Genomic DNA, 57,671 nt, shown 5'->3' on the forward strand with positions numbered 1-57,671 from the left:
GGGGTCAACATCCGCCGGAATGGCAGTTGTCTTTCATCGTAATTTAAGGTGAAATCTCTCCGGTTTTAGGGGGTCAGCTTGCTCCGGATTATCCATATTTGGACAGGTTCTCATGATGAATATGAAACCACCTTCAAAAACAACAAACAAACCATTGAGAAATGGTTAAGAAAACAACAATTGATTTAATAATGGACAAATTAGCCATAAATAACATCTTGAAAATCCAGTCTCTTTCGGGTGAGTTGGAATTTGAAAGAGCATCATCTTTGTATCTTAAAACAAGAAAACAATCCAAAGAAGATGCCTCCCTGAGTGAAGTACGAGACCATCTGAAAAAATTAATAAAGAAATACGAACAAGAGCACTGGAGTGATGAAGATCAAATAAGTGACGAACAAATAAAAGAAAGTGATTTTGCTGAAGCTTTTGTAAGGAACGAAAATGAGTTTCTTCAAAAAAGGAAGGAGTTAATCAGGAAAAAATTAAAAACCTATAATCTCAATCAAAATGACCTGGCCAGAATCCTTGGTCATCAGAAAGGTTATATGTCAGAGCTAATTAATGGTTTAAGACCCTTTTCAAAAGACGACATCATTGTTATACACCGTTTACTTAAAATAAATTTGGAAGATTTATTTCCACCATTTATACCGCAAGAACGGGCAATACATATAAAAAGCATTTTGGAAAAACTATCTGCCAGCGGGGTCAAGCTCAGGAAGCAGGACTTGAATCTTGAAACCACTTAATATCCTTAATTCATTTATCTGAACACTTATTCCCTTATTTGTAATCAGGAGTTCATTCCCCGTACTTCTTGGAATAACTAAAGATTCTTCTCAAGCTACAATTTGACACCTCTACTGCCTATTAACCTAATGATCTAAACCCCTAAACTCTACTAGCCTATTGACCTATTAACCTAATGATCTAAACCCCTAAACTCTACTAGCCTACTAGCCTACTAGCCTACTAGCCTACTAGCCTAATCCCCTAATCCCCTAATCCCCTAAATTCTATTCACTAATATCATGAACATCCTCTTTTTGTATACCGAACTCGCCTCCTACTTCCTTGCAGGCGTAAAAGAATTGACGAAAAATGGCCATTCAGTGCACATCGTGCGCTGGCCGGTAAATAAAGAAGCACCGTTTCAGTTTGATTTTCCGGAGGGGGCTACTGTTTATGAGCGGAATCATTACAATAAGGAGGAATTGGTAGAACTTGCCAAAAGCATTCAGCCCGATGTGATTATTTCCAGCGGATGGGTGGACAAAGGATATCTCTCGGTTTGCCGTTATTTCAAGGGACGCATCCCCACTGTGATGAGCATGGACAACCAATGGCACGGCACTTTAAGGCAGCAGCTAATGCGACTGGCTGCGCCATGGCTATTGCACCCCGCTTATTCTCATGCCTGGGTACCGGGAGCTCCTCAAAAGAAATATGCACGAAAACTTGGATTCAAAAAACAGCATATACATGAGGGTTTCTATAGTGCTGATGTAAAACTATTCTCCTCATCAGCAACCGACAGAACAGAGGCAACCTCCTATCCACGCAAGCTGGTTTATGTGGGCCGGTATGTGCGACAAAAAGGTTTAGACCTCCTCTTCCCTGCCTTTATGGAACTGCAGGCAGAATCACCCAACGAGTGGGAGCTTTGGTGTGCCGGAACAGGGGAGCTTTTTGAACAGCGACCGCAGCATCCCAAAATCAAACATCTCGGCTTTCTGCAACCCAATGAACTGAAACAAACCCTTAAAGAAACCGGAGTATTTGTCCTTCCCAGCCGCTTCGAGCCCTGGGGAGTGGTGGTTCATGAAATGGCAGCAGCCGGTTTCCCGATGATTTGTTCCACCGCCATTGGTGGGGCCACCCGCTTTCTGGAAGAAGGCAAAAATGGTTTTCTATTTGAAAATGAAGACAAAGAAAGCCTGAAAAATGCTTTGAGGCAAATTATGAGTCTCAGTGATAAAGAGCTGAGAGCTATGGCTGGTCACAGTCACCAACTGGGGATTAGTTATGATCCGGAAATGTGGGCGGGCAAAGTAATTAGGCGAGTAGGGGATTAGGCGAGTAGAGATTAGGCGAGTAGAGATTAGGGGTATAGGAGATTAGGGCAATAGAGATACGAGAAGATTCCTCATTCAATGAACTTGAATGAGGAAAATCTCTGTAAAATAAACTAAGATTACCTTATTTATTTTAGTTTATTGAACTAAGGAAAAAACGATACTAGTGTTTCTGCTATACAGGTATCACTGTCACAGCAACAAGATAATAACGGAGCAAGGAAAATATATGCTAGTAGGAGTTAGGCTAGTAGGCCAGTAGGACGATAGAGATTTAGTCCATTTCTACTTGCCTAATTTACTACTATCCTAATCCCCTGCTAGCCTTGACTACTTGCCTACTTGCCTAATTTTCTACTTGCCTAATCCCCTACTAGCCTACTAGCCTATAACCTCTCTACAGTTTTTTTCGCTTTTGAGTGATTAGAGCAGATATCATCTTTGTTATTTCCAAGGCAAGTCCTTCCAGTTCTTCAAGTTTATCCTTTGAAATAAGCTTCTTATAAAACAACAGATTCAGCAAGGTAATTGATTCATACAATGAGCCCCTGGAGAAATACAAATAGTTAATATTATCCTTAATACTAAAACGTCCTTCACCTTCAGAGATATTTTGCGGCACAGATGCAGCCGCAGCTTCCAGTTGTTCCATAAGTCGGTAATGTCCTTTAATGGACTCAGTAATATCAAGACACCTTTCAGCAAATGTCATCCCTTTTTGCCAAACCAATAATTTCTTAAAACTAAAATTCTCCATGGGTTAAAAGTTAAATTTATGCACGTATTGAAAATATTCTAAAATCCTAATCAACTTGCCTACTCTCTACTCGCCTACTCGCCTACTCGCCTACTCGCCTAATCCCCTAATCCCCTACTCGCCTACTCGCCTAACCCCCTAATCCACTCCTCCAACACCACCAACGGCCACACCCTCGAAAACGTCACAGACGCATCTCCCTTCAGGAACCGGCTCCAAATATCCAGCACACCCTTTTCATTAAACAGTTCACGTTGCGCAAGGGAGCAGATGCGGTCATCTGCATAGCTGTGCATCTCCCCTTTCAGCCAGTCGCGCCACGGAAAGACAAACCCCATTTTAGGACGGTTGACGATGTAATCGGGCAGCAGGTCAGGCATACTATCTACCAGCAATTTTTTAGGAGAAACGGGTCGTTTTATTTCATCCGGCAGCGATAATACATATTCCGCCAGTTCATGATCCAGAAAAGGGACTCTCACTTCCAAGGCGTGAGCCATACTCATCTGGTCGCTGTCACGAAGCAGCACATTCTGCATATAGGTAGTCATCTCGGCCACTGAAACCCTTGATAACACATTATCGGCCTCCACACTCATATTCTGTTGCTTCAGCCACTCCACAGGATTGTGCAATGGCAGTTTTTCAAGGTTCAGCATTCCCATTAACTGGGGATCCATCAGGGCTTGCCGCGATGTGGCAAAAGCCTCTTCAAAGCTGTAATTATTCATTTCAAGCAGCTGCTTCACTTTCAGGGAAGCAATCCCCGGTTTGAGGGCTGCAAAACTCTGTGCTGCCAGTCTTCGCAATGAATAAGGTAATTTCCACAACCATTTCTTTTTCTCCAGTGCCATCATACGGTTAAAGATGGCATATCCTCCAAATACCTCGTCTCCTCCAAGTCCCGACAACGCCATGGTGATACCCGCTTCCTTCGTCATCTTTGACACCACCCATGTATTGGGGCCGTCACCACTGGGATGATCCATTGCTGACAGGGCATCGGGAAGGAAATGCAGAAAATCGTCCGGCTTCAAATGAATCTCATGATGGTTGGTGTTATGCATCTTTGCAATATATCTTGCATAAGGTGCTTCAGAAAACTCATCCTCCCAAAAGGTGATATTAAAGGTATCAATCCTGTTATTGGACACCTTCGTCATGGCTCCCACTACTGCACTGGAATCAATTCCCCCTGAAAGAAACGCGCCGAAAGGCACATCGGCCACCAGGCGCCGCTCCACCGATTCCATAAATAACCGGCGAACCTGTTTTTTTACCTCCTCGTAACTGTCTGAACTTTTCTTTTGAGCCTTTTCAAACGGATTCCAATAAGTGTCTTCCGTAATTTGATTATCCCGTAAATGGTAGCATAATACAGTGCCGGGATTTAGCATTTTCACTTCATCCAGAATGGTATCGGGAGTCTGCACCGTCTGATACCGCAGGAAATCCACCACCGAATCACGTTTCAGCTTTTTGGAAACCAGCCCCGAGGCCAACAGAGCCCGTACCTCTGACGAAAAGCAGAAACCTCTTTCGTTATGGCTCCAGTAAACCGGTTTAATTCCCATCCGGTCACGCACCAACGAAAGCGTCTGCTCCTTCTTATCCCATACGGCAATGGCAAACATTCCGTTGAACAACTCCACACATTTCCGCCCCATTTTGCTCCAGGCAGCCAAAACCACCTCACTATCGGTATGCGATTGATATGGATAATCAAACCGACTTCTTAACTCCCGGAAATTATATACCTCCCCGTTAAAAACCATCACATACCTGCCACATGCCGACTCCATGGGCTGATGCCCGGCATCCGACAGGTCAATAATGGATAAACGCCGATGTCCCAAAGCAACCTCATCATCCTGCCAGACACCCTCATCATCAGGCCCCCGGTGCGACAGCCGTCTGTTCATGGCTTTTATCCCGGATTCTTTATCCTTTATTGTTTTTGAAACTATTCCGTTTATTCCACACATATTGTTATAGTATTGAACTGATGAGCTGATGAATTAGTGAGCTCCAAATCTAGATAAAGTTCCGTAGGAACGACAAATCTTGTTCACCCGGAATTCATTCCGGGGTTTGTTCAATTTCATGTTCCTTCATCTTGTTACAGATTCTTCGCAAGCTCAGAATGACAATTCTTTTCGCTAATTTTTCGACTCACCTAGTAACTATTCCAACGGCTAAGATAAAAAAGATTCTCCAAAGACATATTGATGCTCTATACACATCTGTCAATGCTCGAAATAGAAAGATAAATAAATTTGCACTTTCAAAATCAACCCCTTATCTTTGTATTTACAGTTAAGAGGTCTGACCTATTGGACCGTGAGCACATGGTTGCTCCTTAACTGCTTTTTTATTTATAACCCTCACCCCATGCATTTATTATATTGTGATGAATCCGGAACAACCGCTGACCCCAACCAAAAACATTTTGTATTAGCAGGTGTTAGCATGTTTGAAAGACAAAGTTACTGGCTTTCCTCCAGACTTGACACCATTGCAGAACGATTTAACCCCGGTGATCCAAACTCACTGGAACTTCATGGAAATGCTATGCTGGCAGGTCGCAACTTCTGGCGTAGGTTCCCTTTAAAACAAAGAAGTGAAGCAATCAAAGAAGCTTTATCCGCCTTCAACGAATCTCATATATCAAATAAATTATTTGCCTGTATTATCAGAAAAGAGGCGGTATCTCCCAATAATCCGGTTCAATTTGCATTTGAACAACTGTGCAGTAGATTTGATCATTATTTAATGCGCTTGCATAAAAATGGAGACACACAACGAGGCATTATTATTTTCGACAAATCCACTTATGAAAAAACCATTCAAAATCTAGCAACCGATTTCAGAACTATTGGGCACACGTGGGGAGTTGTAAGAAACCTTGCTGAAGTTCCTCTTTTCCTCGATTCAAAAGCATCAAGACTAATTCAACTTGCAGACTTGGTGGCTTATTCCATTTTTCGAAAATATGAAAAAAATGATGATCAATACTTTGACATTATTTCCAATAGGATTGATTCCGAAGGTGGTGTTATTCATGGACTTTTTGAATCCTTATGATACCAAATTCCACTTTTCCTTAGGCAAGCATCTCATTAAGCTCTTCAAACTCCCTGCAAGCCCACTGGCATCTTTTCTGGATGGAGACTCTTTGCAAGCTGCCATTGACAATTCTATTCCCTCACAGTTCCGTAGGAACGACAAATCTTGTTCCCCCTGAATTCATTCCGGGGTTTGTTCAATTTAATGTTTCTTCATCAAGTTACAGATTCTTCGCAAGCTCAGAATGACAATTCTACTCGCTTATTTTTCTACTCCCCCAACAACCTAACATACGACTCCAAATTCCCTCCATCACTACAAAACATTTCCGCCTTTTTCCCGGCAGCATCACACATCTTCCGCCATTTATCCTCGTCCAGTTCTACCATCTTCCCAATTTTATCTGCAAATAACGATTCTTCCAAGGGAAGATCGTAGCCACAATTTTCTTTCTCCAATTCCCTCCATGGTGTTTGATCACTAATCAGCACAGGTCTGCCGGCCGTAAAACTTTCCAGGATCACATGCCCAAAGTTCTCACCTCTCGAGGGAAGAAACAACAAATGATAATCTCCAATGACCTCAGCAACCTTATCGCTCTCCACCAAACCACGGTATTCAACATGAATATTGGCCGGAAGGGCATCAATAACCATTTTGCAATCGCGCCAGTAAGTTTCATTGTAAATCTGTCCGTAAAGGTCAAACACAATCTCACCGCCTCCGGTATATTTCTTTAATGCCTCCAGCGCAAACAAAGTATTCTTTTCCGGAGCAATGCGTGCCATGGATACCAGGCGCAATATTCCTTTCTCCTTGCTTATCTCCTTTGGTTCCGGTAATACCTTGCGGGGCAGATTAGGAGCCACAGCTACAGACACATCCCCAAAGACAGCTCGTGTATCCTTCTTTTCCTGCTCGTTGGTAGCATGAAAAACCACGCTTTTGTACAAACCCAATACCTTAGCCATTTTAAGAAAAACCCTCTTTTTGGTGCTTTTCACATTGATAGCGCTGCGGGCCAGCATACCTCTCACCCCCACAATTACTTTGTGTCGCTTAAGAAAAAACAACGGAAGAATAGAAAACCACCAGGAATAGATACCATTCACATAAGCCACATCGAAATTGGTCTCTGCAATCAGCCGCTTCATATTTTTGAAAGAAAGTCCCTCTTTCGAAAAGTAATATACTTCAGAATCAAAAGGCCCCTCCCCCCAACTGTCTGCCGGTAGTTCATAGGGTTTTGTCTCCATGTAATCCGTATTCCGGGTCACCACTAAAAAGCGATACTCCTCACTGAGCTGTTCCATCATATTAGCCATGGAACGCACGGGGCCTCCGGCCTTGTAACCCGGCAAGAACCAATCGATAAAAATCAGTATCCTTTTCTTTTCCTTACTCATAGCAGAGCAAAGGTAAGAAATTAGTGAATAGTTTGTAGGCAGTAGCCAGTAGTGGGAGCAAAACTAATAATTCAACCACTCCGTGATGCTCTGTTTAATCTCTCTGTAAAAAGGCAGAAGAGAGAAGGCAGAAGAAAAAAGAGTCAAGGCTAAGAGCGTGACTTGTCATTCTGAGTGCCTACCCAAAAAAAGTTTGGGGAATAATGTGTAAATGACAGAATTGGCTCGTCCCTGAAAGGGGCAAATTTGAGTAACCCCGGATGCAGTCCGGGGTAAAGCAACCCACCACACAAGCTCCCTGAAAGGGGCCAACAGAAACAAACAAATCCTCATCCGCAAACATACGACACCTTCAGCGTCGGTTTCTTTATTATCACATCTTCTATAAACATGCGAGCCCTTCAGGCTCCGGTTAATGGATCATCAAAAATGGGTCACATCGGAAAAAATTGAGGCTGAGATTAAGGTTGAGGTCAAGAGAGTGTAAATAAAAACACCTTCTAATTGATCATTGATAATTGATAATTAAAAATGTGTCACCCCTGCCGGGGCTTTTCTAAATATTGTAATACCCATTGTTACTGTCGCCCTGCCGGGGCTGGGCCATCATAAAAGCAGGATTCAAACAACAATTACCTACACCTATGAATTGAATAGCAAAAAAGGCTTGCAAATCCCAGGTGTTCAAAACGGTCGGATTGCAAATCCGTCCGGACGGGGAATACATAGCAAAACAAAAAGAACAAAGACTTTTATCTATAAGTAAAACTTCCCTATATTTGCGTAAACATTTTACCTATGCAACAAGAAATAGAAATAATAGACCGGGATCTTTATCTTGAAAAGATCACCCCGTACATCAATCAGAATCTGATAAAAATCTTTGTTGGCCAGCGAAGAGTTGGTAAGTCATATATTCTAAAGTCCACCATCAGAAAAATTACAAATCAATATGAAGATGCCAATATCATATACATTGACAAAGAACAGTACGATTTTGACAGGATTACCAATTATCATGAGCTCAACACCTATGTTGAAAATAAAATAGATTCGAACAAAAAGAACTTTCTATTTATAGATGAAATACAGGAGATAGAAGACTTCCAAAGATCCATCAGGCATTTTCACAATAAAAATACTGTCGATATTTACATTACCGGAAGCAATGCCCAAATGCTTTCGGGAGAACTGGCGACCTCCCTGAGCGGCAGATACATGAAAATAAAAGTAAACAACTTATCATACACCGAATTTCTTGAATTCCACCAGCTTGCAGACAATGACGAAAGCCTATATAATTATTTAAAATGGGGAGGATTGCCTTACTTAAAAAACCTGATTAAAAATGATTTGGTGATTTTTGAATATTTAAACAATATTGTATCAACGGTATTGTATAAGGATATCATCAGCAGATACAATATCAGGAATACAGATTTTTTTCATCAGCTCATTTTATATACAGCTGCCAATACCGGAAATTTAATAACCTCAAAAAAAATAAGTGATTACCTGAAATCTCAACGGGTTGATATTTCACCCAGGGTAATTCTCAATTATTTGCATTATCTGACCAATGCATTTATGCTTTACAAAATAAGCAGAGAAGATGTCCAATCGAAAAAGATCTTTGAAATAAATCATAAATATTATTTTGAAGATTGGGGAATGAGAAATGCACTCCTGGGACTAAACAACTATTCAGCACCCGATATACTTGAAAATGTAGTTTTCTCGCATCTGAAAAATAATGGATATACAGTTAGTGTCGGGGTATTGAAAAACCTTGAGATAGATTTTATTGCCCGAAGAAATAATGAAACCCTTTATATTCAGGTTGCTTACCTCATCATTGATGAAAAAACCAGAAACAGAGAATTTGGAAATTTATTGCAAATAAAGGATAATTACCCCAAATATGTAATATCACTTGACCCGGTTCAAATAGGACAATACGAGGGGGTCAAGCATCTGCATTTAAGAGAATTTTTAAAAAGAACCTTGTTTGAATAGTGCCAAAGAATTGGAGATTAAAAAACAATTAAACCTTTTTCTATTGTATCAAGAAGTTTCCCAGTCCCTGAAAGGGGCAAATTTGAGTAACCCCGGATGCAGTCCGGGGTAAGGCTGAACGATTGGAATCAGGTCCCCGAATGGGGGCCAACAAGAATAGACAAATTCTCATCCCAAACATACGACACCTTCAGCGTCGTTTTCTCTGGTGGCCAAACTTCTATAAACATGCGAGCCCTTCAGGCTCAGGTTTATTAATCATTTAAAAAGGGTCACATCGAAAAAAATTGAGGCAGAGATTAAGGTTGAGGTCAAGAGAGTGTAAATAAAAACACCTTCTAATTGATCATTGATAATTGGTAATTGATAATTAAAAAACTGTCGCCCCGCCGGGGCTGGTCCATTAAAAAAAACAGGATTCAAAAAACAATTGTCTCCACCTATGAATTGAACAGCAAAAAAGGATTGCAAATCCCAGGTGTTCAAAACGGTCGAGGTATTTACCTCCCCCTATAGATTGAAAAACACCCGCTAATATCCAAATTCAACTTTCCATAAGCCTCATGCGCTTTGATCCACGCTCTGTGCTCCACCCACTGTGCTCCATGCCCGTTTCTCATCTGCGTCCATCTGCGACATCTGCGGATACTGAAAAGTTGCGCAGCAAACTCCGTGATTCTTTATGTACTCTGTGGTTAAAATTCCCAACCCAATCTTCTTACTCACCTGCCTCATGATACTTTAAAGTCACCCTTGAGGGGATTTAAGGGGCCATACCATTTTTCTAAAATTTCCTATCTTCGCATTTAAAACCAACAAATGCGATGCAACAACTCACAAAAACCGCTATAGAAGCCGCCCTGGCAGGTGCTGCCGAAATTATGGACGTGTATGACAACCACGATTTCCAGGTGCAAACCAAAGAGGACAATTCCCCACTGACCATTGCCGATGTGCGGGCCCATAATATCATTAAAAGTCATCTGGAGAAGACCGGTATTCCTATTCTCAGTGAAGAAGGGGCCAAAATCCCTTATGATGAACGAAAAGGATGGTCCCGCTTCTGGCTGGTGGATCCGCTCGACGGCACCAAAGAGTTCATCAAACGCAACGGAGAATTTACCGTTAACGTTGCTCTGATTGAGAACGGAACCCCGGTTCTCGGAGTGGTTTACGCACCCGTATTGCAGCAAATCTATTTTGGTAATCTGGAAGATGGTGCTTTTCGGGCACAACACATCTCCCCGGCAGAGACACCTGACTCTATTCTTTCCCGGACTGAAAAGCTCCCCGTTACTCAGGAGCGGACAACATTGAATGTAGTAGCCAGCAAATCGCACCTCAATGAAGAAACAAAAAATCACATTGCTCAAATGGAACAATCATCCGATCGCCCAGTAAAAACAGTCAGCATAGGTAGTTCTCTTAAACTATGCCTGGTAGCCCTGGGCGAAGCCGATATTTATCCCCGCTTTGGTCCCACCATGGAATGGGATACCGGTGCCGGACATGCGGTAGTGAAAGCTGCCGGGAAAAAAGTGATGCAGGTGGATGCAGATGAAGAACTGGTTTACAACAAGGAGAACCTGCTCAATCCGTTTTTTGTGGTGAAATGAGGAGGGATTGGACCATATTAGGCATATAAGAAAATTTGGTCTGTTTCACATAAAAAAAAAGAAAACACGAAGGGTAGAGAGGTAAAACCATTAAAAGTCATAAAACGGGCTGAAAGCCCAACTGAATTTAGCCCGGGGCAACGTCCCGGGAATAAAAACCGGATGGTTTTTGACGCCCTGTAAGGGCAGCTGAGAATAAATGTCATTCTGAGTGCCTACCCAAAAAAAATTTTGGCCCATAATGCGAAAATGACAGATGTGGCTCGTCCCCAGAGGGGACCAACTATCAACTTGCTGATTTTTTTTGGTTTTTACAAAAATCTGTCATTGGTAGCTTGCGAAGAATCTCCGGCGACAGCAACAGATTCTTCGTCGTTCCTCCTCAAAATGACATTTAGCAAGATGTCATTCTGAGCCTGCGAATAATCTTTGTAAAATTTAAAACAACTAAGCACTAAAACCAATGACCACCAACATCCACACCACCTTCGACAAAATCTACGACCGCAGCAAGAAAGAAGAATTTCTCAATCAGCTATCCAAAGTCATATGGTTCACCGGCTTGTCAGGCTCGGGAAAGACCACCCTTTCCAGCGGACTGGAAAAGACACTTTTTGCCAGCGGATACTTCTGTCAGGTTTTGGATAGTGACAATATCCGTTCGGGCATCAACAACAATCTCTCCTTTACCGAAGCCGACCGCAAAGAGAATATCCGGCGAATAGCTGAAGTCTGCAAGCTGTACCTCAACAGCGGTGTCATCACCCTGTGCGCTTTCATCAGTCCCACCAACGACATCAGAGATATGGCACGCAGCATCATCGGCGAAGAGGATTTCATCGAAATCCATGTCAGCACCCCGCTGGATATTTGCGAGGAACGAGACGTAAAAGGCCTCTATGCCAAAGCCAGAAACGGAAAGATTCCCAATTTCACGGGTATCTCCTCCCCCTTCGAAGTCCCGGAAGATCCGTTTTCCCGGATCGATACCTCCAAACAACCGGCAGAAGAATCAGTAGAGCAGCTGTTTGAAAAAATTTTGCCGTTAGTTAAATTAAAGGCAGAAGAAACGAGAGGTTGAGACTGAGAGCATCTGTCATTCTGAGCCTGCGTAGAATCTGTTAGAGTATAGTCAGTAGTCTGTAGTGTCCATCTGCAAACCCTGTAACACTTCTGCCATTGAATTGCAAAAACACCACTTCACAATGGAATCCATGAGATTAGCACCTGTCTTCAGGCAGGTGTTACCTTATATCCCGAACATTCCATCCCAGCCGGCTTCAAGCCGGCTTCTGAACATCTGCCAACACCTTGAATATTTTTTGAAAAGCAGGCTGAAGCCGGCTCATTCTCCATGTATTGTACATCAATAATCCCCCGGCTAAACCCGGGGGCTAGGCTCACTATAAAAACCTACATACCAACCCTTCCCCTCGTTTTCCCACGAGAAAACAATGAAATCCATTTTATCAAGATGTCCCCCTGCCCCTGAAAGGGGCCAATTTGAGTAACCCCGGATGCAGTCCGGGGTTTAGGAACCCAAATCATAAGGTCCCTGAAAGGGGCCAACAAGAGTAAAACAAAAATAAACAAATTCTCATCCATTAACATACGACACCTTCAGCGTCGGTTTTTCTATTATCAAGGCTTCTATAAATATGCGAGCCCTGCAGGCTCCGGTCTTTCTTTGGACAGACTCCTATTAATCACCCAGGTGATTAAACGAATTTTCAAATCAACCCCTATGAGCGATGAGCTAACAGCGATGAGCTAACAGCTAACATCACCCCCTCAGTTGTCAAAATCATTCCGTTTTCGTATTTTTGAATAAACAAAGGAAAAAGAAATGAACACTATTGAATTAAAAAACAACTTTCATCATCTCATTGACAGCATTGACAATGAGCAAATGTTAGCAAACTTTTATCATATAATCAAAGCCAAAACCAATGCTAAAACCGGCCACTTATGGGCCAGTTTAAATCCGGATCAAAAGGAAGCATTATTGAAAGCATTCACTGAAAGCGATAATCCGGAAAATTTACTTGGTTACGATGCTATGAAAGAAAAGCATAAAAAATGGCTTTAGAAATTAAATGGTCAAAAAGAGCTGATCAGAAATTTGATAAAATAATCGACTATCTTTCCACTGAATGGGGCATCCATACAACCAAAACCTTCGTTCAAAAAGTGTATGATTTTTTAGACTTGTTATTATTCTATCCTGAAATTGGATCCATCGAAAACGAAGAAAGAGGCATCAGAGGATTTTCAGTGTCCAAACAAATTAATATATTTTATCGTCTCAAAAACAATACAATAATTATACTTGATTTATTTGACAATCGTCAGAGTCAAACAAGAAAAAAATTTTGAAAGAGTTCATCCCCTTCCCCTCGGCTCCGCATAAGAGGTTCACCACCCCTAGTCTCCCGACGAGGAAACATTTAAATCCAATATCCCTTTTTTAGCCGGGTGTCACCCCGGTCCCTGAAAGGGGCAAATTTGAGTAACCCCGGATACAGTCCGGGGTAAAAGCACCCATCACAGAAGGTCCCTGAAAGGGGCCAACACAAACAAATAGATTCTCATTCATGAATAAACATACGACACCTTCAGCGTCGGTTTCTCTGGTTACCAAACTTCTATAAATATGGGAGCCCTTCAGGCTCCGGTTAATTAGTCATTAAAAAAGGGTCACATCGAAAAAAATTGAGACTGATATTAAGGTTGAGGTTAAGAGAGTGTAAATAAAAACACCTTCTAATTGATAATTTAAAAAGTGTCACCCCTGCCGGGGCTTTTCCACATTGTAATACCCATTTCTACCATACTGTAGCCCCGCCGGGGCTGATCCATTCTAAAAGCAAGGTGCTAATTTCATGGCAACCCGCTGTTTGTTTGTCCTAAGAGCTACGAGCTATGAGCTAACAGCTTATATTTCAAAATCCTCTTACATTTGCCCAACCTCCATGCTCTGTGCTCTTGGCTCCATGCCCGTTTCTCATCTGCGCCCATCTGCGCCATCTGCGGATTTTCCTGACCCCATGGTATCTGAAGTCCCCCCTAGGGGGATTTAGGGGGCCTCCCGTAACCTTTTATCAATATTTTTCGTACATTCGTCAAAGTTTTTATTTGTTTCGTCACAGAATAACACCCAGGTAACCGGGCAACAACCATCGGCTCCCAACCGGGTTGTTCCACAAAGCAGTACAATATGAAGAAGTTTTACCCTTTACTCATCGGTTTATTGGTATTTGTTGCCAATTCTTTTCATGCGCAGGCACAAGAGCCTGTGATAAGTACTTACTCCCCAGACCTAGATGCACCGGGTGTGCCACTGGATGTGGTGCTGGAGTTGACGTTTGATGTTAATATTGCATATACTGCAGATTCAGAATACTACAAAGTTGAAATTTTTAAGGAAGGAGGAATTTTTGCGCTGGCCACATACCAAATTTCTCAAGGTCAAGCGCAACCAGGGTTAAACATTTCCTCAAAAACCCTAACCATAACTCCATCTGCCATTTTTGACCCTGAATCCAATTACTATATAAAAATCCAAGCTGGTGCCATAGTAAACGCATCAGATGCCACCCCTTTTTCCGGAATTGACAACAGCGAATCCAACAACTGGCGTTTCACCACCGTATCCCGCCCGGCAGTTTCAACGGTTTCGCCCGCCCACAATGCCACAGGCGTCACAGGACTTCAGCAATTGTCTGTTACTTTCAATGAGGAAATAACCTTAGGGGCTAATAAAAACCTCACCATAAAAAAGTCAGACGGCACTGATTTTCAGACCATCAATACCACCAACGATGCCGGATTAATATCTGTCAACACCACCGATAACAAAACCGTGGAAATTAACCACAATGCCTTTAACGGAGACCAGGGATTGTACATTGACGCAGAAGAAGGGCTTGTTGTTTCAAATGCATCAGGAGTAAGTTCTGCTGCCATAGACGGAACTTCTTCGTGGGCTTTTACCACCGCCACAGCACCTGGGGTCGCCGAATTTGGCCCTGCCAGTACTCCCGAAGCAATCGTCCATGCCGATGAGCCATTGACTCTCAGGTATGATAAGCCTGTTACTTTGGCTTCCGATAAAAATGTGACCATCTATTCTGATGGTCAACAGCATTTTCAGACCCTCAACACAACAGATAACCCTGCATTTTTTACGTACGATTTCAATACCTACACGCTAACCATCGATCACAATCTTTTTCCGGCATATTCATCCATTTATGTGGTAGTGGACGAAGGTCTCGTTACTGCAGACGACAACGATATCGCCTCCACCAGGGTTGACGGACTCAACCAGGAATGGGATTTCATGACTGTCGCTGCTCCGGTTCTGCAGGAAGTTGCCCCCAACGGCATTACAGATGTTCCGGGAAATCAGTCTTTGACACTCACGTATAACGAAAATATCACCGCAGGGGATAACAAAAACCTGTACATCTACGATTCAACCGACCAATTGATAGAGACCATCAATACCACTGATAACAGTGCTAACTTCTCCATCACAGATAATACTTTGACCGTAACGCATTCTCCTCTGTCCGGTAATACCTCTTACTACATTCTTACGGACAAAGGACTGGCAAAATCGACCAATACTGCCATGGAAGCAGATGCAATCTCAGGCACAACAGACTGGACCTTTACCACCACCGGGGGGCCCGTTGCGGAGATTTTCACACCTGCAGCTGCTGCAACCGGAGTATCTGTTACAGCCCCTTTCAGCATCGATTTCAACGAAAATATTGTCCGGGGAACATCAGGATCTCTTACCATTCGTGAAAGTAACGAAACAGTAGTGGAGACCATCGCTTTTGACAGTGAGCAACTCACTTTTGTCAATGATATTCTGACCATCAGTCACTCAATTCTATCGCCTGAAACCACCTACCACATTCAAATAGAAAACAGCATGGTGGTATCTGATGCCACCGGGACTCCCTGGGAAGGCATCAGTGACCAAAGCTGGAGTTTCACCACTGCCGGAGCACCAACCATATCAAGTTATGACCCATTAAACGGGGAGACTTCGGCTCCGGTAAACCAACCATTAACGCTCACATTCTCCGAGAACATTAAGCGCGGAAACACAGGTTATCTAAACATCCGCAGAGACGATGGCAGCCCAAACGGAGTTGCTTTTAAGGCTTTCTCCTTCGATGATCCCGATCTGGTTTTCTCTAACAACACGTTGAGCATAAACCATGACTTACTGATTTCAGAGACAACCTACTTTGTAAAAATCGATCCCGGAGTAATTGTATCCGAAGGTACTGATGTGGCTTTTGGTGGAATAGCGGACAACAACCAATGGCGCTTTACCACAGCAGCTCCCCCCACAGCCACCTCTTTTGACCCCGTCAGCGACAGTGAACTAACATCAGCCACCGGCAACCTGACCATTACCTTTTCTGAAAACATTGAATTGGGATCCTCAGGTGCAATACGCATTAAATATGGTGCCGACGCAACATTTCAAACCATCACTTTTGAAGATACTGAAAACATCAGCATCACAGACGATGTGCTTACCATCTCTCACCTGGAATTCCCTCCATCCGAAAGCTTTTACATCCTCATGGATGCCGGCTTCGTAAGGTCAACAGCCAGCGGTGTGGCTTTTCCCGGAATTCAGGAAACCACCACCTGGACTTTTACCTCACCTGCAGGGCCGGCCATATCCACCTATGATCCTGCCAACAACAGCCTCGACATACCGGTAGATGCACAGCTGGTATTAACTTTTGACCAACCCATTGCCAGAGGTACAGGAAATATGGTTCTTCATTATCAAAACGGAGGTGGTGATGCCGTAATTGTTAGCGCTGCATCAGAAAACAAACTTACCATCAATGCCAATACTTTGACTTTCTACAATTTGAATATGCCCCACGAAGAAACTCTGTATGTTACCATGGATGCAGGTTTTGTAAAATCGGCCGATACAGGTTTTGCTTTTGATGGCATCACTGACAACACCGAGTGGGTATTTACCACCCTTCCGGAACCGCCGTCATGGATTACCGGATATCCCGTATTCAGTTCCATCACTACCGACAACATCAACCTGGATCTGCAGACCAATATCGATTCACGTTACTATTTTGTGATTTCTGAAAGTGAGGCAGCGCCCACAGTGGAACAAATCGTTGCCGGCAAGTTATCAGAAACAGTTGATGCTGTGGTAGCCGGGGATGGCCCACTAACAGCCAATACCATTTTTACACATACCGGAATTGACATCTCGGAAACAAAATTACCCTCAGGCTCTTATTACTACATGCACCTGGTGGCCAAACACACCACCAAAGACCTCTATTCCAAACGAAACACCCTGCTGATCGACAAGGTGGCACCCGTCACGTCCGTTTTTCCGGCCGATGGAACAGATTATTTCCCACAAGATGGAAAAATCAAAATCAGGTTCGATGAGAAAATTTTTGACAACACAGGGACAGAATATGATAATACTAACCTGACAGGGCTGATTGGTTTAACCTTTACTGATGGAGGTACATCTGTTACCCATTCGGTCAGCATCGATACATCAGGGAAAGAAATAACGGTTACTCCTTCCGCTGATTTACAAGGACGAACCGGGTACACCATTACCGTCAATCAGGTATATGACCAGATTGGTAACGGACAGACAGTTTCTACAGTTACCACCTTTACCACCGACCAGCTTTACACCTGGACCGGAGCAGGAACAGATGCCACTGTTTGGACAGACCCGGATAACTGGGAAGGTCAGCCTCAGGGAGGCTACACCGATGGCAGTGTTTACATTCCGAATACAGTAACATCCTATCCGGAAATTTCAGGTGACCTTACCATCTACAACCTGAACATTGAACCGGGGGCATTTATCACTCACTCATCAGGCATTCTTTCGGTGAATGGCGAATTCAGACTGCAATCCTCCGATCAGGTTAACGCCTCCTATATTTATGCCGGAGGCAGTCTCACAGTGACACCTGACAGTGTAAAAATTGAACAAGCCATTTCGGCCAATAATAGAAACTATAATGTATCATCCCCTACCAATGGAGCAACAAAGGCTGATATGGGGGTTACCAATAAACTCTTTGAATGGAGCAATGGTGACGGAAGCTTTTTAGAACTGGGAGAGACAGAAACGCTTCAACCCGGTCATGGATACCTTACGAGAAGTGAAGTGGGAAAAATCATCTTCTCCGGTAACATCAACCTGGCCGATGTAAATATTCCTGTACAATGGTCCTCTGCAGGCAAAGGGTGGAACCTTGTTGGTAATCCATATCCCGCCTCTTTAGACTGGGCCAACATTACAAAAACAAATGTGGCTGACGGCTTCTGGCTTTGGGACAATATTCAGAACCTTTACGGCGTATATAACCAGGAACTGGAAACGGGAGTCAATCTGACCTCTTCGGTCATTCCGTCCAATCATGCGTTCTTCGTTAAAGTCCCTGCTGAAATGCGTCATCTGGAGTCGTCCATCACCTTTGAAGTGGCTGATGTGCAAAACAACGAGAACTCCTATCTCAAATCTGCCGGTTTTTCACCTGCTTCACTAAAACTTGCAGGAAGCAACGGCGAAGTCAGGGATGAAACAGCCATTGTGTTGCACCCCGATGCCAGTGATGGCCTGGATCATCTGGATTCGGAAAAATACTTATCCAGAGCCTCAGCTACCATCGAATTATTTGTCCCGGTTGATGGTGCCAACATTGCAATCAACGCCATTCCGGATAGCGACTGGAAAGAAAAGTCCATTCCGCTAGGATTTTATGCAAAAGAAACAGGGAGTTTCCAAATCGAAGTGTCCGAACAGTCCATTCAAGACCTCGACCAGTTAATCCTGACCGATCATGTGGAAAATAAAGACCGGGCACTGAGTGAAAACTCCTCCTACGCTTTCGATGTGAACACCTCAGGGACCAACACATCACGATTCACCCTGAAAATAGTCAGAAAGTCAGTAGCCACAGCCATACAAACTCCGGAGAAAAAACAAACCGACAATTGTATCGTTTACACGCATCAGTCACAAATCGTAGTGGAAACCCCCGACATTCAAAACCTCCGATATCATCTCAATGATCTGAGCGGACACACCCTGGAAACAGGCAACCTGAATGCGGGTTCCACTCATTACATCGATACCCCCAATACAGGTATTTATGTAGTCACCATTCTGTCTGATGATGGGAAGGAACAGCATAAAGTGGCGGTAGAAAACTGAGGTGGAGGTTGAGAATAAGACTAAGGTTAAGGAATTCTTTTGAAAAGAAGATTTTCTTAACCTTTACTATTTATAAGCTTTGATGAAGCTGATATCAGGACTGCGCTTTCGGTAATTTTTTCTGTTTTTAATTAACTCTATGCTACTCGTCCTGATAAACCAGGACGAGATGTGACGTACTCCGTATAGTGCTGTATATTAACCGTGTTGCGAAGCAACCCCTGTGGGGCTCGGTGCTCTCTGTGGTTAACCCCCGTCAAAAAACAAATCTGTCACCCCCCGGGGCTGATCCACGATGAAAAGCAGGATTAAAACAATATCCGATTTAACATATAGATTGGGAAATAAGGTCATTGCGGAATGGCGTTCATCTACCACGCTGAAGCTCCGTAGTTAGCCAGTAATGCGTAGCCAGGAGCAAGGATCATAGAATAAAACAAAAAGGAGTACCTCACAATAAAAAGTTGAAACAAAGAATGCAGAAAAATCGCAGAACAGACATACTAATCACCTCCCCCGTTTCGGACGGGTGTTTTTTCGTTTTCACCTCCCAACGAAAAATCTATCCAAAGCCCGCCAGGCTTAAAAGAATCTTGAGATGTTTTCAATTTCGTCCCTGAAAGAGGCATACATAAATAACCCGGATGCAGTCCGGGGAAAAGACACAAGAAGAAAATGGTCCCTGAAAGGGGCCAACATTAACAAATATTAGCCCATCTATACTGCTGCCTCGCTTGGAGCTAAGCTACCTACCCCTTATATCAGGATATCACCATGATTTAAAATGCCCTACAAAACCAACACATCACATTCCCCGCAACTTCCGATGATTATTCAAAAAACCCCGCAACTATTGCATGTTTCCTTCAAAAAACATACCTTTGAATTACTGTAACAGCCATTACAGTAATGTACATTACAAACCGAAGATCATGCAATTCTACAACCGCATAAAAGAATTAGAAATCCTTCGCAAAACGGAAGAGAAGGCAAAAGACCACGCCCAAATGACTATTGTTGTTGGCCGACGAAGAATTGGAAAGACAACGCTTCTAATTGAATCAGTAAAAAACTCCCCGCACCTTTATTTCTTTATTTCAAAAAAAAATGAGATACTTCTATGCGAGGAATTTACGGAAGAAATACAAAACAAATTATCGGTAAACATTTATGGAACGTTCAGAACCTTCCGAGATCTCTTCGGGTACCTGATGGAATTATCTGGCACCCGTCATTTCACCCTAATCATTGACGAATTTCAGACATTCTACTCTGTAAACCCTGCGATATACAGCGAATTACAAAATATATGGGATCGCCACAAAAACCAAAGTCATCTAAACCTGATTCTTTGTGGATCAATCTATTCTATGATGAAAAAGATTTTTGAGGATGCCAAAGAACCTTTGTTTGGAAGAGCCACCCAAAAACTATTCATAAAACCATTTGATACAACCTCTCAAAAAAAATTGCTTCAAGAGCATAACCCAAACTTCACTCCTGACGATTTACTCTTTTTCTATACCATATCGGGTGGAATACCCAAATATCTCGAAATATTAATTGAAAACAAGGCAGTTAACTTCATCAAAATTCTGGAGACCGTATTATCCGAAAATTCAGTTTTTTTAGAAGAAGGAAAAAACATTTTAATCGATGAGTTTGGAAAAGATTACGGAACCTATTTTTCCATTTTATCATTAATAGCTTCCTCCAAAACAAGCAGACCGGAAATAGAATCAATCCTCGAAATTCAAACCGGTGGTTACCTCGACAAACTGGAAAACGATTTTGGTATTGTGTCCAAAACTAAACCAATGTTATCCAAACCTAATAGTCGTTTTGTAAAATACCACATAAGCGATAATTTCCTGAATTTCTGGTTTCGATTTATCTTCAAATACAAAAGTGCCATTGAAATAGACAATCTGGAATATGTAAAAAATATAATCAGACGCGATTATCAAGTCTATTCCGGAAAAATTCTGGAAAGATATTTTATTGATAAACTCAAAACGAAAGGTAATTATTCTTCCATTGGCAGCTATTGGGAAAAAGGAAATCGTAATGAAATTGACATTGTAGCCATTAATGACATCGAAAAAAAAATTGACATTTTTGAGGTTAAAAGAAACCCGGCCAATATCAGCATCCATAACCTGATTCTAAAATCGTCCAATCTGATACAGAAACTACCGGATTATACTCCTCAATACAAAGGTTTATCCCTTGATGATATGTAAGAAGTGGCAAACCGGAGTAACCTCAGCTACCCCTTCGTTTCCGCACGAGGGGTTTTTCTTTTCTCGTCTCCTGACGAGGATTTAAAAGCCCGACCAAACAAAAAAGAATGTTGAAAGGTATTCAATTTCGTCTCTGAAAGGGGCATACTTAAGTAACCCCGGATGCAGTCCGGGGAAAGGACACAAGAAGAAAAAGTCCCTGAAAGGGGCCAACATTAACAAATATCGGTACATATCTGACCCCCTCAGGCGCCACTCGAAAAAAACACTTGGGGCTAAGCTACCTACTCCGCGTTTCCGAACGAATAGGTTTTCACCTCTCGTCTCCTGACGAGAATTCTATCCAAAGCCCGCCAATCATCATAACAGGGTGTCACCCCTGCCGGGGCTTTTCCATATTATTTAATGCCAATGCTACCATACTGCCGCCCCGCCGGGGCTGATCCATGGCAATCCAAAAGCCCCAATATTTCACCAGAAAAAGCACCAGGAGTAAGGCAACAATCAGGTAGAACACATACAACAAATAAAATAATTTAAGCCCCGAACAGGGTTGACACCTTTTCAATTATCAATAATCAATTACCAATAATTAATTCAACAAAAAAATCCGGCAGAAGCAATACTTGATCCCTAATCATGAAATCCGGAACCCTCAATGAAACTTAAAACCCGGAACACAAAACGCAAATCACAACACACAAAACCCTATCCCTTAAAGAGAAATAAATACTGCCTGCTGCCTAAAGACTAAATTACTTCCATCTAAAAGAATCCATCCCCCTCCTTGGGAGGGGCTAGGGGAGGCTTTCCATCCCCCTCCTTGGGAGGGGCTAGGGGAGGCTTTCCATCCCCCTCCCTGGGAGTGGCCAGGGGAGGCCCCCCTTTTTTTTCCTATCTTTGCAAAAAACACCCACATTGAAAAAACAAACCATCATACCGGAATCACTGGACATCATCGGTAACGCCTGTCGCGATTATCTGAAAAAACCCGACAAAAACCTCAGCATTGAAGTCTGGAGCAACATCGCTGAAACCGATGTTATTCCGGTTCACTATCTCTTTCGCCCTTTTAAAGAAATGCCCCCCCTGGAGCAAGAAGCCCTGAAGCAGTGCCGCGGCAAAGTTCTGGATATTGGTGCGGGTGCAGGATCTCATGCGCTATGGTTGCAGGAACAGGACTTTGACGTGACAGCACTCGAAATCTCCCCCGGCTGCTGCGAGGTGATGCAAAAAAGAGGAGTAAAAAACATTCTTCAGGAAGACTTTTTTGCCCTCGCAGAAGAAGACAAATACGACACCCTTCTGATGCTCATGAACGGCATCGGAATCGTGGGCACCACCGACCGGTTAAAAGAATTTTTTAATATGGCCCGCAAAATACTCAAACCCGGCGGACAAATCTTGGTTGACAGCTCCGATTTGCGTTACCTCTTTTTGCAGGACGACGGCAGTATCCTCATCAATCTCAACGACAGTTACTACGGGGAGGTGGAATACCGCATGAGCTACAAAGGACAGAAAGGCCGCCGCTTCCCCTGGCTCTTCATCGACGACCAGCTGCTGGAATACCATGCAGAAAAAAACGGCTTCCGGTTTGAACGCATCGCCGAAGGGGAGCATTTCGATTACCTGGCAAGATTGACAGAAGCTACCTAAATCTTGTGAATTGCGCATAAAATAATTTCTCTGTGCAACCCGGTATTTCTCCATATTCTCTGTGGTTAAAGCCCTCAAAACACAATTCTGTCACCCCCGGTCCCTGAAAGGGGCGAATTTAAGTAACCCCGGATGCAGTCCGGGGTAAAGGAACCCACCACATAAGGTCCCTGAAAGGGGCCAACAAGTGTCGTGTTATTTTATGCTTAATACGACACTTGTTTAAACAAATTCTCATCCATAAACATACGACACCTTCAGCGTCGATTTCCTTATTATCAGATCTTCTATAAACATGGGAGCCCTTCAGGCTCCGGCTAATTGATCATTAAAAAGTATCATCCCTGCCGGGGCTGATACATCCTAAAATGCAGGAATCGAACAACAATTGTCTCCCCCTATGAATTGAATTATTAAGAAGGACTGCAAATCCGATGTGTTCAGAACGGTCGCATTACAAATCCGCCCGAACGGAGAAATACCTGATAATATCCAAACCGATTCTTGCTCTTACAGCTTTGAGCTACAAGCTCCATGCCCATTTCTCATCTGTGTCCATTTGCGCCATCTGCGGATACTGAAAAGTTGCGTAGCAACCCCTGTGATTCTCTTTATCCTCTGTGGTTAAATATCCCCTCCTTGGGAGAGGTAGGAATGGCCCCAATTAATCATTGATCATTGATCATTAATCATTACTTTACCTCCCTTCATCAACTAAACCCTTTATTCACGTACCTTTTGCTATGTCAATAGCGTACAAACAGTTAAATTTACGCGTTACTTTTAAAACACTCAAAACAACAGGGAATCTCTAAAAATAGTAAAATTCAAGGCACAAGAAATTTTAAAACCGGAGTTTACCAATAGTATATGAGGATTTTAAAATTTTGAAGTAACGCAGAAGTTTGCATTTTTTGAGGTTACCTCAATGAACAACGCTTTTTGAACATGGTTACACACAGGGTTAAATTGACGATTATGAAAACACTTCTACTTAAAATTGGATTAGTTGGGGGAATGATGTTAGGGTTGGCTTCATTCTCCGCCAACTCACAGGCATACAATCCAGGTTATCCAGATGTTACAAATATTTCCACAACCTCAGCAACAATCGAAGTTAATGCTACCATAGGAGGACTTACCACCCTTCCTCCACCATATAATTACCTTACAGTTGCGACTCATTACACCTACTATTTAATTGAAGAAGAACCTAGTTCATCTCCATCAACAGATTTTATCATAAATAATTTTAATGGACAAATTGGCTTAGAAGGTCCCGATGAAACATGGGATAGCGAGTTAAGTAGTTTATCGCCAAACACGAATTATTTCATTCACTTCGTTACAACAGACAACACTGGGCAAGTTGTTATCGAAACCTCTGGCACACCCACCTCCGTATCTTTTGCCACCCTACCAAATCTTAGCATTTCAACGCTTACCCCCCCCAACAACGCCACCAACGTCCCCATTGATACAGATCTGACCATGACCTTTAGTGATGATATTTCAGCCGGAAGCGGATACATCGAAATTCACAAAGGTACATCTTACTCGGCAATCAACATTGCCAATGCCGATATAAGTGGAAACACCTTAACACTGCCTGCTACCGAGTTTTCTTTAGATTATGCAACAGACTACCATATTGAGATTGAGCCCGGAGTAATTCAGGGTTTCTCAGGAATTACTGATGCTGACACCTGGAATTTCACCACCGAAACAGGACCTCCGGTATGGACCGTTGGACCATCACTTTTGAACCAATCCACCACTTCGGTGGATCTCAACGGAGGTACAGATCAGGATGGAACCTGCTATTATGTAGTCACGGAGGCCTTCACCCCTCCTTCCAACACCTATATCACAGAGGGTAAAGATGAAAATGGAAATCTGATGGACGTGAGTGGCTCAGCTACGCTCACAGCAAACAATACCTTTACCAAAAATATCGATATTTCTATATTAAACTCAGGAGTGGATTACTACATCCACATCCTGGCATCTAACGGAACACAATTTTCTGAAAACGTAGTTACAAAACCGCTTGACCTAAAAGCACCTTCTCTTTTAAGCTCTTTTTCTCCGACAGATAACGCTTCCGGAGTGCTTTTAGGAGCATCCATCACATTACCTTTCAATGAAAAATTATACAGCACCAACGCAACTGAAATAACTCCGGAAAATGCCTCAACTTATTTTAGTATTGCAAGCTCTTCCGGGCAGGTTTCTTTTGATGCTGCTTTTAGTAATAATGACAAAACCATCACCTTAACGCCCTCTAAAATCCTTGAGGGAAGCACCACTTATACAGTCTCCTTCCTTCAAAAATTTGAAGACATTATTGGTAATGAGCAGTCAACCAAAACCGGTAGTTTTTCCTTCACCACCGAGCTGGCAAACAAATGGACAGGCAATGGTACTGATAGTGACTGGGCAAACTCCGAAAACTGGGAAGGTGGTTATACATCCGGAAACAGCATTAAAATACCGGCTGGATTAGTAAACTATCCCGTTATTGAGACAGGGACAACCGCCACTGTAAACAATCTTTATGTTGAGCCGGGGGCTTCATTAACTCTCAATGGAGGAACACTTACCATTAACGGCCTTTTTGTCCTTCAATCCAGTTTGGACTACAACGCTTCGTTCATTCCTGCCGATGGAACTCTAAATGTAGATCCGCAAAATGTTCGGTTCCATCAACATATTGAAGCCAATAACCGAAATTACAACTTTGGCGTACCGGTGGATGCAACAACCAAAACTTCTGCAGGGATAACCAATACTTTATACCAATACAACAACGATAATAACACCTACATCCAGATTGACGGTAGCACTGAACTTATTCCCGGAACAGGCTACATCTGTCGAAGTGATAATTCAATTATTTTTTCAGGAACACCTGTCACAACCGACAAGCAGATTACTGTTCAGAGAAACAATAGTGGCGGACTTGGCTGGAATTTAATAGCCAACCCCTTTACAGCTACAGTTGACTTCTCACAGTTATCCTTTAATGAAACTGAAATCGCCAATTCTTTCTGGATCTGGAACAATATTGAAGAAAAATATGACACCTATAATGCTGCCTCAAATGTAGGAATCGGAATTCCAAACGGACAGTCAGGCATTCCCTCGCATCAGGCTTTTTGGATAAGGGTCTTACCAGGGGTAAGTACAGCCAACCTCACCTTCCCTACCAGCTCATTACAAGCCAATAGCTATTCTTATCTAAAATCATCATCTTCCGGATTGTTGTACCCCACTTTCAAAATGGAAGCTGTATTCAATGGCAAAAAAGACGAAACCGCTATTGTTTTTGCAGAAAATGCAACCAACTCACTGGGCGATCCTTATGACACAGAAAAAAAGCTGACTTCGAATATGGATTATTGCCAGATATTTACCTCCTTTACCAACGAAAGTAATATTACAACCAACCTGGCAATCAACGGACTACAGCCGTCACAAGTCGAAATATCCGTGCCATTGACATTTAAAGTAGCTAAAACAGGAACCGTTACTTTCAACATTAAAGATCTTACTTTATCTTCAAATGCACAGGTGATATTAGAAGACAGGGCGCTGAATGATTTTATTACCCTTAATACCGAAAGCGCCTACCAGTTTGAAGTCACTGAAACCGGCACCAACTCTTCCAGATTTGTGATCCACTTCTCTGGCACCAAAGAGGTTGTGACCGCAATAAATGATACCAAGGACAATAACAACACAAAAAAAGCCAGCTTCTACACAAACAATTCTGAAATAATTGCGTATATTGGCCAATTAAACAATCCATCATACAGATTGTTGGATATCAATGGAAAAATCATTGATAGTGGCAGATTAAATCCCGAATCGGAAAACAGGATTGCAGTCTCAAGGAAAGGAATGATTATCCTGATCGTAGAATCAGAAAAGGAAAAACTTGAGTTCAAAACTGTTTTCTAAACAAATTGTTGTTTGTTTAGAATGAAAAACCCTATTAAAAAGAAAATATATTCACGTCCCGAACTCGTTGAAGTGGAGTTGGATCAAATGATTGTTTTACAGGTTACATCAACAACACCTCCCGATCAACCTGGTTTTACATCAGAAAGCCCAACCACAACCACTTCTACCACCGACACTACCGAAGAGCCCCTCAAAACCAATAACTTTGAGGAGAATCCTTTTCAGCGGTAAGAGATTGGTGTGAAAAAAATTTAATTATAGAAACGACTTCAGATATGAGGTCGTTTTTTTGTCTGGGAGCGTGCTAGCTGAGGATGAGATTAGCCCCGGTCTTTAGGCAGGGGATTCCCAAATAACACAACACCTCCGTGGCAGCCGGCTTTGAGCCGGCTTCTGACAAATACCAATACCTTGTATATGTTTCAAAAAGCCGGCTCGAAGCCGGCTCTCCTGACCCGTGTTTCGTTTCAAAATCCCCCGGCTAAACCAGAGGGCTAGGCTCATTATAAATTCCATACACCAAAAAGTATTAATTATCTCTATGTGAACGCCTCCCATGAGAATTTCCCCACAATTAGCCGCATAAAACCCCAACCTCACTACCCTCCCTCCCTACGAACTACGAACTATGAGCTATGAGCTAACAGCTATCATTTCCCCGTTTCCCCCAAAATACATATATTTGAAAAAAACATTCCCCATGCCATTGATATCATTCATTATACCCGTATATAACCGTCCACAGGAAATAGATGAATTGCTGGAGTCTTTTACCCACCAGCATAATAATGATTTTGAGATCATCATTGTGGAAGATGGTTCCACACACAATTCACAGGACATTGTAGAACATTGGTCACAACAGTTGCCTGTACGTTACCTGTGGCAGCAAAATACCGGTCCGGGACCGGCACGCAACACCGGAGCCAGAGATGCGGCCGGAGAATGGGTGGTTTTTCTGGATTCCGACTGTCTTTTGCCCGAAAATTATACGCAAATCGTATCATCAGCACTGGAGAAGGCAGATTTTGATTGTTTCGGTGGTCCCGACCGCGCACATGAGGACTTCAACGCAACCCAAAAAGCCATTGGACATGCCATGAGCAGCGTCCTTACCACCGGTGGCATCCGGGGCGGCCGGGAGAAGATGGACAAATTCTATCCCCGAAGTTTCAATCTGGGAGTTCGCACCAAAATTTTTCAAAGTATCCGTGGTTTCTCCGGGATGCGTTTTGGCGAAGATCTGGATTTCAGCATGCGTCTGATCGAAGCCGGGTTCACCACCACCCTGCTGCAAGATGCCTGGGTATGGCATAAGCGTCGCAACAATTTCCGGTCTTTTTACAAACAAGTCTTTAATTCCGGAATTGCCCGCATCAACCTGGAAGCCAGACATCCCGGCACCACGAAATTTGTACACCTGTTACCCTCCCTTTTCACCATTGGCTATCCTTTGGCAATAATACTTTCCTTTTTCGTTCCTTTTTTCCTGTTTTTTGTGGTGGTACCTCCTCTGGCATTTTGGGGCGGCGCCATTCTCTCATTGAAGCAAATGAAACCTGCAATTCTGGCCGTACCTGCCTCTTTTACGCAGTTAATGGGCTATGGCCTGGGATTTATAAATGCCTGGGTAAAAAGAAAGGTTTTCAAGAGAGAGGAATTCAATGCATTTGGGGATAGTTTTTACAAATAGGGGGCCCCTCCCCAGCCCTCCCCCAGGGGGAGGGAGTAGGATCACACCACAAGCCTTATCGCCTCATTATGAACGGCTCCAATGAGAATCAGGCCGGGGATCCGAAAAGACCACAATACCCACTTGTCAGCCGGCTTCTAATAAACAACAACATCTGGTACAATTATCGAAAAGCCGGCTCGAAGCCGGCTCTCCTTACCTGGGTGCCGTTTTACCCCCCCTAAACCCGGGGCTATTCTCATTCCAAAAATCCGCCCTCTACCCCATGCTTTTTACTCTTTGCTCCACGCTCTTTGCTCCATGCCATTTCCTCTTTTTTATTACCTTTACCCGTCGAAAAAAAAACTAAAACTTAGAAAACACATGCTACACACCTGGTTCGAATGCAAGGTAAAATACATTAAAACAGACGAAAACACCGGAAAAGAAAAAAAGGTAACAGAGCCATACCTGGTCGATGCCGTTTCATTCACAGAAGCTGAAAGCCGCATCCATGAAGAGATGCAAACCATGATCCGGGGAGATTTCCAGGTCACCAATATCCGCAAGGCCGATTACAGTGATTTGTTTCCTGATTTCCCGGGCGATAGATGGTATAAATGCAAGGTCAGCCACCTCTCCATCGACGAAAACGCAGGAAAAGAGAAAAAAATCAGCAGTCAGATGCTTGTAATGGCCGATAATGTGCGTGATGCCTACGACAACCTTATGAAAGGCCTGTCTGACATGGTGGTCGATTTTGAGGTGCAAAGCATTACCGAAAGTCCCCTGATGGACGTTTTCCCGTATGATGCGGAAAACGCTTTCGCAAAAAAAGAAACAGCGGATGATGACAGCCAGGAATTAATGGACGAGAATCCGGATCTGGAACAGACAGAATTAAATTGAAAAAACGCCTCCTATGAGATTAGCCCCGGTCTTAAGGCCGGGGAATGATCAACAGGACAAAACCTTCATGACAGCCGGCTTCAAGCCGGCTTCCAAACAACACCAATACCTTCAACTTTTGGGGAAAAGCCGGCTCATTACAGATGTTTGTCGTTTCATCACTTCCCCCGGCTAAACCCGGAGGCTAAGCTCATTATAAAATCTTTTTCTCATAAAAAGTAAATTCCCTGTCTCATGGTATCTCAAAGTCCCCCTTGGGGGGATTTAGGGGGCTCCTCTCCCTCATCCTGCTTCTAACAACCTTTTCCCCTCACATTTTGTTAAAAGATATAAACCCAATAAACGAAAGTCCATGCCACAACGAAAGCAAAAAGAGTTATTCCCCACAAAAGTTTTGAAGAAAGAAGAGATTGCGCCCGGCGTATTCACCATATACACCGAAAAGAAATTTGATTTCATTCCCGGACAGGTAGTTGCCATTGCCATGACGGCAGATGAGGAGCCCCGGCTGTACAGCATCGCCAGTGGCAACACTGCCGGTCACATCCGTATTCTGTTCGACATCAACCCCGAAGGAAGTTTAACCCCCAAACTGGCACAGTTAGATCCCGGGGATGAGATGTTGATGTCCGAACCATTTGGCAGGTTTCTGGGAACTGAAGATCCGGCATGGTGGATAGCCACCGGTACCGGTGTGGCACCCTTTATCAGCATGAGCGAATCGGGCCTGATTCAAAATAAAAAACTAATTCACGGAGCACGCACACCAAAAGAGTTTTGGTTTTCGGAACACTTTTCTGCCTCATTAAACGACCATTATGTTCGATTCGCCACCCGGGAAACAGCTCCCGGCATACAAGCGGGCCGGTTAACACAATGGCTGAAAGAACAAAATAATTTACCAAACAATATAAAATATTATCTTTGTGGTAACGCCAATATGGTGGTGGATGTTCGCGATATCTTGGTCAGTAAGGGAATACCTTATGACAATATAGTTGCAGAAATCTACTTTTAACCTGATTCACCAACCAAACAGTCAGGTAAGATTATTTAACATTCTTGTAACCCGGTTTTCCTGATAACCTGTTGAATTTTTTTTATTATTGCGTTACATTTCCTTTCCCGCACACAAACAAAAAAAATTATTAAACACATACAATATGGACCTAAAGAAATCATTTGGATTTAAAGAGGATGGTACCAATGAAATACCCAAGCCCAAAAGGGTCATTGAGTACATCAATCTCAAACTGGCCGCTATGGGTCAGCCTTACTTCAAATCGAGTTCCCGAATGGGCCTTCTGGAACTGGCCAACGACCTTATCAATAATTACAAAGAAAAAAACCGGTTACTCACCTCATATCTCTGCCCGGCAGATCAGCGTATCCAGAATTTCCTGGATCATTACCTTGCAGATTTCAAAGACAAAAAAGACATCAGACTCCCGTCAGAGACTTTTGTCGTGGATAATCATGGCATTGCCCGTGCACTGTCTCTTCCACCGGATGCAGACAAATTTGAAAGTGACATTATTCACTCCTTCCGTCTGAAACAGGGAATTCTAAACAATCCAAAAAATGACCGGAGAACCACCAAAGGCGTTTTCCATGTGGTAGAGGGCGGACTTCCCATCCCGCACGACAAAAAAGGTGTGCCCAAAGAAGCGTTTGCAAGCTTGCTGGAGAAAGCATTACAGCCTCCGAAAGAGTTGCTCGAAATACCTTTTACATCAACTCAGGAAGAGAAAGCAGCCTCATTTGTTTCTTTGTTGCTCCGACCGGTAGTGGAACCTGCCGTAGGCAATAAGAACAAGGAACGAAGAATGGAGATCCGTTTCTTTGCCCCGGGTAACCTGGTAAGTAACCTGGACTTTGTGGAATCCATTTTCGGGAATGCCGGAGATCCATATCTGACAGAAAACGATTCAGCCCTTGACATTGAAGGCTGGACCGGTCACACCGGCTGTGTCATTCTGGCCCCCCATCTCACCAAATTGAAGAAGAAAGAGCTGGGACTTCCCCACATCAGTGAAGCAACAGAGCGTCAAAAGCGTGATGGCATGTGCTGGGAAAAAGAAGATGAGCTTTACAACGATGGCGGAGCTTTTAAAGTGACTGCCCGTACGGCGGAGGGAATTATAGTGACCCTGATAGCTGATAACTATTTCGGTTATTCCAAGAAAGAAGTCAAAACTCAGATTGGTTATGCTGCCAACCTTCTCGGAAATGTAGAAGAGGAGCACGCCGGTGGCGCCATCGCTTTCCCCACCTACAACCTGGGGGATGAATTCTCAGATCGTAAACAATTCAACCGCAACGACCTCTCTTTTGAGAAAATGGCAGCCATGTACAACGACTATATGGAATTGCAACCTGAAGGTCATGCGGTGGACAGAAAATACAAAGACATCATTTATGTTCCGGAAGATGCAGCCTTTAATCTGATGGAGCAAAAAGTTTCATGGACCAAGGACGGCAAAGAACATTCCATCAGGCTGAATCCGAAAAACACCTATATGTTGCCTGCAGGATATAAGGTACGGATGAACAAGAACCCGTATGTACCCTCCTGGCGACTAATCGGATCGGTGGCCGAAGGAACATTCTGTCACAAGCCTTGTACCGTTTCCGGAGGTGGTAAGTCCGAAATTTCCAAATCCATTGAAGATGCCATCATTTATGGGCCATTCTTCACCGCCGATTACGAGAATGATTTCAAAAAAGTGGAAGAGATCATCAATAAAGATTACTCAGACATCTATCTCCCACACATCAAAACCGCTAAAGATCGTCCCATTTTGAGTTCCAAGCGCTCTCTGGGATCAGTTATTAAGCTGCTGACACCTGCACCCAACCGTTATACCAAAGAGTACAACGAGTGGCTGGAAACCATTCCTCATCACATCAAAGGACTGGTTTACATTGTGAAGCGTTTCTATCGTGCCGAATGGGGTAAAGAGTGGAAAAAATACTTCACGGTCGATATCATTGACGGAAAACACGGAAATGAACTGAAATTCAAAAACCGAAAGCTGGTGGCCAGCTACCTCCGGGTGGGGCTCACCAACGAAGGGGCATGGCGTACCTTCAAGCTGCGTCAGGATTACATCGCCAGCGACAAGCTGCAGATGGAAGATGACATTACCGCTTCCACGGTTGTGCCCGCTTCACAATTGAAAGACCTGGCTCCGGATTTCAACCATCCTTCTGCCAAGTTCATTACCAATTGCGAATATCGCTTCTTCCAGCGACCCGATGAAGCCGTTCACCGCGGTTACGACAAGCAGGCAGAACTGGATTTGTCAACCCCAAATACGTTCATTTCCAATTTTGAACCACTGACCATCAGTGACGCAAAAGAGATAATGGACGATGCCATCGAGTTTGACAAATACACACAACCGATGAAGAGCCTGATTAAGGATGTGGCCAGAAAGAAAGAACACAATTTTTTCGTATCTTCTTCTCACCCACGTATTTTTGAAGGCAAACCATCAGCCAACGTGCGATACCTGCAAAACCGTCCGGGACTCATCAAGCACCGCGAAAACTACATCGCAGAAATGGGCACACGCCTTTACCGGAAAGTTCCTGCCGGGGAGCCGGTATTAACACCCGTTAATGCAGTATTGGGAGGTCGCAGAAACAACCCGCCACAGCCGGGTATTCGTCCGCTGGCGGTTTACAATCCTATTCATTATCAGGATTTGCCCGAACTGTTCATGGACTTCGTTTGCAGCCTGACAGGAAAGTCCCCTTCCACCACCGGTGCCGGTTCAGAGGGTGCACTTACGAAAGGGCCTTTTAATGCCCTGAGTCCGGTGACCGACCTCAACAATGCGCTGGTATCGTTTATTCTCACCGGATACAACGGTTTTACCACTGCAGCAGGTCATATTGGCCCCAACTACCGGGTCGATCACGACATCAGTTTGCTGGTTCCTGAAATATGGAGTCGTCTGAGCCCTGAAGAGGCAGATGCCCAATTCCTGAAAGATCACAATTACCTTGAAAAACTCGAAGATTTCGAGCACAATGGCAAAAAAGTTCTGGCTTCAAGACTGGGATATCGCATCAATGCAAAATTTGCCCGTACTTTCCTGGGACGTGTTTTCGAGAATCCGGATGCCGTATTTAACAGCGAAATGCTGCAGCCCGAGACGCAGGATCAGGAGGTATTTGTGGACGGAATCAACAACATTGTTGAAGCCCAGCAAAGAGTTGCCAAAAGTTATTTTGAGGATGGCAGCGTAGAGGGGGCTGTTCCCCCACTCAAAGCAATTCTGCACGTGATGGCTCATGGTGAATACAACGGTAAGACCATTGACGATCCCGAAATCAGAAAAATGTTTACCCTGGAAAATATGCTGGCCAGTGACTGGTACCATGAGCGCCTGACCAACAAACAACTGGGTGACATCAATCTGTGGCAAAAACACCTCAAGTATTTGCGCGATTACCTCACCACAAGGAAGAACATTGCTCCTGAAGTGGAGGCTAAAATCAAATCGAGCATCGAACTCGCTGAACAATACATCAAGAAGTTTAAGTCGGCTGAGTACCTTAAATCTCTTGAGGGATGCATAGGGTTGGATACTTTTGTGAAGTAATTGTTTTGTTAAATTATTATTTAAAAGAGCTGTTGCCCGGTTATCGGGCGACAGCTCTTTTCTGTTTTTTATCCTTACCTTTGCCCTGTCACAATTAAAAATCACCTTATGGAAGCGCTTTTTGGAAAAACTTTAGAGGAATTGAAAGTCGTTGCTGCTGAAAACGGATTACCCGGATTTACAGCCAAACAAATGGCGCAATGGCTTTATACCAAAAAGGTAAGTGAGATTGACGACATGACCAATCTTTCGAAAGATGCACGTGGCCGGCTTAAAGAAAAATATGAAATAGGACGCGTAGTTCCTTCCAAGGTTCAGGCGTCTGTTGATGGAACAAAAAAATATCTCTATCCTGCTCAAAAAGGGCTTTTTATTGAGGCTGCATACATCCCCGAGAAAGATCGGCACACCTTGTGTATCTCATCCCAGATTGGTTGTAAAATGGGATGCCTGTTTTGCATGACCGGTAAACAGGGTTTTCAGGGACAACTAACTGCCGGAGAAATTGTCAACCAGGTCATCAGTCTTCCCGAGAGCGACCAACTTACCAATATTGTTTATATGGGAATGGGGGAACCGCTGGACAACGTGGACAATGTGCTGAAAAGTCTGGAAATTTTCACCTCCGACTGGGGAATGGGCTGGAGCCCCAGGCGCTTCAACGTCTCTACCATTGGTGTGGAACCAGCTATGAGGCGTTTTATCGAGGAAAGCGACGCACATCTGGCCATCAGCCTGCACACGCCCTTCAATGAGGAACGTAAAAAACTCATGCCCATCGAGCAGGTTTATCCCATCGAAGAGGTAATCGACGCATTAAAAGAATATGACTTCGGACGTCAGCGTAGAATATCCTTTGAATATATTATGTTCGACGGAGTAAATGACACCCCCGCCCATGTAAAAGGTCTCACCAAACTACTTAACGGCATCCGTTGCAGAATCAATCTCATCAGGTTTCACCCCATCCCCGACTCCCCACTCAGAGGCTCATCGGATGAAAAAATCAAATGGTTCTCCGATCAACTCAATAAGAAAGGCCTTACCACAACCATTCGCAGATCGCGGGGAGAGGACATCTATGCAGCTTGTGGACTTCTGTCCACCAAAAATATGCTGAAAGAGGATACAGAGAAAGATTATTAGCTCGTAGTTTTTAGCAAGAACCGGGCGACAATTTCGGATAAAACATCCAATTAAGACCTGTTTTTGGTTGAGATGCAACCAAAAACAGGCTTTAACCATCAATTATTCATTTCGGGCATAATGCGAAGATGCTTTTTAAGGTTCTCAACAATCTCCCTTCTCGGGCTGATTAATACTTCCTTTAGTCGGGCCTCCGGCAGGTTTAGCAGCAATTCCTGCAGGTAATAACTTTTAGAAATAATAAAATCCAAATCCATAGTAGAACATTTCTTCATAAGCAAATTTCCTGAATTAATTATGAAACAATAATTTACCCATTAGGGGAAAAGTCAATAAGACCATTCTACAAACCAAACGGAAATAATCCGAAAAAATTATTTTCACTCTCTTTTATTTATCAGCTGAACATCGTAGTAGATAATGGCTCTGGCTTAAATTCTCGACAATAACACAAATGGTTTATTTACAGTATATTGAACCTTTATGATTGTCGATAAAAGTTGTTGGCCCCCTATCGGGGACCTTTTCTATTAAGGGGATTTCCCCCGGGTTAGTCCCCCGGGGTTATTCAAATTTGCCCCCATTCGGGGACATGTAATAATTACCATTTTAAACTATAGACAAGATAATTTATAAATAATACATTCCTTACACAACACTCCGTTAAACTTTTACAAATAGTTGATAGTTAATTCATTATAAAACCAGGACAACAAACAAGAACTCGCTCATAATAAAGACTTTGCGTCATTGCGTCTCTGCGTTTAAGCTTTTTATAACGGACTATTGTTACAAAAACAAGGCTTTTCCCTATTTGGGATATACACAATGCCACTTGACAAGATTAGGCTGTGTTTTTTAAGGCCGAAGGTCTTTAAGCAATAGCCTGGGGCAACGCCCCAGGAAAATTGTAATACCTCTCCCCCTCTCATTATTGGTCGCGATGCGACCAATAATGAGAGGGGGCCCGGAGGAGGTGCCTCAAGACCCAGGGCGTTGCCCTGGGCTATTGCTATCAGGCTTTCACCCTGTTTCCCTATTCCCTGCTACATTGTTTTATGTATAAGGTAGGTAATTATTGATTCAAAATAATTTTAAACAATGAAGCCTAATTAGTTAACAATTTTTCTCATTTTTGTGGGGTAAAAGCAATTCAAAGAACATGGCATGTTCCAGAAACTAATAAAACTCTTTAAATCAAACGGTTCTATCAGCCAGAAGGTCCTTGGAGGATACCTCTTCAACCTGGTGCTTCTGATTCTGGTCGCAGGATTCAGTCTCTTCGGGATAGCCCGTCTTAAAGACTGGGTACGCAGCACGGAAAAAGTAGATCTTTTACTACATCAAATATACGTATCACGCATTCAGGCCGAAAATCTCACACTCAAAAGCGACACTACCTCCACACATATGGTGGACAGTCTTACCCGCAATATTGAGATACTTCTTCAGGATGCACGTGAAAGCAGACTCAACTCCATCAGTCGGGATGAGTTATCAACGGTCAACAACTGGCTGGATGATTACAAACGTTACTGGGTTTTGGTCATCAACCTAAAAAAAGGACGAAGCGCAACAGAGCAAAAGATGGATGCCCTCTTTCAGCAGGTTTTCTCGGCTGCCCGCCAACCTCTTCCACAAAGAGCATCAACAACACCTGATGCAAAAAAGGGCGAACCTGACCTTTACAACGACCTGATGTACCAACTCCTTCACCTCAAGGAAATTGAAAAAAAACTTTGGAACTACCCGGTCAATGTTGTTACCAGGGAAATGGTGGACACCGTTTTCGAACGCATCAACAGCCTTGTTCCTCCACCCGATGTAGTCTCTCCGGGGTCGGAATCTTTCAGATCTTTATCACAGCTGAGAAGCGGGCTGGCCGGTTATCAGAAAGAGATGCTTGATCTGGTCGGCGAGCTGGAGGAGATTGAGCGTGTACAGACTCTGGTGGACAGAAGTTCGCAAAGCATCCAGATGGCCGGCGAAAAAGCCAACTACCATCAGAATCATGCCATGGAACGATGGGTTATTATCGGTTTTGTTCTGCTTTCAGTATTTATGTCACTGGCCATCATTATTGGTATCTGGATGGCGGTAATCTATTTCAGAAGAATCAAACACGATGAGGAACTCAGAGAACAGGCCAACAAGCAGTTACAGACCAACAGACAGTTACTTAACGACATCATCAACAACAGTTCGGCACTCATCTATGTGAAAGATAGAGAAGGGCGGTTCACGCTCATCAATCAGCCCATGGAGGAGACGCTGGGCCTGGAAGCACATCGGATTATCGGCCGTACCGACAAAGACATCTTCCCTGAAGAGGTGGCTGCCGTATTCAGTAGAAATGATGCAGAAGTTCTGACCGGTAAAAAATCCATTCAAAAAGAAGAGTTCTTTCCGTCCGCAACCGGGAAACGCACCTTTCTGTCCAATAAATTCCCTATTAAAGACAGCTCGGGAGAGGTAATATCGGTATGTGGTGTTTCCACGGATATTACCGAACTGCGCAAAGTCCTTCACGACCTGGAAAGAAGCCGGGAAAACTACCGCAACATAGTCACCAACGTTCCCGGAATTGTCTATCATTGCCAAAGTGATTACAAACGTACCATGCTCTTCATCAGCGGAGGCGTGGAGAACATCATCGGACTGGGAATCAACGCATTCATTCAGGAGGGACAATCCATTATCCCCTTCATCATCAAAGAAGACCGGGACAAAGTCAGAGATATCCTGAGTCGTGCGCTCAACAATCAGTCACCCTTTGAGATGGAATACCGGATCCGTGACTTGGTGGGCAACCGCAAGTGGGTTTATGAAAAAGGGCTCCCTGTGGTTGACAGACAAACCGGACACGTCACGTTCCAGGGCGTTATCATTGATATTACGGCACAAAAAGATGCCGTCAATGAGATTATGATGCGCGACAAACTGTTGGAAGGGGTCTCCGAAGCACTCAAAGAACTGATTGCCAGCACCAATTTTAAAGAGGCACTTCTTAAAGCCCTTAGAGTGCTGGGCGATGGTGCAGGGGTGGATCGTGCATTTGCATTCCGGAATTACAGAAACGAACCGGGACAATTGCTGTTCAAACATTTTGTGGAGTGGGAACACTCCTCTCTGGAACCCATCCATCGAAAAGACCTGACCGACCTGGCTTATGAAAAGATCAGCCCTTCCTGGTACTTTGCCCTCAATGATCAGAAAGACCTGGAGGTAAATGTCCATTCCGCCACTTCCCGTGAAAAATCCTTTTTGGCCAAACTCAGTTCCACCTCTGCCCTGATCATTCCGGTGTTTGTCCACAACTCCTTCTGGGGATTCATCGGGTTCGGCATGGAAATGAAATCAGCCAACTGGAATGAGTCGCAAAAAACGCTGTTCAAAGCCTTTGCTGTAACCATGGGACTGATGATTGCACGCCACCAGAGCAATATAGAGCTGCAAAAAGCCAAAGAAGCAGCCGAAAATGCCACGCGTGCAAAGAGTGACTTTCTGGCGCGTATGAGTCATGAGATCCGCACTCCCCTGAATGCCATTATCGGATGGACACACCTGGGACTTGAAAACTCAGGTTTCCGTGGCCAAAGCGATTACCTCAAGCGCATTCAATCCTCTTCCCGGTCTCTGCTTGGAATTATCAACGACATACTCGACTTCTCCAAAATTGAAGCCGGACGCCTGGAACTTGAATACATCGACTTTGATCTGGAACAGGTTCTCCAGAATTTGGCCGATATGGTACTCTTCAGAGCCAATGAGAAAAACCTGGAGTTGGTATTTGACATAGCTCCGGAAGTGCCACTGAGCCTCGTTGGCGACCCGCTCCGACTGGAACAGGTACTGATAAATCTGGTCAACAATGCTGTAAAATTCACCGATAAGGGACACGTAAATGTAAAGATTAATCTCAAATCCTCCGAAAGCGAGAAAATGGAACTTCTTTTTGCCGTGGAAGATACCGGAATCGGTCTCAAAGAGGAACAAAAGAACAACCTTTTCAAGGCATTTTCACAAGCCGATGTATCTACTACCCGCAAATACGGGGGATCGGGGCTTGGCCTGGCTATTTGCAAGCGTATTACCCAAATGATGGGCGGAGAGATATGGGTGGAGAGCGATTATGGTAAAGGCAGCAAATTCTTCTTCACAGCTTTTATCGATCGCCAGATGATTCAGAAAAAAGACCAGATGCTTCATGCCTTTGAGGTGGAGGGCGATGAAGCGATGATTGGTTGCAACAATGTTAAAACAGCCATCGGTCTGAAAAGCATGCTCACCGATTTTGGATTTAAGGTTCATCGCACCTGTGCCTACCAATCTCTCCTGAGCAAGCTGGAAAGCATCAGTCCCTCCGCTCCTCTCTGGCTATTGTTCATCGACTGGCCCATGATAACAGACCTTGGAAAAGAAGCCATAAATGACCTGCTACGATACAACGACCGTTTCGAACATCTTGTGATAATGGCTTCACCATTTCATGAGGAGGAATTAAAAGAAGTGTGGCCCGAAGAGGATTTGCCCTATGTGTTGATGCACAAACCGGCCAATTATTCCATTGTGTTTGACACCCTGATGGATGCCATGGGGGGTGCTGACTTTACTCAGGCAGAGGGTGGTTCCAAAAAGAAAAATTACAAAGATCTTCTGATAAAAGAGAAACCACTAAAACTGCTGATGGTTGAGGACAACGATACCAACCGTGAACTCACCAAAGAGTTGCTGGCTATGGCCAACATATCAACCGATATGGCTGTTAACGGACAGGAGGCTCTGGATCTGGCCAAAACGCAGGAGGGAAACTGTCCCTACGATCTGGTGCTGATGGACATTCACATGCCGGGAATGAACGGCTATACAGCCACCCGAAGGATGAAGCGAATAGATGGTTGGGGTGAGGTACCCGTGGTAGCCATGACTGCTGAAGCACTGGGAGATGTTGAAAACCAATGCTTACAGGCAGGAATGACCGGTCTGGTAGCCAAACCCATCGATCCGGATGACCTCTTCAGAGTCATTTATCGCCTTGTTTTTGGAGAAGTCAGGGACGCTGATGCCATCATGCAACATTCCGAAAAAGGCCGTGAATACAAATTCCCAAAAATCGACGGTCTTGACGTTCAGGCAGGAATCCGTCGCATGGGAGGACGCTCCGACCTTTACGGCCGATTGCTTAAGGGATTTTGCCACGACTATGCAGAAATCGGAGACCGCCTGAAACAGTTGGAAGATGAGGAAGAAACAGAAGAAACCGCGCGGCTTTTACACTCCCTCAAAGGAATTGTCGGCACCATGGAGGCCCCCACCCTTTATCAGCAAGCTCAGAAGACCGAAAAGGCTTTCAAAGAGGAGACATCCAACTATAAACAACTAAAAGAAAAACTCATCAAGGAGGTTAAAAGACAAATAAAACAAATCAACAAGAAAATTTAACATTTGGAAATTTGTGTATTTTTTTGTTATTTGAGCCCCAGATTAATACAAAAACACCTCGTTAAACAATAAAACAGAAGCCTATAGAACATTTTTACAAGCAAATTTTAAATATTGATTATGATGACAGAACTGACTATCCTGTCTGATGAAGAGCTTGTAAAAAAGTTTATATCAGGAGATTCGAGGTGTATTGACTTGTTGATTGAAAGACATCATCAGCGCATTTATTCATTTATTTTTCTAATGGTCAGGCAACGGGATCTGGCCGAGGATATCTTTCAGGATGTATTTGTAAAAGTGATTCATTCACTCAAATCCGGTAAATATGCCGAAAACGGGCGTTTTACATCCTGGGTTATGCGCATTGCCCATAATCTCATCATTGACCATTTTCGCAAGCAGAAGAACCAGCAAATGGTCTCCAACGACCAGCACAGTTTCGATCTGTTTAACAACGCCAGGTTTTCCGACCAGACCATCGAAGACCAGATGGTTCATGATCAGCTAATCAGTGAGGTAGCAGCTTTGGTGGAAATGTTGCCCGAATCACAGAAAGAGGTCATCAGACTGCGCCACTACTTCGGCCTTTCATTCAAGGAAATAGCAGAGGAAACCAATGTGAGCATCAATACAGCACTGGGGCGTATGCGTTATGCACTCATCAATATGCGGAAAATGATGGAAGAAAAAAATATGTCGCTGACTATTTGAAAAAAAAATCAATCCATTCCATACGTGTAACCTCTCTTTCGATTGTCCTATTATTAAACCATCAAAAGAGAGTTGCCTTATGAATGCAAAAGAGATAAGACGTAACCTGTATAAGGTATTCAGAATGACCGGTATTCCCCGGAACGTAATTGATGAAAGAGCATCTTTAACCGACGATTTGTTTATGGATGATGTGGATATGGCTTGTTTCCTGTTTTACCTGGAAACCCGTTTCAAAGTGAATGTAAAGAATGAGGAGATGACACATCTGCAATCGGTAGGTTCAACCATCAACTACCTACAGCAACATTGCGCATAAAACAGATCCATAAAGCTTCCCGCTTAAAAATCTGGTTTTAAAACAACAACATAGCCACGGCGGACTTGCTCCGCCGTTATTTATAATAATTCATCCATAAACTTTTTCATAAAGGTATCACCACTGCCGGGGCTTCATCTTTTGGATCACAACATTTTTTCTACCAAACTGCCGCCCCTCCGGGGCTGTTCCATCTCAAACCCCATCGCTCAACCTCAACTCTCAACTCCCAACCTCAACCTCAACCTCAACTCTCAACTCTCATTCCTCCTGCTTCTCAAATATCTTCTCCACCGAATCATCAGGACTGATAATATTGTACCTCGACCAGAAATCATCATCGTAAGATTCAATCTGATCGGACAAGATATAATCTGCCCTGAAAGCATCACTCCACCGGAACTCTTTTCTCTCACCATCTCTTAAGTCAGTGATAAGCAATTCGGAAACGGTGTTGAATACAGTACGAATATTCTCTTTTCGGTCAATCACTTTCATATTTACCTCACCTCTGACGCTGTTCAGAATCCATTTGTCATTCCAGGGCCGGTAATCAATACGGTAGCGGGCAAAAGATGGTTTGGTCCTGAAACGACGGCTGTCACGTCTTATAAGGTATTCACGACTTTTCCTTATGGTTTTTCCTGTCATCTGAAAAGAGGCACTCACAATGGCAAAAGATGCTTCATCCACCACAATCTCGCCCTCATAAAGCAATTCTCCGGTATCGTTTTGCGGTTCAAAACCAATCACAAACACAGTGCGCCCGTGATCATAATCCATACGTCTAAAAGAGTACTGATAGACAGAATTTCCGGCCTCATCGGGCAGAAAGCCCCCCTGACGAACAATATCCACCCTGCTGAAAAGGAAAGGTCCTCCCTGCAGCTTAAAATCAATCATTTCCATATCACCGCTGTATTGCCCTTTCCGGCCTTTCACAAAACGTACCCGCTCCAGAGCATACTCCTGAAAATAAGGAGGCTTAAATATCTCCACCACAGCTTCAGACACATCCACATACTTTTTGTCCTGCTGAATGGTCTCCCGAAAAAATGCAGTTAGAATCAGCGGATTTTCCGCATAATTTTCTTTTTTCCTGCGCACCACTTCGCGCATTATTTCCTCTGGCTTTACAAGCTTCACCAGCACCTCGGGCAAGTGAACCGATGTTTCGGACAAACTCACCACCACGGTTGTATCAGAAGCAGGAATAATCAGTGAATCACGCCGGTACCCAAGGCTGGAAAAGACCAGCTTTTCTCCTGCATATTCAGCCGGCAGGAAAAAACCAAACTTCCCCTGTCGATTGGAGGCTGTTCCGAGGGATTTTCCTGCAATACCAATATTGACCATATCCATGGGTTCCTGACTTGCAGAGTCAACCACAACCCCACTTATATGAATGGATCCAACATCAACCCGCGCAGGCTCGGAGGAGATTATAATCTGCCGGTCCATCTGATGGATTTCCAGCTCCTCCTGATGAAATGTTCTTTTTAACCACTGATCAAGATATACCGAATCGGCACGGACATCAACAATGCTGTCTCCGGCAATCAATGATGCATCATAAGAAAAAGCAATGTCGTAACGAACCGATAAGGAATCGAAAAAGGCAGCCACTGATATATTGTCATAATCAAATGAATATCTCCTCTCCAAAATATTTTCCTGAGACCGAACAGGCAAACTGACAAATAAAAAAGCCCAGAGAATAATCCATCTGCCGGGGATTATTGGTCTGATTATCTCTTCAGTATGTTTAGGAAAACTATTCATCATTCGGTACAAACATCTTTATTTATCTTATATAATCCAGTAACGCAAAAGTTAAAGAAAAAGACGAAATCAGGAACTTTTGAAAATATTCCGGACATTATATTTTTCAAAATCCGGCTGCCCACATATCAGGGATATTTTACTAACCTACCTTATACATAAAACAGGTACGATGTAAACAAGCTGAAAGTCTGAGAGCAACAGCCCAGGGCAACGCCCCAGACTATTACTTAAAGACCTTCGGCCTTAAAAAACGCAACAACATTATGTATTCCTTTAAAAGGAAAAAGCCTCGCTTTTGGGAGGACTGAATTATTCAAAACGAAAACCTATGAATCGAAGATCAACGAAGTCAATAACCCAGCCAATTATTTTTGGGCCGACAAGAAGATAGTCTCCCCCTCCCGTTTCGACTCCAGATTAAAGGTAGTACAAACGACTTCAAGAACAAAATCCAACGAATTATCACTAAAGCGGGCTGTCAGCTTCTGTTCTCCCAGCTCTTCATCTGAAAACTGAAAATCAGCACTATACACACGGCCAAGAGTCTCAACAACCTCACTCAGGGGGGTTTCTTCAAATTTTATCTGACCGGTAAGCCACGACAAAAGATTGGGATCGGTGGTCTCCACAACGGAGAGCAAACGGCTTTTTTTATCAAAAAGGGCAGTTTGTCCAACGGTCAGCACAACCATCTCCTGCTCAGAGGGCGGAACCACCTCAACCCGCCCCTCAAGAACGGCTATTTCGGTTACATCCATGTTGGGATAAGCCCGCACATTAAATTTAGTACCGGTCACACGAATGGTCACATCCCCGGTGTTAATTACAAAGGGCCAGTCTATATCTCCTTCTACTTCGAAGAAGCCTTCTCCTTCCAGTTCTACAGTGCGTTCCTCATCATTAAATGGCTGATTACATAAAAACCTGGAGCTGTTGTTAAGAATAACTTTACTTCCGTCACTCAGCAACATCTCCTCGCGCGGCGAGTTGGAAACAATTAAGGAAGATTGATTTACCTGCGGTTTTAAAAGAAGAAACCACGAAAGTCCAAGAACAACAATTACAGAAGCTGCAACAGCCAGTGTTTTCCCTAAAGAAAACGTCCTGCCTTTTGAAACTTCCGGAAAAGAAGACTCTTTTGTAAATCGATGCACATTCTTCCAGGCAGACTCCGTATCTGTTTGCTGAACAAACAAGGCTTCTTCACCCCGAAGCCATGAATCTTTGATACGCTCCCACTCCTGCTCGTTGGCCCGATCTGCATGAACCCACTGTTCCAGCAATCCCCGGTCAATTTCATCAGCCTCTCCGCTCAAAACACGTGCTGCCAGTTCCCAGTTTATATTTTTCTCGTTTTCCAACATCATTTCAACTATTTATGAGTTGCTTATATTTTTTGTATATCGGTCTGCATTAACCCCTTCTGTCCTTAGGGATTGTGCCAAAATAATATAGTGGTCCAAACGCAACCTCAGTCCTTTTTATGAGCGATCATCGGATTAAACATCTCCCTGAGTGTCTTAAGTGCTTTTCCCATCTGTGCTTCCACAGTCTTTTGTGAAATACCTAATTTTCCTGCAATTTCTTTGTATTTAAACCCGTCGAATCTGCTCATTTTAAAAATCTCTCTACGCCGTGGGGGCATCTCTTCAATAGCCTTCAGAACTTCCCCCACCAACTCGTCCTCCTCTGCACTGTTTTCCTCTTCCGGCAAATTGAACTGATCCTCCACCGAATAAAAATGAGGTCTGCGCTTCAGTTCATTCAAACAACTATTGCGCACGGCAGTCGTCAGATAACTGTTCAAAGATTCAAGCTTTAACTCTTTCCTTTTCTCCCAGTACCTGATAAAAACCATCTGCACAATATTCTCAGCCTCCTGCCGATCGGATAAATACCTGAAGGCAAATAACGACAAACGGGCATACGACGACCGGAACAGTTCTTCGAAAACATGTTCATCTCCTCTGGCTATGAGTCGGACAATCTCTTTTTCCGATCGTGGTATTTGCATATTTTTTTGTTTCAGTCACTTTAATGACACTAATTTATCAAAAAACCCTTATCGACGTTCATTCTTTTTATTCATTTAACCCACCTTATACATAAAACAATATAGGAGGCAGTACGGAAACAAGCTGAAAGCCTGAAAGCAATAGCCCAGGGCAACGCCCTGGGTTGCAATTCCCTACTCTCCCCCGCGGTTTATTGGTCGCGTCGCGACCAATAAACCGCGGGGGAGAGATATTACAATTTTCCTGGGACGTTGCCCCAGGCTATTGCTTAAAGACCTTTGACCTAAAAAAAACGCAACAACATTATGTATTCCTTAAAAAGAGAAAAGCCACGCTTTTAGGAAACCTGCATTATACATAATGCTTGCCCGAAAAGTCCAATTTCTGCGTTACGTCCTTTCTGAAAACAGTTATTCATCAAAGTAAACACCTTGATTTTCAGAAAGGACAAGCCTTGAACTTGGACTTTTCAAATCAAGCACTCAGTTTTATTGCTGGCACTACACAATATCAATAACACATTCAGATTATTGACTTATGTGTTTCTCTGAAAAAAGCCCCCCCATTTTGAAGGACTGTCCTGTAAAAAACGGATATTCCTCCAAAAAGCAGTAATTTTGACGGGAGAAAACCGTTCCTGCCGATAATTGTTTATTGATAGAGAAAACAAAACACAATAATACTATGCCAAATATCAAAGCCTGGGTTATTTCATTGCGTCTTAGGACCCTCCCGCTGGCACTCTCCACCATCTTTATGGGTTCATTTCTTGCGGTGGATTCTGACACATTTCGTTGGTCTGTACTGATTTGGGCCTCCCTGACCACTCTTTTTTTACAAATCCTCTCCAACCTGGCCAATGATTATGGCGACGCTCTTTCGGGAGCCGACAATGATGAACGTGAAGGTCCCCGGCGGGCTCTTCAGCAGGGGGCAATTACCCTGAAGCAGATGAAAGTCGCGATCTCAACTACCGCATTACTGGCTCTAATCTCCGGGCTGACACTTATTTTTATATCACTCCAGGGAAATCATCTTTATGCATTCGCCTTTTTCCTGATGGGAATAGCAGCTATTGCGGCAGCTATTCGTTACACCGTCGGACGCAATCCTTACGGATACAGAGGTTTGGGGGATTTTTACGTATATCTCTTTTTTGGCCTGATGGGCGTGGGAGGCACCTTTTTCCTGCATTCCGGATACTGGGATTGGTCGGTGTTGCTTCCTGCCACGGCGGTAGGATTTTTCAGCACCGGAGTTTTAAATTTGAACAACACCAGGGATATTGAAAGTGACAAAAAAAGTGGTAAAAAAACGCTCCCGGTGATGATGGGGCGCAAAAATGCAGCATTGTACCACTCATTTTTACTATTATCGGGCTGGACTGCAATGGTAATTTGGCTCCTCATTTATGAATCACGACCGGGAGCATGGCTGGTATTTTTATCAATGCCATTATTCGTTAAAAACATCATTGCCATTTTCCGGTTCGATGCCCCTTCCGCAAAACTGGATCCTGAGCTGAGAAATTTATCACTGGGCACCTTACTTTTTGTTCTTTTGTACGGAATAGGTGTTTTTTAAGAAAATTATAAAGAATGCTATGCTCAAAGCCACTTTTCGACCATACACACTAAAATTTAAAACGCCGGGAGGAACCTCAAGAGGTGTTCTGACCGAAAAAACCAGTTGGTTCATCACCGTTTGGGACGAAAAGAATCCGGACATCAAAGGAATTGGTGAATGCTCTGTTTTGCCAAAACTCAGTCCTGATGACCGCCCGAATATTGAAACCAAATTAGAAGATGTCGCTCGAAACACAGACCTTCTGAAAAGCAATTTTCATACTGCTCTTGCTGATTGGCCGGCAATCAGGTTTGCTTTGGAAACAGCCCTGCTTGATTTAGGTAACGGCGGCAATCAGGAGTTATTCCCCGGTCCTTTCACTTCAGGTACAAAAGGCATTCCCATCAACGGGTTGATCTGGATGGGTTCACCGAATGAGATGAAACAACAAATTGAAGAAAAACTTAATGCCGGATTCAGATGCCTGAAAATGAAAATCGGCGCCATAGATTTTCAACAGGAATACAACATCCTGAAAAAACTGAGAAGCACATTCAGCCCCAAAGATCTTGAATTAAGAGTGGATGCCAATGGCGCTTTTTCGGCCTCTGAAGCTCCCTCCATTCTTGAAAAACTGGCAGAACTTAATATCCACTCCATCGAGCAACCCATCAAAGCCGGTCAGTGGCAGGAGATGGCTCAGATCTGTGAAAGCACGCCCCTGCCCGTTGCCCTTGATGAGGAACTGATAGGAATAGATGAGCCTGCCCGGAAAGAACAGTTGCTGCAGACCATCAGGCCTCAATACATCATATTAAAACCAAGCCTGACGGGCGGGTTCAAAGCTTCTGAAGAGTGGATATCGGCAGCAGAAAACAACAATACCGGGTGGTGGGTTACCTCGGCCCTGGAGAGCAATATTGGCCTCAATGCCATTGCACAATGGACAGCCACACTCAACAACCCGATGCCACAGGGGCTGGGAACCGGACAGGTATTCTCAAACAACACCAAGTCATCTTTAACCATCAAAATTGGTGAACTATGGATGAAAAAATAAATGGCAGTGATGGATAATTCATACCAACAATACACATCCCTTACTTTACTGGGTAAGAAATACAACAAAGCAGAATTACTGAAACTGTGTGAGACAAAACTGCAAAGCAACGAAACACCTGCCTGGGAAAATTTTCTCTATGCTTTCCTGTTGGAATGGCTCAATGACAGTCCCTTTGTGAAGGTTAAGACCTCAGGCTCCACCGGAACTCCCAAAACCTTGCAGGTCCGCAAGTCGGCTATGCTGCAATCAGCCTTCAACACTCTGGATTTTTTTGATTTAAAAGAAAATAAAACCGCACTCCTTTGTCTTCCCTGTGAATTCATTGCCGGAAAAATGATGGTGGTAAGAGCCCTGGCAGGGAAAATGGATCTGATCCCGGTTCCTGTTAACGGTACTCCTCTGGATCCTCTTAAACATCCGGTGGATTTTGCAGCACTGACGCCACTTCAGATGAGCAATCAGCTTGAAAAAAATTCTGATAAAACACATCTTCTCAAAACAGTCATCCTCGGCGGAAGTTCTGTCAGCGAAGAGCTGACGGCCCTCCTTCAGGATCAGCCATTCGAGGCATGGGAGACTTACGGAATGACAGAAACCCTTTCGCATGTGGCATTACGTCTTCTAAACGGATCCGGGAAAGACGATTTTTTCACCCCACTGCCGGGAGTCCGAATTGAAACAGACCAGAGGGAATGTCTTGTTATTGATGTCGCAGGAATCACCAACGGGCCGATGATCACCAACGATATTGTAAATCTTAACAATGACGGAAAATTCAAAATATCGGGAAGAATGGACAACATCATCAATTCAGGAGGGATCAAAATTTCACCTGAAAAAATTGAATCTCTGATATCAGGAATAATCAGCACCCCATTCTTCATCGGAGCACTTCCACACCCACAGTTGGGACAGCAACCCGTACTGGTAATGGAAAACCCTCCTGAAGATGAAAATGAATTATTGAATCACATCAAAAAGATGGTTCCGCAATTCCATGCCCCAAAAAAAATTATTATCCGCAACCCGCTGCCACGAACCGAAAACGGGAAAATCAAACGAACATTGAACGGGTGATTATGGTTATTTCCGGTCATCTTTGGTATCTTTGCAGGTCAATTTGAGAGGAAACAATGGGAAAGACCAAAGCTACAGCATCCAAATACATTAGCATAAAAGGGGCACGGGTTCACAACCTGAAAAACATCGACCTGGACATCCCCCGAAATCAGTTTATTATTATTACCGGTGTATCAGGCTCCGGCAAAAGCTCACTGGCCTTCGACACGCTTTACGCTGAAGGACAGCGACGCTATGTGGAAAGCCTGAGTTCTTATGCCCGGCAGTTCCTCGGACGTCTCGACAAGCCTGAGGTGGACTATATCAAAGGTATTCCGCCTGCCATTGCCATTGAGCAAAAAGTTAATACCCGAAATCCACGATCCACCGTGGGAACATCAACGGAGATATACGATTACCTGAAACTGCTGTATGCCCGCATAGGGCGCACTTTTTCACCCGTATCGGGCAATGAGGTTAAGAAGCATCAGGTGGATGATGTCATCGACTTCATCAACCAGTTCGAAGATGGAACAAAAATGGCCGTTCTGGCAAGTATCGTCACACCGGCAGACCGTTCCTGCGCCGACCATTTGTCCATTCTCAAACAACAGGGTTTCAGCCGGGTGGAATCAGATGGAACTTTCCTGAGAATTGATGAACTGCTGCAGGATGAAGACTTGCTCTCAAAATGCCGGGAAATAAATCTGGTGATCGATCGCATCAGTGTAAAAAAAGAGGATGAAGACAACGAATCGCGTCTGGCCGACTCACTTCAAACGGCCTTTTACGAAGGACGGGGAGAGTGTCTGATTAAGATTTACACTGATGAGGGGCCTCAAACGTACACATTCTCCAACCGATTTGAAGCCGATGGCATTGTCTTTGAAGAACCCACCGAACACACCTTTTCTTTTAACAATCCTATTGGAGCCTGCCCCACCTGCGAAGGATTTGGCAACGTAATCGGCATTGACGAAGACCTGGTAATCCCCAACAAGAATCTGTCGATATATGACGATGCCATTGCCTGCTGGCGTGGTGAAAAAATGGGGGAATGGAAAAATGTTTTGATCAACAATGCACACAAATTCGACTTCCCTGTTCACAAACCTTATTATGAGCTTACACCGGAACAACGAGAGCTGTTATGGACCGGAAACCGCCATTTTTACGGACTGAATAAGTTCTTTAAGCATCTCGAATCCAAACAATATAAGATCCAGTTCAGAGTAATGCTTTCGCGTTACCGGGGAAAAACAACCTGTCCCGATTGCCGGGGTACCCGTCTGAAGAAGGAGGCCATGTACGTCAAAATCAACGGCAGGAGCATTCATGAACTCGTGCTGATGCCCGTATCTGAACTGGAGACTTTCTTCGGAGAGCTGAAACTCAACGAGCATGAACAAAAAGTCTCCAAACGGCTGCTGATAGAAATCACCTCCCGCCTGCAGTTTCTCAACAATGTGGGACTCGGATATCTGACACTTAACCGGCTTTCCTCCACACTATCGGGCGGTGAGAGTCAGCGCATCAACCTGGCCACTTCGCTGGGCAGCAGCCTGGTAGGATCGCTTTACATTCTGGATGAGCCCAGCATTGGTCTCCATCCCCGCGATACCCATCTGCTTATCAATGTTCTTCAGCACTTAAAAAAGCTGGGAAACACAGTCGTTGTGGTCGAACATGATGAAGAGATCATCCGAGCCGGCGACGAAATCATTGACATCGGGCCGAGAGCCGGGCAAAATGGCGGAGAAGTTGTGTTTCAGGGGAACTTCAGAGAACTGGAAGCCACTCCCGACAGTCTTACTACCCAATATTTGAATGGGACCCGAAAAATTGAAATTCCTTCTTCCCGGAGATCATGGAACAATTCGCTGGAAATTGTTGGCGCCAGAGAGAACAATCTAAAAAATCTGAATGTAAAAATCCCGCTCAATGTGCTGCATGTAATAACAGGAGTCAGCGGTTCCGGAAAATCATCTCTGGTAAAAAAAGTACTCTATCCGGCCCTGAAAAAGATCAAAGGAGGATATGCCGATAAAACTGGCGAGTTTGATCTGCTGAAAGGAGATACAAAAGCAATCTCTGACGTTGAATTCATTGACCAGAATCCCATCGGAAAGTCCTCAAGATCCAACCCCGCCACTTACCTCAAAGCATACGACGAAATCAGAAAACTGATGGCCGACCAGAAACAGGCGAAAGTCAACGGCCTCAAACCGGCACACTTCTCCTTCAATGTGGACGGCGGACGGTGCGATGAATGTCAGGGAGAAGGAACCATTAAAATAGAAATGCAGTTTATGGCTGACATCGTTCTCACCTGTGAGAGTTGCCAGGGAAAACGATTTAAGCCTGAAATTCTGGACATCACTTACAGGGGCAAAAACATCCATGATATTCTGGAAATGACCGTCAATCAGAGCATTGAATTCTTCAGGGAGGCCGATGGTAATACCGAAAAACGCATCGCAGTAAAACTACAGCCGCTGGCAGATGTAGGATTGGGCTATGTACACCTGGGGCAACCTTCCAGTACACTGAGTGGCGGTGAGAGCCAGCGTATAAAACTGGCATCTTTTCTGGCTATGGAAAAAACGGAGCCTACTCTTTTCATTTTTGATGAACCTACCACAGGCCTCCACTTTCATGACATTCAAAAACTCCTGAAAGCATTTGAAGCATTGATAGAAAAAGGCCATACCGTTTTAGTGGTGGAGCACAATATGGAGATCATCAAGTCGGCCGACTGGATTACAGACCTGGGGCCGGAAGGCGGAAATGAAGGAGGCAATCTGGTGTTTGCAGGAAAACCCGAGGACCTGATAAAATCAGGATTGGGACATACCGGTAAATATCTGGAGCCCTACCTGCCTCAATAGGGCCAGATAACAGGCAAGACTCTATTTAATCCAGTTCAAGGCCAAAAAGAATGGCAACACAACCTCCGGTGTCAATTTCAGGGTTCTCATCATCAGGAACCGATACCTCAACCTCTATGGTGCGGGTAGTTTGCACATCAAAATCCCAACGGCTTGCAAATTCAACCTGAGAATTATCAAAGAGAAGGCCGGAGTCAGCATCCAGCACCCTGAAATGCAGTTTAGGCAGTTCCGAAACACCCTTGACCAACAATCTGTATTTCTGCCCCTTAAAAACGGTTTTTCTGAGAACAATGGTTTCTCCTTCGCCAAGAATCGTGGCGTTATAGTTACCATCATGAAGATATGGCGATAATTCAGGCTTAGCTACCGCCCTTGCAAAACCGGAACACTGAGCCACACTACTTACCGACACAAAAAAAAGGACCAAAAAAGCACCACCGACAAATGTCAGCATACGGGCCATTTTTTTGAGGCGATATTTCATAAAGTTTTCGTTCAGCATTCGTCTTTTAATGGTTTGAGTGTATCAACCCGAGCCGCATGATACTAACTCATCGGATCCGGGGAAAAATGTCAACAATTACAATAACGAAACATCAGGAAATAAAATTGTTGCGCAGCTCCGCAATTTTTTCACAAAGCAGAATATAATCATCGGGAGATATCTCAATCTCACTTTTAGCTCTGATGGTGGTAGTCCTGTTCAGAGTATCGGTAACAGCCTCCACTTCCGAAGTATTAACAATAGTTACTTTATCAAAAATCTCCGATAATTCCTGCATATCAGCCAACAACCGGTCTATGTCGGAATTTTCATCCCTGTAGGTTTCCATCATATTCTGAAGGGTCACCAGTGAGAGTTTCTGATAAAGAATCCGCTCCACAAGGTTCTTATTGTTTTGAAGATTTCCCCTTGTCAACGAAGTGGCAAGATACAATCCTTCAATCCAGCCACCTGCCAAAACAATTACCGAAACGGCAGCACGATTATTTTCAGAAAGATAGGCATTAGAGTTCATATAGGTTTCGGAGATGATGTTCATTACCACCTCCCGGTTGTTCATATTTTCTTCAAGCTGACGAATGGTCTGCTCATCAATAGCGCCCAGTATTCCGAGTTCATCGGCCAGATTTCGTGCATTCCCCATGTATTCAATGGTTGTTTGCGACTGGTCGAACAAGCTGGCATAACTAAGATCGGCACTGTAAATTCCCAAATTCAGCGCCATCTTAAAATTGGTATTGTATTTCGAGATATTGTCCAGAGGATTGAGAATATCCGGATCGAATCCGGCGCCGGCACGCTTAATCAGCATGGCTGTTTCCAAAGGAGATGGCAGTGAATAAAAGATAAGCTTTGACTTATTCAGATCTTCAACCAGCTGATCATTCATCGGGACGGACTCAATGATATCTTTCTCTGAATTTTCAGATTCTTTCTTTGCACCTGAATTACAGGCAAAAAATGTCAAAACAAAACCTCCGAGGGCTACCAACCGAATCGTTAAAGAAGCTTTATGTAAAACCTTTGTCATAGATACAACAAGTTGAAGCGACCAAACTTATTGATCGCTGTTTTAATAATTACACAATTTATTACTTTTCCACACGACAATCAAAGAATCGTCTGATATTTTGACCGACGTAGTAATCAGAAAGATGTGCGCTTCTTTTTCCCGGGTAGTAACCCACTCTACCGGCAATAAAAACTATTCAAATTTGGAGAAATATTTCATAAACTGAGCTCTTTCATAAAGCGCAGGATTTTTCATATTCCGATAGTTCATTTTTCCCTGGAAGTCTTTAATCGATGAGAAATTATGCTCCTGCATCCAGCTTTCAATAAATTCAACCATTCGGGTAATGACTTCAGGACCGTTTTTGTAAACAGCAGAACAAACCTGAGCTGCCGAGGCACCTGCCAGTAGCTGTTTGACAACTGCAGTGCCATCATGAATTCCGGTGGATGCTGCAATATCGGTTTTGTTTATTTTAGAACTTACGATGGCCACCCAACGCAAAGACTGACGAATATCTGAAGGATTGCTGAATACTTCGGCAGAAGTAAGACTTAATGTATGAATATCAATATCAGGTTCATAAAAACGGTTAAACAAAACCACTCCCTTAGCTCCTGAAACAGAAAGCCGGTCAACAACATGTACCAAATCGGAGAAATAAGGTCCAAGCTTCATAGATACCGGAATGGAAACGACCTCACTAACTGTTTCTGCTATCTTAAAATAAATATCCTCATAGGTTCCCGGCTCACTGTTTTTATCGGTATTAACCCTGAAAACATTCAATTCCAGAGCATCGGCACCTGCATTTTCAATTTCCTGGGCAAAATTGACCCATTCATCGGCAGAAAAACAGTTAATACTGGCTATAACCGGAATATCCACAGCCGCTTTGGCATCCTTAATCAATTTCAAATAGGCCGAGACTGAATTCTCACGGGTATATTCCCGCACATAATCCATGGCTTCAGGATAATCAAATCCATGACCTCCTCTTACCTCATTGTTTACTTCGTGGATAATCTGCTCTTCAAAAAGGGACTTCAAAACAACTGCCCCTGCTCCGGCAGCTGCAAGCTTTTGTATTTGTTCAACGCTATTGGTCAGTCCTGAACTGCTGACAACAACAGGATTTTTCAATTTTAACCCCAGGTAAGTGGTCTCTAAATTTGCCATGTCCTTATATGCTTTATGCGTTTTTCTTTAAAATTTGCTTTAACAAATATAATCAAAACCGTAAAAGTCCCAATCGTTTTGGGGTGATTACACGTAATTGCGCTCCCCGAAAATAGAACTACCTATGCGCACCATATTGCTTCCCTCCTCTACGGCAATCTCATAATCACTTGACATACCCATACTTAAAAACGAAAACTCTTCTCTTTCCTTAAAATATTTCTCCTTCACCCTCTCAAAAGTGTTTTTTAAGGTGCGGAACTCTCCGGCGACCTTTTCCCGGTCATCCGTAAAGGTAGCCATCCCCATAAGCCCTCTTATCTCTACATTAGAAAAGGACTGAAAATCCTGACTCTCCAGCAACTCAAACAATTCAGTTTCATCAAGACCAAACTTGGTCTCCTCACTGGCAATATGCATCTGTAGCAAACAAGGAATAATCCGCTCATTTTTGGCACCCTCCTTATTTATGGCCCGAAGCAAACGAAGACTATCCACTCCATGAATCAAAGAGACAAACGGGGCGATGTATTTCACCTTATTGCGCTGCAGGTGACCAATCATATGCCATTGAATATCTTTGGGAAGACTTTCCTGCTTATCCACCAGCTCCTGCACCTTATTTTCACCAAAGATGCGCTGCCCGGCCTCATAGGCCTCCATAATCATTTCGTTGGGTTTGGTTTTTGATACTGCCACAAGGGTAACTTCTCCAGGCAGCTGTTCCTTTAATTTTTGAATACTCTGACTAACTGATGACATAAATCCTTTTACTTTTTTTCACTAAAAATCCCGGTCGGAATAATATGGCAAGTTACCAAGAATTCTGCACCGGGAAAAATAATATTATTATCAAGAATCAAAGTTCATGAATCACCAGTCCCGATCTGAGTTTAGGTTCAAACCAGGTGGTTTTGGGTGGCATGATATTCCCGGTATCGGCAATATCTATCAACTGCTGCATAGAAACAGGATAAAGCGCAAATGCAACCTTCATTTCACCCGAATCCACCCGCTTCTTCAGCTCCTCAAGTCCGCGAATACCACCAATGAAATCAATCCTTTTTGATGTCCGCAAATCGTTAATGTCCAATAATTTGTCTAACACCTCACCGGACAAAATGGTTACATCCAGCACTCCAATCGGATCCTGATCGTTATAGGTTCCCGGTTTTGCCTGAAGACTGTACCATTTTCCGGCAAGATACATCCCAAATTCATGGAGCATGGATGGTTTATATATTTCAGCACCTTTCTCTGTTACATCAAAAGAGGTGGACAGTTTCTCAAGAAATTGTTCTTCGGAAAGGCCGTTCAGATCTTTTACCACTCGATTGTAATCAATAATCTCCAGTTGATCATCGGGAAAATGCACTGCCATGAAATAATTGTACTCTTCGTCTCCGGTATGGTTGGGGTTGGCTGCTTTTCGTTCCAGCCCTACCCTTGCAGCCGCTGCAGTTCGGTGATGTCCGTCGGCCACATAAGTGCAGGGAACCTTTTCAGCAAATAACGTTTCCAATTGGTTATTGGTATCAGCATCTTTTACCACCCAAAAGTGATGTCCGAAGCCGTCATCCTCTGCAACAAAATCGTATTCAGGCTCCTGATTTTCCACAATTCCTTTTACAATGGCATCTATTTCCGGCACAGCTTTGTAACTAAAAAACACAGGTTCCAGATTGGCATTGTTGGTCCGGATGTGTACCATGCGGTCTTCCTCTTTATCGGGACGGGTAAGTTCATGCTTCTTGATAATCCCGTTCTCATAATCAGAACAGGCGGCAGAACCTACAATCCCGTACTGAGTCCGCCCGTTCATGGTTTGAGCATAAATATAAAAACGAGGTTCAGGTTCCGGAACCAGCCATCCCTGTTTTTTAAAGTTTTGAAAATTCTCTGCCGATTTGCTGTAAACCTCATCTGAATGCACATCCACATCCTGCTCACAATCAATCTCTGCTCTGGTAATATGCAACAATGAGTAATCTTTTCCTTCAGCCATTTTTGCGGCCTCCTGCGAATTCATAACATCGTAGGGCAGACAAGAAAGTCCTGCCGCAATTTCTTTGGGAGGACGAAGTCCCTTAAAAGGTTTTACTATTGCCATATAAAAAAAAGTTTTTTGATATAAGTAAAGTTGCGTCTGTTGTTATTAGTCAGCAGTCAGCAGTATTATAGCCAGTAGCATGATTTACAGCGACTGACATACGATACAGGAACCAACAATTATTGTACAGACATCAGATTTAAAGGTGGTTAAAATTTTTGTGATATAAAAGTACTTTAGTTAGGTAACTAAGGAAAATAGTCGTAAAGCAGAAGAGGTGAGCTATGAGAAATGAAAGGTAAAAATTGAGAATTGAGAGGTGAGAGTTGAGAAATATTTCCTTGCCATGGTAAACCAGCCCCGGCGAGGCGACAGTTTGGTAGCAACTGGTAGCAATAACGTTCCAATGAATGGAAAGCCCCGGAAGGGGTAGCACCTACAAATAAGAATATTATGAATGTAATTCAGCTATTAATCGAGACATAAAGTCTTTAGGCATAACATTTTACAGGAACCACCAAACACTCCAAAGCCCGAAAATATCCTAAAAAATATTTTCGGGCTTGCAACATAAATATTATTACGGAGAGCTTATTTAGAGTCTGTCCATAAACCAAGCGTTTTTCACGTGTTTGAACTAGAAAGTTCAAATTCAAGGCGTGTG

General features: G+C 43.6%; 38 protein-coding genes. 25 read left to right on the forward strand and 13 right to left on the reverse strand.

Features of this window, described 5'->3' with window-relative positions; all coding sequences use genetic code 11:
* Positions 1-161: 161 nt before the first annotated feature.
* Both BY457_RS15045 and BY457_RS15050 read left to right on the forward strand, forming a co-directional pair.
* Positions 162-752, forward strand: coding sequence for a helix-turn-helix domain-containing protein (locus BY457_RS15045; protein WP_146130995.1), 591 nt, complete (start codon positions 162-164; stop codon positions 750-752).
* 282 nt (positions 753-1,034) lie between these two features.
* On the forward strand, positions 1,035-2,078 hold the full coding sequence (locus BY457_RS15050) for a glycosyltransferase family 4 protein (RefSeq protein WP_106154156.1): 1,044 nt from the start codon (positions 1,035-1,037) through the stop codon (positions 2,076-2,078).
* A 397-nt stretch (positions 2,079-2,475) separates the two neighbouring features.
* Here the strand turns inward: BY457_RS15050 and BY457_RS15055 are convergent, their stop codons facing one another.
* A complete protein-coding gene (locus BY457_RS15055; RefSeq protein WP_106154157.1) occupies positions 2,476-2,835 on the reverse strand; it encodes a four helix bundle protein in 360 nt (119 codons plus the stop codon).
* 122 nt (positions 2,836-2,957) lie between these two features.
* Complete coding sequence (asnB, locus tag BY457_RS15060) at positions 2,958-4,820, reverse strand: asparagine synthase (glutamine-hydrolyzing) (RefSeq protein WP_106154158.1); 1,863 nt, start codon at positions 4,818-4,820, stop codon at positions 2,958-2,960.
* A 319-nt stretch (positions 4,821-5,139) separates the two neighbouring features.
* Here asnB and BY457_RS15065 point away from each other — a divergent pair, with 319 nt between their 5' ends.
* Positions 5,140-5,919: a DUF3800 domain-containing protein gene (locus BY457_RS15065; RefSeq protein ID WP_219885172.1), complete on the forward strand. Its 780-nt coding sequence runs from the start codon at positions 5,140-5,142 to the stop codon at positions 5,917-5,919.
* A gap of 251 nt (positions 5,920-6,170) precedes the next feature.
* On the opposite strand, the gene BY457_RS15070 is transcribed toward BY457_RS15065, so the two are convergent.
* Entirely contained in the window at positions 6,171-7,307 is a 1,137-nt protein-coding gene (locus BY457_RS15070; protein ID WP_106154160.1) for a glycosyltransferase family 4 protein, read from the reverse strand.
* 798 nt (positions 7,308-8,105) lie between these two features.
* On the opposite strand from BY457_RS15070, the gene BY457_RS15075 reads away from it, so the two are divergent.
* The 7 genes from BY457_RS15075 to BY457_RS15115 all read left to right on the forward strand — a co-directional run bounded on the left by BY457_RS15075 (position 8,106) and on the right by BY457_RS15115 (position 21,442).
* The gene (locus BY457_RS15075) at positions 8,106-9,323 is read left to right on the forward strand and encodes an ATP-binding protein (protein WP_106154161.1); all 1,218 of its coding nucleotides are present in this window, start codon (positions 8,106-8,108) and stop codon (positions 9,321-9,323) included.
* Positions 9,324-10,147: 824 nt separating this feature from the next.
* Positions 10,148-10,939 (forward strand): 3'(2'),5'-bisphosphate nucleotidase CysQ, encoded by a 792-nt coding sequence (cysQ, locus tag BY457_RS15085; RefSeq protein ID WP_106154163.1) that lies wholly within the window; start codon positions 10,148-10,150, stop codon positions 10,937-10,939.
* A 463-nt stretch (positions 10,940-11,402) separates the two neighbouring features.
* A complete protein-coding gene (cysC, locus tag BY457_RS15090; RefSeq protein ID WP_106154164.1) occupies positions 11,403-12,020 on the forward strand; it encodes an adenylyl-sulfate kinase in 618 nt (205 codons plus the stop codon).
* A 765-nt stretch (positions 12,021-12,785) separates the two neighbouring features.
* Positions 12,786-13,028 carry a hypothetical protein gene (locus BY457_RS15100; protein ID WP_106154166.1) on the forward strand — a complete coding sequence of 81 codons (243 nt, stop codon included), beginning with the start codon at positions 12,786-12,788 and terminating at the stop codon, positions 13,026-13,028.
* Entirely contained in the window at positions 13,019-13,315 is a 297-nt protein-coding gene (locus BY457_RS15105; protein ID WP_106154167.1) for a type II toxin-antitoxin system RelE/ParE family toxin, read from the forward strand. The genes BY457_RS15100 and BY457_RS15105 overlap by 10 nt, the downstream gene beginning before the upstream one ends.
* Positions 13,316-14,156: 841 nt before the next feature.
* Positions 14,157-19,199, forward strand: coding sequence for an Ig-like domain-containing protein (locus BY457_RS15110; RefSeq protein ID WP_106154168.1), 5,043 nt, complete (start codon positions 14,157-14,159; stop codon positions 19,197-19,199).
* A 932-nt stretch (positions 19,200-20,131) separates the two neighbouring features.
* Positions 20,132-21,442: an ATP-binding protein gene (locus BY457_RS15115; RefSeq protein ID WP_106154236.1), complete on the forward strand. Its 1,311-nt coding sequence runs from the start codon at positions 20,132-20,134 to the stop codon at positions 21,440-21,442.
* Positions 21,443-21,815: 373 nt separating this feature from the next.
* Here the strand turns inward: BY457_RS15115 and BY457_RS19050 are convergent, their stop codons facing one another.
* Complete coding sequence (locus BY457_RS19050; protein WP_181256502.1) at positions 21,816-21,968, reverse strand: hypothetical protein; 153 nt, start codon at positions 21,966-21,968, stop codon at positions 21,816-21,818.
* A 392-nt stretch (positions 21,969-22,360) separates the two neighbouring features.
* On the opposite strand from BY457_RS19050, the gene BY457_RS15120 reads away from it, so the two are divergent.
* From BY457_RS15120 to rlmN, 8 genes are all read left to right on the forward strand, one after another.
* Positions 22,361-23,101, forward strand: a complete 741-nt coding sequence (locus tag BY457_RS15120; RefSeq protein ID WP_106154169.1) for a class I SAM-dependent methyltransferase — start codon at positions 22,361-22,363, stop codon at positions 23,099-23,101.
* Between the two features lie 978 nt (positions 23,102-24,079).
* Positions 24,080-27,064: an Ig-like domain-containing protein gene (locus tag BY457_RS15125; protein WP_181256503.1), complete on the forward strand. Its 2,985-nt coding sequence runs from the start codon at positions 24,080-24,082 to the stop codon at positions 27,062-27,064.
* 21 nt (positions 27,065-27,085) lie between these two features.
* Entirely contained in the window at positions 27,086-27,298 is a 213-nt protein-coding gene (locus tag BY457_RS15130; protein ID WP_106154171.1) for a hypothetical protein, read from the forward strand.
* A gap of 469 nt (positions 27,299-27,767) precedes the next feature.
* Positions 27,768-28,760 (forward strand): glycosyltransferase, encoded by a 993-nt coding sequence (locus BY457_RS15135; protein WP_106154172.1) that lies wholly within the window; start codon positions 27,768-27,770, stop codon positions 28,758-28,760.
* A gap of 363 nt (positions 28,761-29,123) precedes the next feature.
* On the forward strand, positions 29,124-29,648 hold the full coding sequence (locus tag BY457_RS15140; RefSeq protein ID WP_106154173.1) for a DUF4494 domain-containing protein: 525 nt from the start codon (positions 29,124-29,126) through the stop codon (positions 29,646-29,648).
* Positions 29,649-30,000: 352 nt separating this feature from the next.
* Positions 30,001-30,666, forward strand: coding sequence for an FAD-binding oxidoreductase (locus BY457_RS15145; RefSeq protein WP_106154174.1), 666 nt, complete (start codon positions 30,001-30,003; stop codon positions 30,664-30,666).
* A 145-nt stretch (positions 30,667-30,811) separates the two neighbouring features.
* Positions 30,812-34,261, forward strand: a complete 3,450-nt coding sequence (locus tag BY457_RS15150; RefSeq protein ID WP_106154175.1) for a hypothetical protein — start codon at positions 30,812-30,814, stop codon at positions 34,259-34,261.
* A 108-nt stretch (positions 34,262-34,369) separates the two neighbouring features.
* Positions 34,370-35,407 carry a 23S rRNA (adenine(2503)-C(2))-methyltransferase RlmN gene (rlmN, locus tag BY457_RS15155; RefSeq protein ID WP_106154176.1) on the forward strand — a complete coding sequence of 346 codons (1,038 nt, stop codon included), beginning with the start codon at positions 34,370-34,372 and terminating at the stop codon, positions 35,405-35,407.
* Between the two features lie 98 nt (positions 35,408-35,505).
* Here the strand turns inward: rlmN and BY457_RS19055 are convergent, their stop codons facing one another.
* Complete coding sequence (locus BY457_RS19055) at positions 35,506-35,664, reverse strand: hypothetical protein (RefSeq protein WP_181256504.1); 159 nt, start codon at positions 35,662-35,664, stop codon at positions 35,506-35,508.
* A 910-nt stretch (positions 35,665-36,574) separates the two neighbouring features.
* Here BY457_RS19055 and BY457_RS15160 point away from each other — a divergent pair.
* From BY457_RS15160 to BY457_RS15170, 3 genes are all read left to right on the forward strand, one after another.
* Complete coding sequence (locus BY457_RS15160; protein WP_106154177.1) at positions 36,575-40,849, forward strand: ATP-binding protein; 4,275 nt, start codon at positions 36,575-36,577, stop codon at positions 40,847-40,849.
* A gap of 120 nt (positions 40,850-40,969) precedes the next feature.
* Positions 40,970-41,563 (forward strand): RNA polymerase sigma factor, encoded by a 594-nt coding sequence (locus BY457_RS15165; RefSeq protein ID WP_258176758.1) that lies wholly within the window; start codon positions 40,970-40,972, stop codon positions 41,561-41,563.
* Between the two features lie 79 nt (positions 41,564-41,642).
* A complete protein-coding gene (locus BY457_RS15170) occupies positions 41,643-41,882 on the forward strand; it encodes an acyl carrier protein (protein WP_106154179.1) in 240 nt (79 codons plus the stop codon).
* 261 nt (positions 41,883-42,143) lie between these two features.
* Here BY457_RS15170 and BY457_RS15175 read toward each other — a convergent pair whose 3' ends face one another.
* From BY457_RS15175 to BY457_RS15185, 3 genes are all read right to left on the reverse strand, one after another.
* Positions 42,144-43,667 (reverse strand): carboxypeptidase-like regulatory domain-containing protein, encoded by a 1,524-nt coding sequence (locus tag BY457_RS15175; protein ID WP_106154180.1) that lies wholly within the window; start codon positions 43,665-43,667, stop codon positions 42,144-42,146.
* A 365-nt stretch (positions 43,668-44,032) separates the two neighbouring features.
* A complete protein-coding gene (locus tag BY457_RS15180) occupies positions 44,033-45,034 on the reverse strand; it encodes a FecR family protein (RefSeq protein ID WP_258176759.1) in 1,002 nt (333 codons plus the stop codon).
* 104 nt (positions 45,035-45,138) lie between these two features.
* Positions 45,139-45,681: an RNA polymerase sigma-70 factor gene (locus tag BY457_RS15185; protein ID WP_106154182.1), complete on the reverse strand. Its 543-nt coding sequence runs from the start codon at positions 45,679-45,681 to the stop codon at positions 45,139-45,141.
* A 685-nt stretch (positions 45,682-46,366) separates the two neighbouring features.
* Here BY457_RS15185 and BY457_RS15190 point away from each other — a divergent pair.
* Genes BY457_RS15190 through uvrA form a run of 4 tightly spaced genes read left to right on the forward strand, consistent with a single transcriptional unit; the run spans position 46,367 to position 52,258 of the window.
* Complete coding sequence (locus tag BY457_RS15190) at positions 46,367-47,266, forward strand: 1,4-dihydroxy-2-naphthoate polyprenyltransferase (protein WP_106154183.1); 900 nt, start codon at positions 46,367-46,369, stop codon at positions 47,264-47,266.
* Between the two features lie 19 nt (positions 47,267-47,285).
* Positions 47,286-48,308 (forward strand): o-succinylbenzoate synthase, encoded by a 1,023-nt coding sequence (locus BY457_RS15195; RefSeq protein WP_106154184.1) that lies wholly within the window; start codon positions 47,286-47,288, stop codon positions 48,306-48,308.
* Positions 48,309-48,317: 9 nt separating this feature from the next.
* The gene (locus BY457_RS15200; protein WP_258176760.1) at positions 48,318-49,388 is read left to right on the forward strand and encodes an AMP-binding protein; all 1,071 of its coding nucleotides are present in this window, start codon (positions 48,318-48,320) and stop codon (positions 49,386-49,388) included.
* 56 nt (positions 49,389-49,444) lie between these two features.
* The gene (gene uvrA, locus BY457_RS15205) at positions 49,445-52,258 is read left to right on the forward strand and encodes an excinuclease ABC subunit UvrA (RefSeq protein WP_106154185.1); all 2,814 of its coding nucleotides are present in this window, start codon (positions 49,445-49,447) and stop codon (positions 52,256-52,258) included.
* Between the two features lie 25 nt (positions 52,259-52,283).
* Here the strand turns inward: uvrA and BY457_RS15210 are convergent, their stop codons facing one another.
* The 5 genes from BY457_RS15210 to BY457_RS15230 all read right to left on the reverse strand — a co-directional run bounded on the left by BY457_RS15210 (position 52,284) and on the right by BY457_RS15230 (position 57,067).
* Positions 52,284-52,763: a hypothetical protein gene (locus BY457_RS15210; protein WP_106154186.1), complete on the reverse strand. Its 480-nt coding sequence runs from the start codon at positions 52,761-52,763 to the stop codon at positions 52,284-52,286.
* 94 nt (positions 52,764-52,857) lie between these two features.
* Positions 52,858-53,796, reverse strand: coding sequence for a hypothetical protein (locus tag BY457_RS15215; RefSeq protein WP_106154187.1), 939 nt, complete (start codon positions 53,794-53,796; stop codon positions 52,858-52,860).
* Between the two features lie 174 nt (positions 53,797-53,970).
* Positions 53,971-54,957 carry a dihydroorotate dehydrogenase-like protein gene (locus BY457_RS15220; RefSeq protein WP_106154188.1) on the reverse strand — a complete coding sequence of 329 codons (987 nt, stop codon included), beginning with the start codon at positions 54,955-54,957 and terminating at the stop codon, positions 53,971-53,973.
* Between the two features lie 87 nt (positions 54,958-55,044).
* On the reverse strand, positions 55,045-55,719 hold the full coding sequence (locus BY457_RS15225; protein ID WP_106154189.1) for a YggS family pyridoxal phosphate-dependent enzyme: 675 nt from the start codon (positions 55,717-55,719) through the stop codon (positions 55,045-55,047).
* A 97-nt stretch (positions 55,720-55,816) separates the two neighbouring features.
* A complete protein-coding gene (locus tag BY457_RS15230) occupies positions 55,817-57,067 on the reverse strand; it encodes a DUF1015 domain-containing protein (protein WP_106154190.1) in 1,251 nt (416 codons plus the stop codon).
* Positions 57,068-57,671: the final 604 nt, after the last annotated feature.

Origin of the sequence: Marinilabilia salmonicolor (genome assembly GCF_003003035.1) — a bacterium.
Lineage (GTDB): Bacteria > Bacteroidota > Bacteroidia > Bacteroidales > Marinilabiliaceae > Marinilabilia > Marinilabilia salmonicolor_A.

Coding starts and splice junctions, on each gene's coding strand:
- BY457_RS15045 (WP_146130995.1), top strand. CDS start 162: ATGGTTAAGAAAACAACAATTGATTTAATAATGGACAAATTAGCCATA.
- BY457_RS15050 (WP_106154156.1), top strand. CDS start 1,035: ATGAACATCCTCTTTTTGTATACCGAACTCGCCTCCTACTTCCTTGCA.
- BY457_RS15055 (WP_106154157.1), bottom strand. CDS start 2,835: ATGGAGAATTTTAGTTTTAAGAAATTATTGGTTTGGCAAAAAGGGATG.
- asnB (WP_106154158.1), bottom strand. CDS start 4,820: ATGTGTGGAATAAACGGAATAGTTTCAAAAACAATAAAGGATAAAGAA.
- BY457_RS15070 (WP_106154160.1), bottom strand. CDS start 7,307: ATGAGTAAGGAAAAGAAAAGGATACTGATTTTTATCGATTGGTTCTTG.
- BY457_RS15075 (WP_106154161.1), top strand. CDS start 8,106: ATGCAACAAGAAATAGAAATAATAGACCGGGATCTTTATCTTGAAAAG.
- cysQ (WP_106154163.1), top strand. CDS start 10,148: ATGCAACAACTCACAAAAACCGCTATAGAAGCCGCCCTGGCAGGTGCT.
- cysC (WP_106154164.1), top strand. CDS start 11,403: ATGACCACCAACATCCACACCACCTTCGACAAAATCTACGACCGCAGC.
- BY457_RS15100 (WP_106154166.1), top strand. CDS start 12,786: ATGAACACTATTGAATTAAAAAACAACTTTCATCATCTCATTGACAGC.
- BY457_RS15105 (WP_106154167.1), top strand. CDS start 13,019: ATGGCTTTAGAAATTAAATGGTCAAAAAGAGCTGATCAGAAATTTGAT.
- BY457_RS15110 (WP_106154168.1), top strand. CDS start 14,157: ATGAAGAAGTTTTACCCTTTACTCATCGGTTTATTGGTATTTGTTGCC.
- BY457_RS15115 (WP_106154236.1), top strand. CDS start 20,132: ATGCAATTCTACAACCGCATAAAAGAATTAGAAATCCTTCGCAAAACG.
- BY457_RS15125 (WP_181256503.1), top strand. CDS start 24,080: ATGAAAACACTTCTACTTAAAATTGGATTAGTTGGGGGAATGATGTTA.
- BY457_RS15130 (WP_106154171.1), top strand. CDS start 27,086: ATGAAAAACCCTATTAAAAAGAAAATATATTCACGTCCCGAACTCGTT.
- BY457_RS15135 (WP_106154172.1), top strand. CDS start 27,768: ATGCCATTGATATCATTCATTATACCCGTATATAACCGTCCACAGGAA.
- BY457_RS15140 (WP_106154173.1), top strand. CDS start 29,124: ATGCTACACACCTGGTTCGAATGCAAGGTAAAATACATTAAAACAGAC.
- BY457_RS15145 (WP_106154174.1), top strand. CDS start 30,001: ATGCCACAACGAAAGCAAAAAGAGTTATTCCCCACAAAAGTTTTGAAG.
- BY457_RS15150 (WP_106154175.1), top strand. CDS start 30,812: ATGGACCTAAAGAAATCATTTGGATTTAAAGAGGATGGTACCAATGAA.
- rlmN (WP_106154176.1), top strand. CDS start 34,370: ATGGAAGCGCTTTTTGGAAAAACTTTAGAGGAATTGAAAGTCGTTGCT.
- BY457_RS19055 (WP_181256504.1), bottom strand. CDS start 35,664: ATGGATTTGGATTTTATTATTTCTAAAAGTTATTACCTGCAGGAATTG.
- BY457_RS15160 (WP_106154177.1), top strand. CDS start 36,575: ATGTTCCAGAAACTAATAAAACTCTTTAAATCAAACGGTTCTATCAGC.
- BY457_RS15165 (WP_258176758.1), top strand. CDS start 40,970: ATGATGACAGAACTGACTATCCTGTCTGATGAAGAGCTTGTAAAAAAG.
- BY457_RS15170 (WP_106154179.1), top strand. CDS start 41,643: ATGAATGCAAAAGAGATAAGACGTAACCTGTATAAGGTATTCAGAATG.
- BY457_RS15175 (WP_106154180.1), bottom strand. CDS start 43,667: ATGATGAATAGTTTTCCTAAACATACTGAAGAGATAATCAGACCAATA.
- BY457_RS15180 (WP_258176759.1), bottom strand. CDS start 45,034: ATGATGTTGGAAAACGAGAAAAATATAAACTGGGAACTGGCAGCACGT.
- BY457_RS15185 (WP_106154182.1), bottom strand. CDS start 45,681: ATGCAAATACCACGATCGGAAAAAGAGATTGTCCGACTCATAGCCAGA.
- BY457_RS15190 (WP_106154183.1), top strand. CDS start 46,367: ATGCCAAATATCAAAGCCTGGGTTATTTCATTGCGTCTTAGGACCCTC.
- BY457_RS15195 (WP_106154184.1), top strand. CDS start 47,286: ATGCTCAAAGCCACTTTTCGACCATACACACTAAAATTTAAAACGCCG.
- BY457_RS15200 (WP_258176760.1), top strand. CDS start 48,318: ATGGATAATTCATACCAACAATACACATCCCTTACTTTACTGGGTAAG.
- uvrA (WP_106154185.1), top strand. CDS start 49,445: ATGGGAAAGACCAAAGCTACAGCATCCAAATACATTAGCATAAAAGGG.
- BY457_RS15210 (WP_106154186.1), bottom strand. CDS start 52,763: ATGCTGAACGAAAACTTTATGAAATATCGCCTCAAAAAAATGGCCCGT.
- BY457_RS15215 (WP_106154187.1), bottom strand. CDS start 53,796: ATGACAAAGGTTTTACATAAAGCTTCTTTAACGATTCGGTTGGTAGCC.
- BY457_RS15220 (WP_106154188.1), bottom strand. CDS start 54,957: ATGGCAAATTTAGAGACCACTTACCTGGGGTTAAAATTGAAAAATCCT.
- BY457_RS15225 (WP_106154189.1), bottom strand. CDS start 55,719: ATGTCATCAGTTAGTCAGAGTATTCAAAAATTAAAGGAACAGCTGCCT.
- BY457_RS15230 (WP_106154190.1), bottom strand. CDS start 57,067: ATGGCAATAGTAAAACCTTTTAAGGGACTTCGTCCTCCCAAAGAAATT.